The sequence below is a fragment of the Emticicia sp. C21 genome, assembly GCF_003418935.1.
Taxonomy (GTDB): domain Bacteria; phylum Bacteroidota; class Bacteroidia; order Cytophagales; family Spirosomataceae; genus Emticicia.
In genome coordinates this window covers 57,672-115,342 of sequence record NZ_QVMT01000007.1, presented here as the reverse complement: position 1 = coordinate 115,342, position 57,671 = coordinate 57,672, and the positions used below count along the sequence as shown (strand labels likewise).

The following is a 57,671-nucleotide window of genomic DNA, read 5'->3' as shown; positions in this document are numbered from 1 at the left end:
AATCATTAGCTAAAGAAATAAGTGTGGAAGAAACCCTTGCCAGTATGCTGGTACAAAGGGGAATTTATGATTTTGAGCAGGCAAAAAACTTCTTTCGCCCGCAATTACAACAATTGCACGACCCATTCCTGATGGCAGATATGGCCAATGCCGTTACACGTATAGAAGAAGCTATCAGCCAGCATCAGAAAATCATGATTTATGGTGATTATGATGTAGATGGTACTACGGCTGTAGCCCTGGTGTATGGCTTTTTATCAACTTTCTATGATAACCTAGAATATTATAATCCTGACCGCTACACAGAAGGATATGGCGTTTCTTTGCAGGGCATTGAATGGGCTTCCGAGCAAGGGGTTTCTTTGATTATCTGTTTAGACTGCGGTATCAAAGCACAGGACAAAGTACAAATAGCCAAAGAGAAATTTAATATTGATTTTATTGTCTGCGACCACCATGAGCCCGACGACCATTTGCCAGAGGCAGTGGCTGTACTTGACCCCAAACGCAAGGATTGTGCATATCCCTACAAAGAATTGACAGGTAATGGAGTAGGATTTAAACTATTGCAAGCGTATTGTTTAAAGAATAATATAGCTCTAGAAAAACTCTACGAGTTCATTGATTTATGCGTAGTAAGTATAGCCTCCGATATTGTACCCATTACAGGTGAAAACCGTATTTTGGCTTATTATGGTTTAAAAAAGCTGAATGAAAATCCAAGAACAGGCTTAAAGGCTTTGAAAGATGTGGCGGGTTTCACAAGCAATATGACCATTGAAAATGTGGTCTTTATCTTAGGGCCTCGTATCAATGCAGCAGGTCGTATCAAACACGCCAAAGCTTCTGTAAAGTTGTTATTATCGGATAATTTTGATGAAGCCTTAGAGTTTGCCCACGAAATACAAAAGCATAATGTAGAACGCCGTGGCCACGATACCCGTATGACCGATGAAGCACTGGCTATGATAGAAAAAGATGCCTGGTTATTGAATACTGCTAAAAGTACGGTGCTTTACAGAGAGGACTGGCATAAGGGGGTTATTGGCATTGTAGCTAGCCGATGTATTGAAAAATATTATCGCCCAACTATTATTTTTACTAAAACCAAAGAAACAATGGCCGCAGGCTCGGCCAGGTCAGTATCCGGGTTTGATTTGTATGCTGCTATTGAAGAATGTTCTCATTTATTAGAACAATTTGGTGGACATAAACATGCCGCAGGTATGATGCTACCTATCGGTAATATTCAACCCTTTCAGCAAGAGTTTGACAAAATTGTAGCGAAGTATATTACAGAAGAGCAACTGACACCAGTCATCAATATAGATTTAAAAATCAAATTGTCTGATATCTCCCCTAAATTTCACCGTATTACCAATCAGATGGCTCCTTTCGGGCCAGAAAATATGCAGCCTGTCTTTGTGACAGAGAACTTATCCCTGAAGTACGCACCAAGAGTTATGAAAGAAAGGCACTTAAAACTGGAACTTTTCGAAGAAGAAACCGGGGCAACATTTACCGCTGTTGGCTTCGGAATGGTAGAGGAGCATTATAAAAGATTAACCGAACAAAAATATTTCAGAATTGCCTATCAGATTGAAGAAAATACTTTTAACAATAAAACTACACTTCAATTGATGTTGAAAGATATTAAATATTAGCTGTGTGTATTATGCTCAAGCGGAATTAGTTACACTCGTCCGAAAAAGAACATAGAGCTCTCCATTGTTTAACCCAAATGAATAATGCCCATACCATTTAAATATACAAATCGCAAAGAAGAAGACCATTATTTCAGAGCAGTAGAAACTGCAAAAGGAAAAATAAGATACTATATAGTAAAAAATAAGGCCGGGTATACTGATCTTATTGAAGAAATTCCAAATGGATTTGAGGTAGTAGAATTACCTGAAGAAGGGCGTGTAATTTTTAGAAAAAAGATTCCAAAAAAAATTACAGAGCAAGAACGACTAATAGTTGAAGATGCCGTAAGAGAATTATCAGCTTTTAATGATTTTATGATTTTCGTTGAAAGTAATCAAATAATTGTCTTTCACTCACAATTCAATTCTTTAGCTGGGCAAGAAGAAAATCTCACGGCAGAAGAAGCAAAAGAAATGTATGGAGAAACTAAAAAATGGAAAAGATATTTTGAAAGTATGTATTTCACTCTTATTGATGATAGAAAACGAATTTTTTCGGTAGCAAGACCTGTGTTTACACAATTGTTCGGTAGATGGAATGGTACATTAGAAAAGTCAGATGATTTAATGTATTTAGCTGATAAGTATTGTCAACATTTGGGTAAAGACACCTTTTTTGATTTGATTCCTCTTGAATTGGAAGATGAATAGTAATTCCAATTGTGTTACGTCCACTCAGATGTAACACAACTGCTTAAACCTTCTGCAAATCTTTAACTCCCGCCAATACTCTTTGCGCCTGTTGTATATGCCTTTCATCATGAGCAATCACGAACTGAAATACATCGCCTAATTTTAATTTTATCCATCTGGCAATAGAAATCGGTATGTAGATTTTATCTAAGTCGGCATTGCGGGCTTGTTTCAGATTATTTAATAAAGTCTCCTGCTGCTCAATAAATTCGGCTAACACGGCATGTGAATCAAGATTCGAAGCTGGGATATGGTCTTTAAATGCCTTATACTTTTTGGTGTTTGATGGCAGCATCATTTTAGTAAAATAACTTCCTGTCCATGAGCCTTTAAAAGTATCGATTGACGACTTTGCTATGTTTGTATCTAAACCAATTTCGATTTGAGGTAGGTAATAACGCCCATAACTATTCAGGTGTTCGAAGCATTGGGTAATACTCCAACCGCCATTGTCAGGTATTTGTAACAGAACTTCTACATTTAGGTTCTGAAAGGTATGTATGGTTATCTGCAGATGTTTTTCTACCTCATTTTCCAGAGATTCTATCAATTGTATTTTATCTATTTTGCCCATTTCGTTCAATGATTTAATAAAGATTGTGATGCAAAAGTGGGAAGCTTGGGTGATAATAATCTTGGTAAATACCAACATTAAATAGAATGAACCCTAAATCTTTATTTTATTAATAAACTTACTGAAATTTGTTGCATCAATACCCAGGTAATTAGCCAGATATTTATGAGGAACCAACTGTAGAATATGAGGGCTACGATGGAGTAATTGCGTGAAACGTTCTTCTGATGAATAACATTGCAATTCCACCAACCGCGTCAATAAGCCGGAAATGGTATGAGTAATGCCTTGTCTGATGAGTATCTCAATAGCGGGTCTGGTTTGCATTAATACTTGTAATTCAGAAAAAGGCGCTCTTAAAAAAACAGAGGGTGTGAGCGTCTCATAAAAATATCTTGACTCCGTTTGGAGTAATAATGAATCGAGTACACCACCAAAGGAGGGATTATACGTAAAAACCAAAGTTGCCTCGCGGTTTTGTTCATCAAAATAATATACTCTCTGTACTCCCTTTGCTACAAAATATAGATACTTCTCTCTTTCGCCTATAGCTGTAATAATTTCCTTCCTTTTGGAGGAAAAAGGTTTCCATAATTTTGAGAACTCATCCCAATCATCCTCAGATATCGGATTAATACCAAAAACTAATTGCTTAAGTTGTGGAAACGGCTCTGACATAAGATTAACAGAATTAAATCTATCGGGAGTACTAATAAATAATTAGATAAGTAATCAGTAAGACTTTCAACAAAATTAACTGCATTTCTCTATCTTAGTATTAGAAGTTGCTTAGGATTATTTCTTTCATTTAAAAATGCATTGTTTTGGCTGCACCTACATCAAATGATTTCATCAATAGCTTTGCTATTGAATTCCATTCCGGCTTTATCATTTGATTCGGTTCGCTCAAAACACCACTATTTTTAAAAAGAAATTAAAATCCTAAACAACTTCCTACTAAAAAAGCATGACTATGAAATTATTTAAAAAAATATTCTTCTTCATACAACCATTCTGCATCTTCTACGGCACTTTATAATAAAGTAGCACTAATCTTTTTTGAATGACTGAAGCTGAACTTATCAAGGCCTGCTTAGAGAACAATCGATTTGCCCAACGAACGCTTTACGATCGTTATAAGCGAGCTATGTACACTTTGGCGTACAGGCTCACGAACGACTTCGATGATGCTAACGATGTGCTACAGGATGCGTTCCTGGATGTCTTCAGAAAATTAGAAAATTTTAGAGGTGAAGCTACTTTAGGCGCGTGGATCCGTGCAATTGTGGTGCGCAAAGCTTACCGGAAATTAGAAAAACCAAAGATGTGGCAGATAATAGGAGAGATACCCGAAGAAACTTCGGTTGATTGGGGAGACTCTATCAATGCCGAATATCTTGAAAAAGCCATTCAGGTTTTACCAGAGGGGTTTCGGACTGTTTTTATCCTCATAGAAATTGAAGGATATACTCATAAAGAAACGGCAGAGATGCTAGGAGTATCAGAAGGAACCTCGAAGTCGCAGCTTTTTTATGCCAAAAAGAAATTGAGAGAAATGCTTAAAAATTGAAACTATGTATCAATTACCCGAATATGAGCCGTCGGATGAAGTCTGGAAAAAAATTGAGGCAGGTCTTAATAAGGATGTCTTGCAAAAAGCCATCGGGCGATTACCTGAATTTGAGCCGACTGAAGAAGTATGGAGTGCTATTAATCAAGAACTAAATCTACACAAACCAAAGATAATTCTATGGAAATGGGCATCCATCGCCGCATCTGTTTTGCTGATAGCAGGTTTGATGTTATATAAGCCCTGGGAAAGCCCTGACATTAGTTATTCGCAGGAAAAACTTGATAAACAATTATTGTTAAGCCCTACTGACGATAGTCAGAAGCAATATGAAATGATAGTGGCCTATTGCAAAGAGCAAACCTATATATGCCAGAATCCGGAATTTAAGGAATTAAAGACAGAATTAGAAGAATTGAATCTGGCGAGTGTACAATTAAAAGAAGCGGTTGGAGCCTATAATACCGAACCTGAATTGATGGCACAATTGTCGATCATCGAACAACAAAAAGCTGATATAATCAGAAAAATGGCAATGAAGATATAAATCTGTTTAAGGTAAATGAAGAAAATACAAACATATATATGCTTGCTAAAACCCTTGCTTCTGGGCTTGCTTTTGCTACAACAATCAAAAGCCCAGACCACCTTGCAGGTGGTTACCAAGGGTATTGAAAAGTCTTTCCCGATTACTCCAAATCTTATAGTAGAAGCCGAAAAAGCTGATATAGAGCTAATTTCGTGGGAGAAAGATGAAATTCAAGCCAGAATTGAGCTGATAGCCAAACATCCTGACCGGAATACTGCTAAAAATGATTTGGAAATGATGAAGTATGTAGCAGATAAAGTGGCTGACAAAATACTGTTACGCAACTATTTAGTGATTAAAAGTAATGCTGAAAAGCCAGGTTCTAACTTCAAGGCAAAATATATAATCCATTTACCAGAAAACCTGAAAGTTAGTATTAAGAATAGTTTCGGGAAAGTGCTGGTACAGGGTAAATATAGTCAGTTAAATATCAGGTCAGAGTTCTGTATTCTTGATTTACAGAAAGCAGAGGGAAATGCTAAACTGGAGACCTATTATGGAGAGGTGCATAGCAAGAGCTTCAGCGGTACAAGTACAATTAAATCAGAACGCTCCGAATTATTCTTTCAGCAATTGAGTGGAATAAATATCATCAATGCGCAATACGGAAAAATAGAGATTGAATCAGTAGCTAATCTTAAATCACTAACAATTAATGCGAAAAAGACTGAAATCAGTATGAAAATACCCTTGCAGAATCATGGCTTTAATATAGAGTCTAAATATGGTAAAATGTCTTTGCCTGATGGTTTTAACTGGCTCCATAACACAGATGACAGTAAAGCCGCTACTTATAATCTCTCAGCCATATCTAAAATTAACATACAAAACTCTTTCGGAAATATTTCTATTAATTGATAAACGACCTTGTTATGAGAAACCTCATTCTATTTATACTTTTTCTTTCTCCACTACGGGCAATAGCGCAAAAGGATAGCGTAAATATCAGCTATTCAGAAGAGAAAGTTCAAAGTTTTGAAAAGACAACTTTGATTGATGAATATGAAAAAGCGTTTGGCAATAATCGGGTTGTGAAGAGTGCATTGAGAATAAGTCTTAATGGAATACCTGGAATTAATACGGCAGATAAGGCTCCTTATCCTATTAGGAATTTTATCAGGGGTTTAAATCCAACTTTACATTTTGAACAAAAAATAAGTGGTGATAAATCTCTTATTGCCAGTTTTAGCGGAAATAGGGCAAAAGAAGATATTTTCTGGAACGCTGATATTGGTTTAGAAGCTAGATGGTATTATCGTATGAAAGAAAGAGTGGAAGAAGGTAAACAGCAGCCCAATATAACGGGAAAGTATTTGAGTCTAAAAGTTGAAGCCAATCCGTTTAGATATAGTAATTTATTTATGCCCTTTGCCGATTTTGGTGCCGGAATTTTTCTGTTCAGAGCTACTTCTACTTATAGTTTCAATTGGGGCTGGCAATTGGGGAATAACGTAAACTATGGTGTTTCAGTAGGAATAAAACATGGTAAAAAGTCCGTTATAGACAATAATAATTTTTTGGTTGACGGCACTTTATCGGGTAAAACTGCAACTACTTTGTTTATTTCAAGCAATGCTCAAGCTGGCTTGGGGTTATTTCTTCCGCTCAAAAAAAGAACAACCAGTAATTCCTGCGACTTTCTTCAATGCAATTATGAGGTTAAGCAATTGTTTAAAGTTAACTTAAATAATACCCTCTATCTTGACAGATACTTTCAGAACCTGAATTTAGATATTGCTTACGAACGAAAAATAGGCCGCTCCCCTTTTTCAATTAATTCAAATGTAAAATCAGAATTCTATAATAGTTTTATTCATAATCCAACAGGGAGTAAATTGGATACTGTTTATACTGATATGGGTATAATCAGAGATATAAGAACACGTCCTACTTTCTCTAAGGAATTACAGAATTATATTGCTTATAATTTTGAAATTGCAGAACAGTTACGTTACTATATCGGTATGAAAAATCGTATTGTTAAAGGGAAAACAGCAAGTAACCTGAATGGTTTATATATTGGGGTACTTGGCAGTTATAGGTTCCAGAAACAATGGTTTAGCAGTATAGGTAGTAGCTCTAGTTTGACTAACAATTATCAAACAAAAGAATTAAGTGGAGGAGTAAGTATTGGTTATCAGTTGCAGACCAATCGTAGATCTTTCTTAGACATAAGTACTAATATCCTGCAACAAAGACTTACTTTTCCTATAGAACCTCCAAATCCGGATACGCGCACTACTACAAATTCTGTTATTAATTTTTCTCTGAAATTAGGTTTTGCCAGATAGACGTTAGATTTAATAAATATTAACAAGAATTCTGCAAAAAAGGCGTTAGTTTTGCAAAAGAAATGGGTGTAATAGAAAGAAATGATTCTACGGACAGAAAACCTTATTAAAAAATACGGACAACGTTTAGTTAATAATAATGTAAGTTATCAGGTCGGTCAGGGCGAGATTGTGGGACTTTTGGGTCCTAATGGAGCCGGAAAGACTACTTCGTTTTATATGGCTACGGGTTTGGTAAAGCCTAATAGTGGTAAGGTATGGCTCGACGATTTAGACATTACTTCTTTGCCCATGTATAAACGCGCCAAATTGGGTGTAGGTTATCTGGCGCAGGAGCCCTCGGTTTTCAGACAATTAACCGTAGAAGAAAATATTCTGGGGGTATTGGAATTAGCCAAACCACAATTATCTAAAGCGGAACGCAAAGAAAAAACCGAATATCTGCTAGAAGAATTCAGTTTAACCCATGTTCGTAAAAATAAAGGAATTGTCTGTTCAGGTGGAGAACGTCGTAGGACTGAGATTGCCCGAGCCTTAGCCGTTGATCCTAAGTTTATTTTGCTAGATGAACCCTTTGCAGGAGTTGACCCTATTGCTGTAGAAGAAATTCAGGGCATTGTGGCTAAGCTTAAACACCGCAATATTGGTATTCTGATAACTGACCATAATGTAAATGAAACCCTTTCTATCACCGATAGAGCTTATCTGCTTTTCGAAGGCAAGATTCTTCGTCAGGGAACGGCAGAAGAGCTGGCTAGTGATGAGTTGGTGAGAAAGGTATATTTAGGTCAACATTTTGAGTTGAAACGTAAAATTTAGATAGTTTCTACCTCTTCTATCATACAAGCAATTGTATTCTCTTCCAGTTTTCTTATTTGTCTTTCTAATTCATCTACAAAAAACCTTGTGGGTTTTTTACCTGTTTTTTTATATCTGGCTACCAATTCATCTATCTTCTTTCGAAACTTGATTAACTGATTTGCCTCCGACTCTTGCTGTTCTTTCAGCATAGTAATTGTATTTTTTTTCAATTGATTAAAATCATCAATTGCAATATTTCCTTTCAGCCTTTTCAAACTTTCTATCAATAATTCATGCTTGTCTGATTTGGCTCCGATGAGTTCGTTTGTATAATACTTTATCTGCTCATAATTGTCAGTTTCTAATAACCTGAAATTCACCAACATGAATTTTGAATACCTGTTTCTGATAATCGGTAGGAATGCTTCGTTAGGGTGAGATTGAACAAAAGCCCTGTATTTTTGGTCGGCTTCTGTTCTTTCTTGTTCAGGGAAATTCTCTAATGGAAACAGGATATCAATTTCGTCCAATAATTCGTCATAATGTTTCCTTTGTTCTTTTAAGACATAGAAAGCTTTAATTGAGCTGGTCTCGTTCTTTAAAATGGCATGATTAGGCTTAAAGCCGGAGTCATATAGCCTGGAATAAAATCGCAAAACTTCGATTTGTGTTAATTCCTCATTACTGCTTCTTACTAATAGGATAAGCAAAAGAAAGGTGAATGTTTTTCTCATTGGTAGATTTTTTAGTCAAACAAATATAGTTGAAATTCCGAGAAGTAAAAGCCAAAGTTCTCTATTTTTTCATTAGATAAAATAAAAGAAATATTTTTGGCTTTGGTCTACAATTTCCCGAATTTCTTACGTTAATTGTACCGTTGAACACCTATTAAAACATCACTTCCATGGAATCTCCGCTATTCAGTGTCAAGCCTAAATCTTTAGGATTGTTGAATATTTTTATCCTTTCTTTTTTTACCATCAGTACAACAATTTACATCAGCAGTTGCTCAAAATTGAACGAAGTAGGCATCTCTGCCCGCAATTTCGAAGACGAGATTCAGCAGGCCCAGAACCTTGTTTTTACCTTCAATAAAGACCTGGTAGGAGATAAGGATCTGGATAATTGGGAAGCTGTGGAATATGTGAAGATAGAACCTAAAGTGGAAGGGGTATTCAAGTGGACAGCCAAGAACGAACTGGTGTTTTCGCCAAGCAATGGCTTCAAACCTGCCACTGCTTATAAAGCTGTTTTAAGCAAGCCTTTATTAAATAAATCTGCTACTAAAAACTATAGCCTGGATAATGAAACGGTGGAATTTCATACACCATTTCTTCAACCACAAAAGATAGAAAGTTACTGGATGAAAGGAGCAGATGGCAAGCCAACTGCTAAAGTGAAGATTGACTTTAATTATCCTGTTCAGAAAAATGATTTGAGCAGTCTGTTAAAACTAAAAGTTGAGAATGCTGATAAAAATTACATTATCAATAATACAGGTAATGATAATAAGATATTATTGGCATTAAATGATGCTCTATCCTCAAAAGATGAAACGCCTTTAACTGCAAACATAGAAAAAGGTTTGAAGATGTCAGGTGGGGGGGCAAGCACTCAACAAACCTATACATTAGATGGCGTAGTACCCTCACCTTATGATGTAAAAGTAGTTGATGTAGAAACAGGTTTCGAGGGTAACCAAGGATTTGTAAAAGTGATTACTACCCAGCAAATTACTGATGGTAAACTGAAAGATTCATACACTATTGAGCCTGCGGTAGAAACCCAAACTGAAGCGACTGAAAACGGTTTTATTATTAAAGGCTATTTCAGTACAACGGAAGCATATACACTTACTATCAAAGATAATCTTCGCGGCACATTAGGCGCAAAACTGGATGGAAATTATACTAAAGACTTATTCTTTGGCGAAATGCCTGCCAGCCTTGAATTTACGAATAAAAAAGGTTTATATCTCTCCTCTAAAGGTAGCCGTAATATAGGTGTCAGGGTTACTAATATTCCTAAAGTAAAAGTAAAGGTGTTGAAGGTATATGAGAACAATATCTTGTCTTATTTACGCAACAATCGCTACGAAGACTACTATTATGATGGTGAAAGCAGTACCCGTAACGGCTTTACCTATAATGATGATGGTCAGGGATTTTATAGCGATGTGATTCTGGATAGAACCATAGAAACAGGCAATTTGCCGAAAATTCATGGCACATCGGTTTTAAATATGCCTCTGCCTGACCAAAGCAAATTGAGAGGGGTATATCTGGTTAATCTTAACTCAAACGATGAATATTATTTCAATGCCAGTAAACTGGTATCGGTTTCAGATATAGGTATTATTGCCAAGAAATCAGACAGTGGCAATGAGGTAATGGTATTTGTGAACTCGATAATTGATGCAAAGGCAATAGGCAATGTAGAAGTAAATCTGATTAGTTCGAATAACCAGATCATTGAAACCCTGAAAACCGATAGCAAGGGCGTAGTAGTTTTTGAGAAATTGTTGGAAAAAGCCCCGAATTTTAGTGTGGCAATGGTTACCGCTCGTACGGAAGAAGATTTTAATTATATGCTTCTGGAAGATACGCAGGTAGAAACCTCACGCTTTGAGGTAGAGGGCAAAAGAGCCAATGCCAGTGGTTATGATGCTTTTGTGTATGGTGACCGTGATATTTATCGTCCGGGTGAAACGGTTCATTTCAATACGGTAGTAAGAGACAGTAAATGGACTTCGGCAGAGGAAATTCCGTTAAAAATTAAGATTCTATTGCCCAATGGACGGGAGTTTAAATCATTCCTGAAAAATACCAATGGACAAGGGGCTGTTGATACATCTATTCCGCTCGACCGTGCGGCTGTTACAGGTAATTATTCGATTGAAGTCTATAACGGTAATGATGTATTACTCACTTCAAAATCTATCAGTGTGGAGGAATTTATGCCTGACCGCATTAAGGTAGATTTATCAGCAAAGGATACCTATCGCTCAGGTGAAACAGTGTCAATTCAGGCCATAGCCACTAATTTGTTTGGTCCTCCGGCTTCCAATCGTAATTATGAAATGGATTTCAGTCTGAAAAGAAAGGTATTTTCAGCCAAAGGCTTTGAGAATTATAGCTTTGATATTCAGAACGATACCAAATTTAATAATGATGTACGTCAGGGTGTAACCAATGAAAACGGAATAGGGGCACAGAGCTTTGAGATTCCTGCTACTTATAAAGATATGGGTGTGTTGGAGGGAAAAGTCTTTGTGACTGTTTTTGATGAAACAGGTCGCCCGCTCAACCGTATGAAACGTTTTGATGTATTTACGCAGGAAACATTCTTCGGTATTGGCTTACCCGATTATTATGTAGGCACACACGTACCAATAGCTATCCCATTGGTGGCACTTACTACTGAGGGTAAAATACAGAATAAAACACGCGCAACGATAGATATTTACCGCATAGAATACCAGACTGTGGTTGAAAAAACGGATGGTGTTATCCGCTATAATTCGAAACGTCAGGAAAAATTAGCGCAGACCAAAGAAGTAGATTTTTCAGGCGGTAAAGCAAGCATTAAGTTTATTCCACAAGTATCAGGCGAGTATGAAATCCGTATCTATAAACCTGATGCTGAAAGTTATGCCACCCAAGGTTTCTATGCTTACGGTTATGGTAGTACTTCGAATAGCTCTTTTGAAGTAAGCAATGAGGGACAAGTATTAATGGAAATGGATAAAGAAAAGTATCAGGTGGGCGATAATGCTAAGATTCTGATGAAAACACCATTTGCCGGAAAAATGTTGGTGACTGTTGAAAGAAACAAAGTATTAGAACATTTTTATATTGAAACCGATAAAAAATCGGCAGAGGTAGAGGTGAAAGTAACAGAAGATATGTTGCCGAATGTATATGTAACGGCTACTTTGATTCGTCCGATGAAAGGGATTGATATGCCACTGACAGTAGCACATGGGTTTGCTCCTATGAAAGTGGAGAAACCAAGTAATTTGCTCCCAGTCCAGATTGTAGCTGCCACTGAGTCTCGTTCAAAACGTAAACAGAAAATTACAGTCAAGAGTAAATCTAATACAGAATTGACGGTGGCAGTGGTAGATGAAGGTATACTACAAATCAAAAATTTCAAAACACCGGATATTTATAATTATTTCTATCAGAAACAGGCATTGGAAGTCAGCAGTCACGATTTGTATCAATTCTTGTTCCCTGAATTGTCACTATCTAGCAATAGTAGTATCGGGGGGGATGGATATAATCTGGAGAAGAGAGTAAATCCGTTAAGCAATGGCCGTACTAAACTGGTGGCTATCTGGAGTGGTATTCTGAAAACCAATTCAAGTGGGGAAGCGCAGTTCGAATTTGATATACCGCAGTTTTCTGGTGATTTAAGAATTATGGCTGTTGCCTATAACGATGAGGCGTTTGGTTCGGCTAATACCAATATGAAAGTAAAGGACCCGATTGTGATTAGCACAGGTGCACCAAGATTCTTGAGTCCGAATGATGAGGTGATTATTCCGGTTACGATTACAAATACTACCAAGAGCAATACGACTGTGAGTACAGCGGTGAATCTGACAGGAGGCTTGACTCTCCAAAGCCAGAATAATCAATCTCTTAGTATTCCGGCAGGGAAAGAAGTGAGAACCTTATTTACTGTAAAGGCTCCGGCCGCTATTGGTACGGGAAGCATTGCAGTAACCGTGAATGGCTTCAAAGAAAAATTCTCAGAAAGTATTGACCTGACAATCAGGCCAAGCACTTCGCTTTTGAAAAGTTCATTTTCGGGCGATGTACTGGCAGGCAAAACTGCCTCAGTTAGTTTAGCCAATGATTGTATGCCGGGTTCTGCACAGGCAAGTTTATTGGTGAGTCGCTCACCAATGGTACAGTTTGCCAAAGAATTAGATTACTTGCTGGGCTATCCACATGGTTGTATAGAGCAAACAGTTGCTAAAGCATTTCCACAATTGTACTTTGCTGATTTCACCAAAACTATCGCTACAAAATCGAAATCAATAGGTCTGAAAGGTGATAATGACTGGAACCCACAGTTTAATGTGCAGGCAGCTATCCGTAAAATTGAGAGTATGCAACTAGCCAGTGGTGGATTGAGCTATTGGCCGGGCAGTGATTACGAAAGCTGGTGGGGAACCATCTTTGCTGCTCACTTCCTGCTAGAAGCAAAGAAAGCAGATTATGAGATAAACGAGAATATTCTGAACCGGATGTTGGATTATCTGACCACTAAAACCTCAATGCAGGAGACTACCGAGTTAGAATATATTTATGTTGAAAACGGCACATACAATACCCGTACAATTGCCAAACGTGGTATGATATATTCGCTTTATACATTAGCATTGGCAGGTAAGGCTAATCAACCAGTGATGAACTATTATAAATCGAATGAGAATCTGTTAACGATTGATACACGCTATATGCTAGGGTCAGGCTTTGCACAGATTGGCGATGAAAGCAGTGCGAAACAATTGATTCCTAAAGATTATCTGATGGAAAGTACCACTAAAGAAACAGGCGGTAGTTTCTCTTCACCTATTCGTAATCTGGCAATTTCATTAAATAGTTTAGTAGAGTCTGACCCTCAAAATTTGCAGATTCCAAAAATGGCGAGAGTACTATCTCAGGCAATTAAGAATACCCGCTATTTGTCAACACAGGAATCAGTATTTAGCTTCCTGGCTTTGGGTAAAATTGCTAAACGCAATGGCGAATCTAATGTAACGGCCACTTTATTGGCAGATAATAAACAACTGGCTAATTTTACGGGTGCTGATTTATCTTTAGATAAGGGTCTGGTTGGAAAAACAGTTTCCATTAATGCCAAAGGTAAAGGTGCCTTATACTATTTTGCACAACAGGAGGGGTTAAGTGCCACCGGAAAATATGTAGAAGAAGACAACTTCCTGAAAGTGCGCCGTCAGTTCTTTAGCCGTACTGGTCAACCGCTTTCAGCGAATCAATTCAAGCAAAATCAGTTGGTGGTGGTGAAAGTAAGTATCAGTGGAACGACCCCAATAGAAAACGTAGTGGTAACGGATATGTTACCGGCAGCTTTTGAAATAGAAAATCCTCGCCTGAACGAAGACCGTGAAATGACCTGGATAAAGAATGCCTCTTCACCACAACATTTCGATATAAGAGACGATAGAATTAACTTCTATACCACAGCAGATGGCACCGAGCGTAGTTTCTATTATTTAGTCAGAGTAGTTTCTCGTGGCAAATTCATTATTGGTCCAGTGGCTGCAGATGCCATGTATAATGGTGAATACCATAGCTATAACGGTGGTGGAACTGTTACAGTAGAATAATAATAGTAAGAAAAGCGCAAGGTTAGCTTACGTTCATTCTGCGCTTTTAAGGCTGTTTGCAAATTCAAAAAAAGTAGCTTTATTTGTAATGACTTGAAATGAGAATTCAAACTGTTTTTACATCCTAAACAATTTTAACTATGGCTAATCCGGCATTTTCGGAAAAAACATTTACCAAAATCGACTTCGCTCAAGACAATAGCGAGGTGATGAATGTACAAAGTACCCTAACTAAAGTTGGTATTTTATTATTTATCCTTTTGGCCTCTTCGGCTGTATCATGGATCGGCTTATTAGAAGGATGGGGCATTGCACCCATGCTTATTCCGGCAGGTTGTATCGGAGGGTTGTTGTGCGCTATCGTACTGGCATTTAAAAAAGAGTGGGCTCCACAATTAGCACCTACTTATGCCCTATTAGAAGGCTTGGCTATCGGTGCTATCTCGGCTATTTTTCAGGATTTAGCCTTCATGGCAGCAGGCTTGACTTTCGGAGTGGTATTGATTATGTGGTTTTTGTATAAAACCAGAATATTACAAGCTACCCAACAATTTATCTTTGGTGTAACAGCCGCTACAGGCGCTATTTTCCTGGTTTATTTATTGACATGGATATTAGGAATGTTTGGTATCAGTATGCCTTATATTCATCAGGGAGGTACTGTGGGTATTATTTTCTCGTTGGTTGTAGTAACTATTGCAGCGATGAACCTGATTATCGATTTTCATCTGATAGAGCAAGGTGCAGCCATGCGTGCACCTAAATATATGGAGTGGTATTCGGCTTTTGGATTAATGGTAACGATTATCTGGCTTTACCTTGAAATCCTGAAATTATTAGCGAAAATCTCTCGTAAATAGAGCTCAGTAAAACTTGTTCAATTGAGCCTGCTATCAAAGCAGGCTCAATTTGTTTAGGTAACCTATAAAAAAGAAAACCCATATAAAACTATATGGATTTTGCTTGCTAACCCCTAAACAAACTATTTTAGCCACTCTGCAATTACTTTCTTTAATCCATGCTCTGAATTTGCTGTTACATTAATAAGTTCAAATTTATGTTCCCCTTTCAACACTCTCCATCGCCAATCTAACTGGCTGTTTGTGATAATTTCCCCATTCGTAAACCACCAGGCGGTGTAGAGTTTATCCTTTTTGTTGATTAATACACCTGTATAAATAGGATAACTTTGTACTACTTCTTCTTTAATATTTTTAAAGGCATAGCCGCTCCCTTTCCAACAGAAGATGGGGCTATGTTCACCTGAATAAAAGTCAGGAATCGGTTTGAGATATATTAGGGCTTTATCACTTTTTAGTTGGGTGATGCCGGTCTTTAAGATCTTTATCTGATAACTGGGTTTTCCTTTTTTCTCTGCTGATGTTAGCTCTTGGGCTGTTGTTGCACCTGCGAATGATAGAACTAAATAGGCTGTAACTGATAGGAATAAGCTATTAACGAGCCATTGACTTAGCCTTGTTTCCTCAACTTTTAGCTCTTTTGGTTTAACAGTTTGTCTTATAGCAATTTGTTTGGTAATCCAGACCATAGGTAGCCAGACATACACCAGCAAACAGCAAATGCCTAATAGGTCATGTAAGAAATTATCCGGTGTAATTCTGAAAATAATCAGGAGCAGGATTCTGCATAGGTTGCTGAAAATATTGAATAAAAAAGTGATAGTTAAAGTCAATAACTGCCAGCCAAATGCGATTCGCCTCTGATAAACGTCCTGATAGTAGGCTAATAAAAAGATGCACAATAAAAATGACAGTCCAAGCATTTGCAGACCTGTGCAAGCGGCATCGACTAAAAAATCGTTACCGCTTAGTATAATCAGATTACCATTGATTTCTACAGGTAAATGAAGAAATGCAAGTATCTGTCCGCTAATTTCGCTCAACCATATACGTATCGGAAAAGTAAAACTTTCAGATACATACCTGAAAAGGGGAGACATAAGCAAAAGCACAAGAAATGCCAGCTCACTCAACTTTCCAAATAGCGTCTCAAAACAAAATAATAAAGCTACTATCAATAACAGATACCTGATTGAAAAAGTAGGCACGTAGAAAGATACAATCGCCAGGAATAAAGTCGGGATAAGAAAGCGGGTACTTTTGCTACCTAATGCACCCGTTTTCAAAACATACGTCAGGATGCCCAGCCCTAATAGAAAAATAGTATCACCTAAAAAATACCCCTTATAGCTTATACAGATAAATAAGGCTATATAAGCTATAAGGAAACCTGCTTTTGGACTAATAATAGCTCTAAACATTTTATAAGAACCGCTTTAAGAGGAAATAAAGGACTACGCAGGCAAACGTAATAATCAATAGCCATTCATGTGGCTCCGGTACTGAGCCGGATGATTTCAGTGTGGCATTTTCAAGACTATTCTCACTTTTCTTTATATCAAAACGCTCATAATCTTCCTTCGCTTCTAATACAATCAGGCTTGAAATGGGGGTAACGATATTAGCCGTAGCAGCCTCCTGAATCAGCGTGTCAGAAAGATAGTCTTGTTTGAAATAGTTTGCCCCGATTTGCTGCATGATATGGTTGTAAGCGTACAATCGAAGCAGATGGTCGGGCGCATCCGTCTTTTCGTTTGTTGCAGATATCTCCTTAATCTGCATATTGGCATTTTCAATATTGACAGAGGTTTGGGTAGGAGAGGGGAGAATCTTGTAGATTTCTCCTTTTTTCAATTGCTCGATAGTAGTCTGATTAACAGCAATCACGCCTAGCTCTTTTAAAGTTTTTAAATAGGGCGACAACGTTTCATTCAAAGATGCGATTTGAATAGGTCCTTTGTCTGTATTCGTATTTTTGATAGAGGCTGAAAAGTTACTGCCTTCCAGATCTTTCAAGTTAGGGGCTTTAAGTGTTCCTTTGGTAATCAATAAACATTTTGCACTTGTTGTGGGAATCCGGTATAGGGGAAAAAGGCTGAAATTATTCTCTTTTAATTCATAAAACAGCATATCTTTATTGTGTTCATTTAGTTGAATGAAACCATCTTTCCAGACTAATAAAGAACCATTTTTGAAAGTCTTGTAAAGGTCATCAAATTCTGATTTACTCCACTCTCCATTGACATCTAAGTAAATAGCTTCAGGCTGAAAGGCTTCTTTCTGAATATCCAATGATGATAATGTATAGCTTTTACCCTGAAAGCTGAATGGCTTTTTTGAAAGTTGTGGCGTACTAAAACTTAATTTCCAGTAAGGTTTGTAGCTTCCACTATCTTCAATTGTACCCGTTGAGGTAGTATTCCAGGGATTAGACAGGTTTTCTACGGGTTGAGAAAAATCTATTTTTACGATTTCTTTTGCGCTACTGGCCTCCGGACCTTTAAAATAAATGTTCTCATAAATTAACTCCCCATTATTTTCTTTAAGCGGAGAGGTAATACCTATTTTCACCCGTCTTGTTTCTTGTGATGTGCAAGGGAAGACACGTACACTTAAAGTATTGCCCTCTTGCCAATGGACAACAGAAGGGTCCCGGCTTTCAACCCCAACAATAGTTGTATAGGCCGCTTGAGCTTTCGATTTGGTAGTCAGGTAGCCTTTTTCTTCTTTACCATTTATCCAGAGTGAAAGAGAGGTTGCTACCGAACCTTCAGGTAGATAAAATGTATAGATGGCTTCTTGTGTTTGCCATGAATTTTGAGCAGTATTGGCAATAGTGAGTGTTTTCTCTGTATAAGCCATTCTATATTCAGGATAGATTCTGGCTTGAGTAATAATATCTTGTGTTACCAATTGATCGCCCGACCAGAGTCTTACCTGGGTTTCGTGGCTTATATCCTGTATAGCCCCTAATATTTTAATTTTCTCATCGTTCTCTATAGCCAGCTTTTGACTGAAAAGTGAGGCCGTCATCACCAAAGGGTCATGTTGCAATCTTTCAAAATTGCCTATTGTTGGCATAAAACTGAATCTGTTATCAAAATTCTGATACAGTAAATCTCCTTTTAAGATACGCTCTGTGATCCAGTTATTTTCTACTTTCTGGGCTACTGCTACCCAGTTTGGAACCTCATCGGTTGTCGATGTAAAAGACTTCTGATAAGCCTCCTGAATTTTGTTTTGCGTGATATTCCATTGAACGACAAAAAAGATGGTGAAGGCAATAGGTGTGAGGATTCCAAACAGGATAGCATTGTTGTGTGAATGCCAGACTCTTTTAAGCAGTTTGACGTGAGCAATCAATAAAAAAAGAGGAACGAATGAATGAAACCCAAGCCCTAAGAAAAGAATAAGTATAAAGCTAACGGGATATAACCAGACAGTATAAAGTGTAAAGTAAGCCCATAGAACGGTTGAGGTAGCACAAAAGATATATAATATCTCTTTAAACCTTTTTTGCATTTGAGGCTCCCAATAAAACAGGATATTAGTCAAACAAGAAAGAACAAGCGCTACTGAAAGCCAATCGGTTGACTCCTGAAATACCTCAACCACCCGATTTAATGTAAAGCAACTAACAATCCATATCTGCCAGGCGAGTAAACGATAAGCCAGATATTCTTTTGGTTGTTCTTTCCAGATTACTTTCATTTTGCCAGTAAACAATAAGAAAACAGTATAAGCTACAGCAAAAATCTGTGTAACAAAAGCCATTGCAAACTCTCGTTTTTCATGTGTCCAGATGAGAACAGATAACGATAAGAGAAGTAACAGCAGTCCAAAAAAATATTCAATGGTGGGGACATAATCATACCAATGTTTTTTTGGTTGGGCAATAAGTTCCTCTGCCCGATTGCCCGGCGCTTTAATTGTTTCCATAAGATGTGTAATCGAAGATTTATTGGTTTTTTGTCACAGGAGGAGTGTAATCCTCTAATTTCTTATCTTTAAAATAGTCGACAGCTTTGCTATTGGATAAATCCCATGAAACCCAGGTATAACCTTGTTGCTCGGATAAGTATCTTTTTATCTTATTGTTTAGCTTATTAATTTCCTTTTCATGATCCATAGCAGGCTTCTGCTTAATTCGTTCTATTATTTTCTCTTTATTTTCGTAAAGAATAGGAAGTGTTCTATTAGAGAGGTCATATAAATATTTGTAATCAATATTAGCAGCACTCTGTGTGCTTAGATTATATCGGGCAATCATACTGTCCCAATCGAAAATTGCCAGACTTATAAATGCTATGTAGAATACCCAACCTGCTTGTTTAAACAAGTGGAGGAATGAATACAGCTTTTTGATTTTCAGCCACATCAGCACTAATCCGGCAGAAGTAAGCAATAGAAAGAAGAAAACCCCAATACGTTTATGTGTCAATCCGTAATTGATAATATACTCGTAGTTGCGTAATAGAACTGAAATAACCAGAATACCATTCTGGATAATCCAGATATACGATGCAGTAATAAGCCATTTATTATCTGATAGGAAGTTCAGGTCTTTCCGGAAATAGAAAAGCAAGATGGCAATTGAGAGAAGGATACTGAAGATTAACAGGTAAGTACCATTATGTACTAGTTGTGATAATTCCACTGCAGATTTCAAATCTCCACCTACATTAAACCAGATGAACCGTATATCGATAATATTGATGATAAGGAGCAATACGTTTACAGAGCAAATAAGTATTAAAGCTGTTTTATACTCGTTTTTTGCATTAGTCTCATTGAGATTTTCGGGGGATTGTAAAATCTTTGGACTTTGAAATTGAAAAAGTTTGTGAATACCTTTCGCTCTTTCCCAGTTTTTTAAAACACAAATAATGATAAATGCCCCAAAAAGAATAAATATCAGATGTGGAAGGGAGAGGGAGTAAAAGAATTGATTGAATGCCTGAAAAAATCCTGAAAAGGTTGTGTCCAGCATATTGCTGAAAATTGGATTAGCAGCCTTAAAAATTGAGAGAAAAATAAAGAAGACCACTACTGGTATAATTAATAGCTTTGTAATTCTAAAAACCCAATTGAACTTGCTGGTATTTCTGTTGCGATGATTGTTTGTACTAGCCAATAAAATAATGGGTTCAAATGTACTCATCAGGGCATTTACACCAAACTGAAACATGGCACTACTTACACTTGTCAGTTGAGGGCGATGCAAAAAACCAACTAATACAATGAAAGAAAAAAAGTGAGTAAATACACTTATCACAGAATTGTGTATTACCACCAAAATTCCGGTAAAGATTGTGAGGCCTAAGGCAACTTTTATTGCTAGAGAATCAAGCTTTATTTTGTCAGAATATATAAGTGAACCAATTAATAAACTACTAAATAGTGGTAGGTTAATTCCTACTTTTTCCTCCCAGAAAAAATAATTAAAGAGAATAGTCAGTAATGCAAGTGCTAAAACTTTGAGGTTAGTAGAAGACATAATCTTGGTTATTTAAAAGTACTTTGTTTTTCAAAGTTAAAAGATAAAAAAATTATAATCAAGCACCTCGAATGAATTTTTCTAATTCATTTAAATGCTCATTAAAAGCCTGTTTCCCCTCGTCCGTTACTGAATATACTGTGCTTGGTTTACGACCGATAAACTCTTTCTTAAAAGATATATAATTTGCTTCTTCCAATGCCCTCAAATGTGTAGCCAGATTACCATCGGTCAGCGACAATAGTTCTTTCATATTATTGAAAGAAAGTTCATCATTGACCATCAGCACCGACATAATACCTAATCGGGCCTTGCTTTCAAATGCTTTATTAAAATTCTGTAATAAATTCATAACTCAGCGTCAAGCGAGAGTTATTCGCCTGACAAATAACTATTTTGTTTCGTACCTAAAATACACCACTGCTCCATAAATGATATGAAGCACACCAAAACCTAATGCCCAGAAATTAAGATTCCACTGCGCCAAAAATAGGGCTATTATTCCTATAATGATTTCGCTGATACCTAAATAAAATGTGTCGTGAACGGTATATCTACTGGCATTGACTAAAGCAATACCATAAAAAATTAACGTGGCCGGGAAACATAACCAGAAAAAGCCATGATAAAGCATTGCTATACAGAAAGCACCTCCGGCCAGAAGTGGTATCAGCATACTAACCAACAAACGCTTTGAAGTTGAATTCCACATTTTAAATCCTTTTTTTCTGGCTCTGCGTATGGTAAAGAAAGCTCCCGTTACTAAAGCAGAAATAAGTACTATCAGTGCATCTATCACTAATAGAGGAACTATTTCTTCTCTTACTTGTGGGTCAAATAAATGATAAAGTGCATCCACATGAATTTTCTGATGTGCATACCAAGCACCTGCTAAAGCACAAATACCTGCCGAAATACCTGACAGCCCGCTAAGTGATAGGAACTTAGAGGAGCGTTCCATCATCGAGCGGATCTCTTTGAGTTGTTCAAGGTGTTCGTTCATAGATTAGCTAATATTTTAGGCAAAAATATAATAATTCCGATAATTACCGCAACGCAGGAAATAATTAAAACTGCGGCGGCTGATAAATCTTTTACTTTTCCGATTAATGGGTGTTGTTCCGTCGTCACAAAGTCACATAATTTCTCTAAAGCAGTATTGAATGCCTCTGCTACCCACACCAATCCGATTATAATACATGTGACCGACCACTCAGCACTGCTTAAACCTACCAGCAAACCTGTCAGAATTACCACAACTGTAGCAAACAGGTGAAATCTGGCGTTATTTTCCTGCATCAGCACCCCTATACCCTGAAAGGCAAACTTAAAACTACGCAACATTTTTGGTACGTTCATATGACGGAGGAATCAACAGATTTAAAGAAACATATAACACCATCACTACTAATGAAAACACCATAGTTGTTTGAATAGCCAGGGGATTCTGTAATTCCTGAAAAGATTTCCGGAACAGAAAAATAGGGTCTGTAAACAAATCCCAGCTATTGAAACGAACAAACCGACCTAAATATAAGCCAAAACCGGATAATACTACACTAATGGATAGAATACTCCATGCCCAGAACTTACTGGTAATTCTTTGAACAATCTGATGTGCGACATACATAGAATATAAACCTGTGGTTAGTCCTGCCAGAGCAACTATAAAGAAACTTACAGAATCAAACCAAAGGATATGTCTTTGCGATTCGGTCAAGTGAATTAGATCAGTAATGATATAAGGTGAGTTCGGAAAAAACAAGAGCCATAGCGCCAGGCACAGATAAATAACAGGCTGGCGAAACTTTATAGAGATTCGATCCGAAGATTGAGACCTGCGTGCTACCAGGGCAAAAAATAAAGGCACCCAGGCCAGGAATAGATTCCATAATAAATATATACCTCTTAATTGCTGTGTTTTAATAACACCTGCAATCAAAAGCACAAAACTCAGGAGTGTTAGTAAAACCAGACTCAGGGTTGGGCGACTAACAGTAAAAGAGATAGTAATCTTCTTTAGATTCATGATTTATTTAAAAAGAACTTTGTAATGCAAAGTAAACGCAGATTCTGATATTATCCAAATGTTTGATAGAATTTTTTGAAAATAAAAAGCCAGCTTTCAAAAGCTGGCTTCTCGATAATATTTCTTAGTGTAAGTGTATACAGCAATAAAGCTAGAAATGTAAATTATAGGGGTTTGGACACTAAACAAGCAAAGGTTATTAATCACAACATTCATTTGTTTGCCTATTTAGACGGCGTTTTTTCAGAAAGTCACAAACAATTAAAATTATTTTCAATTTTTTTAGCTGTTGTTTGTGATTTTCATACTATCTGATTACACGTTTCTGAAACATCTTTTTGAGACGGATTGTATTTATTTATTTATTTATCCAGATAATCAGGTGGATATAAAACCTGACCGTATTTTCCTGCAATTGCCACTACTTTTTTTATCTCTTCTTCACTCAAATGATGGGGTGGTAAAAATTCTCCTTCTTCTACTGGTGTACCAATTTCTTCGAAAAAATCGTCCAATCCGGCAGGAACAACCGTACATAGCAGATGAGCCATAGCTTTACTTGTATTTTTAAAGCTATGTATTGCGCCGCCTTTCGGAATGTTTACCAAGTCGCCCTTTCTGGCTATGTATTTTCCATCCTCTGTTTTAAATTCAAGCTCTCCGTCAACGATATAAAATGACTCATGAAATGATGCGTGCGCATGGGGTGGGGGACCTCCATCCAGAGGAACCAGCATATCAATTATGGCATATTCGCCATTGGTTTGTTTGCCTGAAATAATAGTTCGATAAGTGTCACCGACTACAGAGAAATGCTTCCCGTTATTTTCTTTTATGATTTTAATATTGCTTTTCATATATATTACTATTTAGATAGATTGTTTTTATATTTTATTGCTTTTACCGATTCTTTAGAAGACTGCTTAATTGAATTCTATAACTACTTTACCGATATAACCGCCTTGCTCAGCATATTGATAAGCTTCTTTAGATTGAGCAAATGGAAACACTTTACTTACTTCAATTTGTAACCCATTGTTGACTGCATCTAGCAGAATATCCATGTTTTCTGTGGATGGATTTGAAAGAACGACTATATGTTTTTTGCTCGTAAATAAATTTTTAAAAAGCGAAGTGGGAATTTCAATAGGTTTTGGTGTCGGGTTTAAAAATAAGGCTTTAGATTTCATCATCTGTTTAGCATTTGCATAACCCATTTTACCTGATAAATCAATTACGATATCATAGGCTTTGTTTTGAGTAAGAATATTTTCTTTCGTATAATCAACTACTATATCTGCTCCCCATTTTTTTGCAAAGGCAATGGCTTTTGTACTGGTAACTGCCGTTATGTTTGCCTGCTTTTGTTTTAATAATTGTAGCAAGAACATGCCGAAACCACCTGTTGCACCATTTACCAGAATTTCAGTTTGTGCATGAATGTTTCCCATTTTTTGCAATGCTGTTACAGCCGCGGCACCAACTGTGGGAATAGAGGCAGATTGTGCAAAATTGATGTGTATAGGTTTTTTCCAGACTGATGTAGTAGGCACAGCAATATATTCGGCTAGTGCACCATCTTTCATATTATTTTTTACTGTTCCAAAAACCTCATCTCCTTTTTTGAAACCAGATACTGATGTTCCTGTCTCTTCAATGATACCAGCAAAATCAGTTCCTGTATGCTTAGGGAACTTAGAGCCTGACATCAGTTTCATTTCTCCTTTTCTGATTTTCCAGTCTAAAGGATTAATGGATACTACTTTTATTTTTACCAGAACCTGATCTGATTGAATAGAAGGTTTAGGCTCTTCTATGGTTTGCAAAACATCTGTGTTTCCAAACTTTTGATATACTATTGCTTTCATTGTGCTTTTATTTAATTGTTTAAATGATAGCACAAAATTGCAAACCCCCGCACTAATAAACTTGTATCAAATCACTGTTCTGCTTTAGGGCTTTGGGCGGCATGCCAAACATTTCATACATATACTTATTGAGTTGAGGCAAATCGTAAAAACCTGTATCGTAGGCAATGTCAGTAAGGGTTCTGTCTTTTTCAGCAAGTGCCAGATAAACGGCCTGACGCAACCTTGTCCATAATAGATATTTAGACAAACTGCTGCCTGTTTGTTGTTTAAAAAGTGAAGCTAAACGAGAGGGGGAAAGAAAAACGATATCAGCAAAAGTTTGTGGGGTTATATCTTGTTCGAAGAAATTGGCTTTGATGTATTCTACTATTTTTGTCACTCTTTCATCGTAATTAGTTGTTGATAGTTTTAAAAGTAAAGCGTTAATGATTGTATAAATATCAAAACTATCTTCTTTGATTTGAAAAAAAGTATATATATCGGTTTTAGAGTTAAAAACGATATAATCTTGATTCTTGCCGAATCTGCCTGAAAGCTTTAAACCAATAGTTGAATAAGGTTCTATGTTTAAAATACTTAACGTCCCTTTTTCGGCATTGCACAAATGAGTAACGTGTGGTTTAATCAGAAAGCCATGAATGCCTTCGTATAATTTTCCGTTAATAGTTGAAGTAAAGGGACTATCATTTGACAAAACAATCTGATAAGCAGAATGATGGTGGATTTCCACAGTAAGATTGTAAGCTTTCAGTGCAAGAATAAACGGATTATAGATTTGTTTTGTCATTTGAATGAGTTTTGAGGTAGCCTGCTATCAAACTTTATATACACAATAGATTCTAGTCGTATAACAAGTGTAAAGAACATAAACCGTATAAGCAAATATTATTCAGTTTATATTAATTATATTAAAAACTCACCTGATTCATGGAAATTCAGCCAATATTATCAATTTATTGAGGCTTTGTACTTAATTTAGTTTTTTGTTAAAAAATAAAGGCTAAATGCATATAAGTATTCGTTAGATTTTGAACACATTAACCAGTCATACTGTTAATATTTAATTAGTGAGATAATATTGTAGGAGTTTATGTCTGAGATAATTTTTGATTATAAAACAGAGTTGGGAAGAGTACCCGAAGAGCCAGGCGTGTATCGTTATTTTGGCGACGATGGAGAAGTGATTTACGTTGGAAAAGCCAAGAATTTAAAAAACAGAGTAACCAGTTATTTTGCTAATTTTAATCGCCACGATAAAAAGACGCGTCGTTTGGTAGTAAGTATCCGGAAACTGGAATTTACGATTGTTCCCACCGAATTTGACGCACTTCTACTTGAAAATACACTGATTAAGAAATATCAGCCGCGCTATAATATTCTACTGCGGGATGATAAAATGTATCCTTATGTATGCGTAACCAACGAGCGTTTTCCGAGAGTAATTACTACCAGGCGTATAGAAGATAAATCTAGAGGGAAATTATACGGGCCTTTTGTTAATTCAAAAGCGATGTATGCTTTGCTCGAAATGTTCAGCCAGTTATATACCATTCGTACCTGTAACCTAAATCTTTCACAGGAAAATATTGATGCCAGAAAATTCAAGGTATGCCTCGAATATCATATAGGTAATTGTAAAGGGCCCTGTGAAAATCTGCAAACGGAAGCTGATTATATCAAAGAGATTGAGCAGGTGCATAATATCCTAAGGGGTAACCTGGCTCCGGCTAAACAGTACTTTGAACAGCGGATGCAGGAGTCTGCCCAAAAGCTGGCATTTGAGGAGGCGCATCAGTTTAAACTGAAACTTGATTTTCTGCAAAACTACCAGAGCAAGGCAACGGTAGTGAATCCGGCTATTAAGGATTTAGATGTATTCAGTATCACTTCTGATGAAACAACGGCCTACATCAATTATCTGAAAGTCATTAATGGGACAATTACGCTCACACAGACTTTAGATGTAAAGAAAAAACTGGAGGAAACAGACGAAGAAATTCTGGTGATGTTTATTGTGGAGCTTCGTCAGCAATACGAAAGCACAACGAAAGAGATAGTGACAAATATTCCTGTAACGATAGATATGAAAGTGGATATTTCGGTGCCACAGATAGGGGATAAGCGTAAGTTGTTGGATATGTCGTTGAAAAATGTGGTGTATTTCAGAAAGGAAAAAGCAGAGAGAGAGGCCATTGCTGCTAGCGGAGCAACTAATAAGCGTGACCGTGTATTGGTGAAACTGAAACAGGATTTACAATTGAAAAACCTGCCGCGTCATATTGAATGCTTTGATAACTCTAATATACAAGGCACTAATCCGGTGTCGGCTATGGTTTGCTTTATTAACGGACAGCCTTCACCAAAAGAGTATCGGCATTATATTCCGAGAACCGTACAGGGGCCTAACGACTTTGCTACGATGAAGGAGGTAGTGACAAGACGCTATACAAGATTATTGGCAGAAAAAGCTGATTTGCCTGATTTAATAATTATTGATGGTGGAAAAGGGCAATTATCAGCGGCTTGTGAAGCACTCAAAGAAATAAGTTTATATGGCGAAATCCCGATTATAGGAATTGCCAAACGTCTGGAAGAAATCTATTTCCCGGAAGATACGTTACCATTATATATTGATAAAAAATCTGAGTCTTTGAAACTGATTCAGCGTTGCCGTGATGAAGCCCACCGTTTTGGTATCACGCACCACCGTGACCGCCGTAGTCAGAACTTCCTGATAAGTAGTCTGGAAAGCGCACCGGGTATTGGAAAGTTAACAGCAACCAAAGTTTTGAAACACTTCAAGACTATTTCTAATATCAAGAATGCGCCTGATGAGGCTCTAATTGAATTAGTAGGCAAAGACAAAACGCACCGCATTAAGGAGTTTTTGGAGAAAGAGAGTTAATCAGTGTTGAAAATTATCAAATATCATTCTTGAAACATCTGCAAGGGCTTCAACACCCTTTTTCTCATCTTTTAATTTTCTTGAAAGCAGTACCAGTACATATTTTCTGCCATCGGGTAAGTATACAATGCCGGAGTCATTCTGTACGCCAGTAATGGAACCTGTTTTGTGGGCTACTTTTACTTCTGCAGGCAGTTTAGCAGGTATTTTTTCTCTGAATTTCTGGTCAAGTAATATTTTAATCATGCCTTTTGAATCCTCCGGGCTTACTACCTTTTCCTGAGCTAGTTTTTCAAAAATAGTCATGAGGTCATAGGCGGTAACCGTATTATTCATGCCTAATTTAAACGCTTTATTATCTTCAACCCCGCGTAATACCTGAATATCATTGGCTCCTAAAGTGCGCATGGTGGCGTTGGCATTTTTGGCATCAACCAGATCAATCAGAATATTCGTTGCCAGATTACTGCTCACGATAATCATCTGATAGGTGAGGTCGTAGATAGTCATTTTTCTGCCGATTTTTTTATACATATCATCCGCGCTATCGTCGGTAATATCTAAACTGTATGAGCTGCCATCTACAATGCTTTTAAATTCATTCTTCACTACAATCGAGTCAGATAATTTGAACTTTCCTGCTCGTGCCTGTTTAAAAACCTCTATCATGACAGGGGTTTTCATGGTACTGGCTGCATGAAAATTGTCTTTTTCGTTGATAAATAACGTTTTTCCTGTCTGTAAATCCTTAAAGGCTACGGCAAATTCTCCCTCAACTGTACTAAGTTTTGCCTGTATTTCATTCTTAAATTTTTCTGATGGGCTTATTTGTGCCAAAGACTGCATACCAATTAATAGAAGTAGAGTGATGAAGTAGATGTTTTTCATTTGAATAACTATGAATAAGTAAATCCTTAGATGCAAGATAATCGAAAATTATGAAATCCAGATATTCCTGTCTTGAATCATTGTTAAGACTACCTGCTAAATTATTATTGAGTCGTTGTACGTCTATAGAGGATTCTTGATAAGTGGAGAGTTAAAGCTATACGGAGGCATAATCACACAAATTCACAGTTTTTTGGGGAACTCGTTCCCCAAAAAACTGATTTTTAGGCTGTTTTCTGACTTGGCAAATGTTTTGATATATATATTATGTAAAACATTTAAAGCCATGATAGTTGTATTATTTATAGTTTCGCAAGTTGTAGCATTAGGATGCGTCTCTGCCTACGGTATACATTTAGAGCGTGAAGAGCAGAGAAATTACAGAAATAATTTAATGACCCAAAGACAGAGCAAGAAACTGAGATAATGCACTGCAAGAACTAATAACGTTTTTGAGGTAAGATGACTGCTGGTTGATTCCAAAAAACCTTGATACAAACAACTGATATTAAGGTAAAGATGAAGCCTATAAACCCAAAAATAATAGCCATTACTGAAATGCCACCCATAGTAGCATCTTCAGGATCCGCAGGACTAAAGTAGAGTTCTACAGTTTCGCCCAAATCATAAGCAGAAGGTTTCGTATAGACATTGTGGTAATAAAAATGGGCTTTGCCACTGGCATCGCTATACTCAACCACAGGAGCCTTACTGCCTCTTCTATTGGAGTGTAGGTTTATGACTCTTCCACTAGTTTTAGTGGCTGATGCCATGAAATTTTTGTGAGAGATATAGGAATAGATAGCTCCACCAAGAAAACCAACGCCTATAAGCAGGAAAAGGAGCATTACATATCTGAGAGGGTCTGTTTTGTTCATGATTTGTATAATATATGATAATAAGGTTTAATATGTATGACGATTTTTTAAATCGTCTATTCAGTGTTTATGCATATACTTATCTTCGTATAGCTATACCCACTCCTGTAAATACCAACCCGAATATGCTCAGGATAATCATGGGAATGAAGCTATATCCCAAACTCACATCTTCAGGATTCAGCGGATTGTAATATACTATTACTTCCTCACCTTTCTTGTATTTCGGAGGATTCGTTCCCTCTGAATGATAGTAAGTATGCTTTTTTTGGGCAGAAGTATAAAATTCAATAACTGGTCTTTTGAGCACTTTACCTTTGGGTATATCAAAACCTGTTACAAGACCTGTGGTTTTACGCGCTTCTTTCATAAAAGCATATTGACTACTATAGATAAATATTGCACCTAATAGAAATAGTAAGCCTGTACTTAAGATAATATAAGCACTATTACGGATGTAAAATGGCTGGCGTGCTTGGGTATATCTCATCTCCAGGGAGCTTTTTTGTAATAGGTTACATAAGTGTCTCCATCAATCACTATCATTGGATCTCCATTTTTCGGGTGATTCCGCTTTTCAAAAGAATACACTTTGTATCCCTCTGCCTGAGATTGCACGTGTATTCTGTTTCCCTCCAGTTTCCAGGTCCCTCTATCAGAACTTTTACTGTTTGACCCTCCATAACCACCACCACCGTATCCACTGATTGAGCCCTCGGCATAATATTCATAAGAGCCGTTGCCATTAATGACAATACATTTGGTACTATTATAGCTACTTGACGAAGTAGAAGAAGTATTTGCCCAGCACCATTTACCTACAATACTCTGGTCTATACCACCACCTCCGCCTGAATTGCCAGTCGATGTTTGCCCATATCCGCCTGCTGTTGATCCATTGGCTGTGCCTTTTTGCAGAATAGCTGTTGTGCCATTGCCACTTAAAGTCAGATAATTGCCATTGACTGCATATTGCAAGGTAGTAGTGCCTGTGGCTCCGGTGATAGATACATTATTGCCCGATGTATTGTACTGAAAACCAACCCCATTATACGAACCTTGTCCACTTGCTTGGAAAACCATCGTTTCTCCATTGCCTGACCAGGTACCAACAATAGATGAACCACCGGATTTGGTTGATGGTGAGGTAGTAGGAGTAGATTTCTGAACAGCGGTAGCAGTATTCGTGGCGCCATCACCTTTGGCAAAAGTGATAGGTGCATCTAAATCTCCGCCTGAAAGCGTTAATTGTCCATTTTGTAAAACGTATTTATAATTGGTTGTTTCACCATCCTGTTTCATTGATAGTATGGTAGCTGTAGATGTGTAGGTGATTTTTTCTTCATCAAACTTGCCACTTCCATCGGCATTGAGTTGTAGCACCATGGCAAAACCGAATTGGTTATTTGTCCATTTACCGACAAGAGAAGTTTTACCGGCTTGTACTTTTGAATCTATCTGTGCAAAAAGTAAAGTGGGCAGTAATAGTAATAATAGGATAGTTTTCATGTTATTTTCCGTTTTGGTTGAGAATACTATTCATTTTCGTTTCAAGTGCCGAGAGCCTATGTTCGTAGGCTGTTTTCATGTTTTCCAGCTCTCTATTCAGTTCCTGAATGGCACTTATACCTAGTGTGAAGATTCTGTCGTAATCAACTGTGCGGAAATCCTTTACTTTTTTACCAAAGATAAAAACTTTATCTGTTTTCTCTAACCAGTTTCCCACTACAATTGTTTGATTGTCAATTATTTGGGACACGGTTTTAAAGTGCTCCTTGTTAGTAATAATTTTTATCATATCACCTTTCTGATAACTATGGGCAGTAGGTAATGTGATATAGAGCTCATGTTTACCTTCATCAAATATTGTTTTTGTAGCTAGGCAAAACATATCAGGTATATATTCAGTGCCGATTTTTGTAACAGCCTCGGGCAGAACTTTTTCCACTTCCTGAGCTATAAAGCCATACTTTGGTGAGTTGCTTTTGCTAATGGTGTCAATGTATTGATAGTGCTTTACCTGTAATTGATTCAGGAGGGCTAAATCCTGCTTATTATCAGCTAAGCTTAATACTTTCTTATGGCGGGCGTCAGAATAGGCGTTAAATTCTGTAGCTAATATCCGGTGCGAAGCTTTCATAGAATAATCATTTGCCCCGGATGCCGTACCGGTATGAGCGGTACTATTCAGATAACCATAACTATAATTACGATTAGAGGCTCCATTAATTTCTAAGGGGAAATCCGGGTTAGTTGTGCGGATACCAATATTATTTTCAGCATAGTAATTCCACGATTGAATATTGTCCCAAACGTGAAGCATTTCAGAGGGATTATCCAGTCCTATACCCACATTACCTCCGTTTTTGATATAAAACCTGCGGGCAATACCTAGTTCATCAATATAAAAATAGTCGTCAGTTGCGTCATATCCCAATGACCAACGCTTGTTATCAGCCGAATTGTGTAAGGTGAAAATGCCATTGCTTACCTGTAATTTACTGGTAGGGGTAGAAGTGCCAATACCCACATTGCCACCATTAGCGATGACGAGTCGAGGTGCTGCGAGTAGTTGCTCAAATATGCCAAAATAATCGGCACTGGCATTATAGCCTAGTATCCAATGCTTATTATCAAGCTGATTCGTGATAGCCAGGTCACCATTAAATATCTGAAGTTTGAAATCAGCAGGAGCGCCTCCGATGCTAACGTTACCGGTAGACCTGATACCCATGGCTACCGAATTATTTGTGCCAAAAAAAAGGCTTTTATTCTCTTTTTGCAGAATATAGGCATCAGCTGCGCCTGTAATACCCACAATAAGTCCATCATTAACAGTTGAACCGGTAATGCTATTTGTAAAGGAAGCAAAATTATTAGCAGCAAAAGCCTCATTTACATGAAGATTGTTAGCAGGTGTTTTGGTGTTGATACCTACCTTTCCACTTATACCCAAGTACTTCAAATTGAAATCTCCCCAGATTAATGGGTTAGTGGTTTCTGAATTGGCGATGTAAAGTTTATTGCTTCCTAAGCTAATGCCTGAGCCCGCTTTGTAGCCTATCAATACATTCGCACTATCAACGGTTGTAGGAGAGCCTGAAAATACACCCGCTTCATGACCAATAACAGTGTTTCTATTCCCATATTTTCGCCCACTCATGGCATTTACACCAATGGCAATATTATAATCGGCATCTATATCTCTCCCGGCTGATGCACCTATGGCTATATTTCTTCTGGCTAAAGTACCTAGTGATAGTGCATCAGTTCCGATGGCGGTATTCAGATACCCTGTCTGGTTTTGTAATAAAGCATTGGAACCTATACCAATATTGTAAAAGCCATAAGTGCCACCTAAAGAGTCAATGGCATTATCTCTGAGTGCCTGAAAACCAATAGCGGTATTGCCCACACCAATGCCACTATACGCTTTATTGTTTTTAAGAGCATCGTAGCCTAGCGAAACATTATCGTTCAAGAGATAGCTTCCCTTATCTTTTTGAGTTTGGATACCCTGTGGTGTCAGAATAAGACTATTGGTATTATTCTGAATAGTGTAGTTCTGGCCTAATAGTATGGTAGGCAGTAGCATCAATAATAGTAAGGTTTTTTTCATGGTTTTGTTTGTTTAAATTCGGTAACCCAAAGTTCTTCCAATCAATACTAATAGGGATAGTTGCCACCGGCCAGGGGAGCTTAATTGAATAAAATCTTTGAATTGGAAATGAATCATGGCTAAATAAATCTGGCTGCTCAGGCGTTTCTTTAAACTGATTTTATTTAACAGAGCCAACATTTCAACGCTTTCAAAAAATGCTTGAAAACGTGGCTCTGTCTCGGTCGGGTACTGTAATATAAAGTTTTGGTTTTGTAACAGTATTTTCAGGTCAGGCAAAAGCAGCTTAGGTTTTTTCATAGCTATTCTTGTTGAGAAATCTTTTGCAAATGAGGTGTAGATTATGGCATAATTCAATACCGCATTTGTGGTATTTTACTTAAATTGCCACAAAACCCAGAATAAATGCGCTTGCTACTCCTTTTTTTACTACCCATTACTACTTTCTGCCAGAGCACGATCTGGCTGGATAATAGTTTGCAGAAACAGGAGATTAAAGAGAATATGTTTGTTCTGAAAGATTCATCTAATGCCATTACAATTGATAACCTCATAGAAGCCAAGCAGGAGTATTTTCATTTATCGAAAGTAGGAATCCCTAATCTGGGCTGGGGAAAACGAATAGGATGGGTGAGGCTTGAGGTAGGAAGCAAAGTAGAGAGCCAGTATCTATTTCATGTGAATAGTGCGATTTTTGATAAATTGAATTTTTATCTGGTTCAGAAAGGAAAAATCGTCCAGTCTTTTGAAAATCTTAGTTGTCTTACTCCCATTATCAATCGCCCTTATGTGCATAGGGATTTTGTTTTTCCGATACACCTGAAAGCCGGAGAGAGGTATACTATTTATCTGAAAGGTAAGAACGTGTTGAACTCTATCAAGTTCCCGATTATTATCTGGAACCCAAAGGCTTTTGAAAAAAGTGATAGACAGCTTAATTTCTTCTGGGGTATTATTATAGGAATTCTGATTTTAGCAGTAGTAGGAAATTTCCTTATAGCCTACCTGCTCAATATGCGGATTTTCTATTTCTATGGCATGTATGTATTAAGCCTTATCTTGGTTTTTCTGCACCTGGATGGATTCTTATATGAATATCTTCCTGCTAATTTCCAGAGGAATAGTGTAGTAGATTTAACACAATATTTCAGTTATAGTGTATTTTTCTGGAGTATCCTGTTTGTAATTGCCTTTACAAAACTCTCATTAGCTGACCGACCTTTTTTTGAACGCACGCTCCGTGTAATGAGCATTATATTCTGGGCTTTATTATTGCCCTCACTTTTTTCACCACTCTGGATTGCAGGAGTCTCTGATGCCTATGTACAATTTTCTGGTTGGACGGCTCGCATTTTCTTTATCACCGTTTTGTCTTTCCTTTACCTGACTGTATTGGCCTCGGTTCGCAAAAATACCATGTCACGCATTTATCTCATTTCAGTTATTCCGCCAATTCTTTCTTATATTTTACCCCAATACTTCAATCATATTTTCGACATCTGGATTGTACAACCCTATGCCTATTTATTCGGTTTTTTATTCGAAATCATCATTTTATCGGTAGCGATGGTTGTGAGAGTAAAAGAATACTTATTTACTAACCTAAAGCAAAATACCGATGTTGAAGTGCAGACACAAGCAGTTGAAATAGTTGAGAAAAAGCTTGTAATGGAAAAAGAGGCGCTTTCTAAGCGTGAGATAGAGATACTAACTGCATTTGCCAAGGGTTTTACCTATCAGGATATTAGCGATGCGATGTTTATTAGTCCGCATACAGTGCGTACCCATCTGAAAAATATTTACCAGAAACTTGAAATCAGTAGTAAGGCAGAAGCTGTAAAAGTCGCGATAGAAAGAGGTTGGCTTTAATATTTGCTTCCTACTACTACCTTTCCTTTAAATTCCAGTTTTTCTCCATTGGTATTAAACAATTCTACCAAAATTATATAATACCCCACGGCTACTATATCATTATTGCCGTTTTTACCATCCCATGTTATCTGGTCCTTGGGACTTAATAACTGATTTTGGGCTAATTGTTTCAGCATGCGGCCATTTATATCAAAAATGTAAACATTGGCTAAATATCCGTGCCTATCCAAGGTGAATTTCAATTGTGTTATATCATCAGCACCATCGCTATCAGGTGTGAAAATTTCAGGGTCTATAGTAAAAGCATTTTTTACATTGGTTAATGTCGCTTGCGAGTTAGTATAACCAGGTGTCGCATAACCCTCGGAAGCTGCTGCTGAATGCCAGTTAGAAAGTATAGAAGAGGGGAGGTTATAATCTGATTTTTCCAGAGAAACTCCTGATTTATTATCAATCAAAACATGATGCAAGTCCTCAGAATAATCAAATCTATCAAAGACTTTTTTATTTCCATTAAGTAGGATAACCGTTCCACTTTCATCAGGAAATGTAGGGATAGAAGCCATCTCCAGAATATTTTCTGAAACCGCTTTGAAATATTGAGCCTTAATAATCGCAGCACTTCTGCTTAGTGCTAAGAACTGCTTGGGCTGTAAAATGTAATTTATATTGCTGATAGGCCTGCTGTTGCCTATTGCTCCGTTAGCATCAATATTGGTCAAAACCCAGTCTTTCAGACTTATAAATTTATTGCTTCGGTTATATATTTCAACAAAATCTTCACCACCGCTACGGGGATTAAATAAAACCTCATTAATCACCACATCGCCCGAATCGGCAGGTTGGACATTGGCTATTGGCAGGTTAGTTTCTTTCAGCACATTGCCCGAACAATCTGCTATATTTCTGGCTGTAAGGGTATAATGGGTATTTGCTTGTAATGGAGTAGCAAGCCCCAGATGCACATATTGATTTTGAGGGCTTTCAATGCTTATACTTTCTATTTTTAATGATTTATCAAACGTATACGCATTAACACTAATAGTAGAAAGACTATCTAATTTTTCAGAAAAGATAAGTTTTAGAGCTGAAGAGTTTTCTAATTCATATCTGACCAATTCAGGAGGAGTTAAATCGGGTTGTGATGCTTTTACTGAGTTCTCTTTGCCAGGAGTGCCTTGTAAGGCGACCTCGCTTGAAGTCCAATTACCCTCTTCTCTGCAAGGAAAATCTTTATCAATCATTTCTAAAGCAAAGCCTTGCGCTTTGTTTGGGGTATGCCATTTATCAGAATAAGTTACCGAGAAGATCGTAGTGTTTTTAGCATCCTTTATAATTAAAGTAGAGCCTGTATTGTTGAGTGAGAAATTATTCAAACCAACTACCTTGCCATAAGACTGAAAATCCGTCACATTATTCCGATGTGTAACAATTATATATTCATTAGGCTGAATAGACACATCAGGAAATCTGACAGAACTAGCATTATAAAAAAGAACCAATTGATTGAAACTAATAGCTTTATCCGAGCGATTATATAATTCGATATATTCTTTCTCCGGCAAACCTTTAGTGGGGGTAGGGTCAGCCATAATTTCGGTAATGATCAATTCATTAGCCTTTTGGGCTAGAACGTTAGAGGTTGAAAGAAGTATAAAGGAAAAGGTGTAAATCAGAAGGGATTTACACCTTTTTATGAAACTATAGAGATTTGATAGATTGATTTTCATCAAAAATGATTCACAATTTTTTATCTATATCCTTGAGAGGTATATAATATTTCTTTGCCCGGTACCTATATATTAATATTTGTAAACTTATCAAAATTCAATCTGATAAAAAAGCCTTTCCCAGGTAACTTGGTTATTTTTCTTCCACGGCTTGTGATGGTAATTTATTTTCTATGTTTACTTTAGTTGCTCCTGCTCTTGAAATCATAACCTGTTTGCCAACATCAGTTAAGCCTTTACTTTCATATATCTTCATAGCGGTTGAAACATCAATGGCCTGTCGGGTCTGTTCGTCTAAATCAAAGGTTAGTGTAATAAAATTAAGATGAACGCCTAATTGCTCCAGAACCTTATTGGAAGCGTCGAACAATCTATTTTCTAATTCTGATTGATCTAATTCGACTATATCTTCCGTAATAAATAAGTCTTTGCTAATATCCCTTATTCTTTTATCAATAACCATGTTTTCGGCTCCTTCAAAAGCAGATGGGTCTAGCGCCTCTCCATCATCAGCATTTGAGTTAGCTTTGCCAAGATATTTTGCCTGTTTAATAAAGGCCAATGGGTCTGTAATGGAATAATCGTAATCTATATGAACAAACGCTCTTACGCGGTCTTTCAGATTAGTAATAAACCTGCTGTCTCCTTGCATAGGAAAGTTTGGCATAACAACTTTCATATAGCAATAATTACCAACACCTTTAGGTACAGCGTCGCCTGCATTGATTTTCTTCCATGTCATACCGCAGTCGGCTGAAACTACGACCTGCTGATTTGATTTGGCATAATTACAAGAGTATAAAACGGGTGTCAATAGTAAAATAAGCGCCTTTTTTTTCCAGATAAATTTAGCCGGACATAAGGCGATAAATAGCAATACCATAAAACCTGATTGCATAAACCCCGAACTACTAATTAAGTAATTATCCTTAAAGACTTTAGCAATACCAAAAAAAGTAAAAGACATCATCAGTGCAAATAATAGCTTGTAAATTGTTTTCTCAGTTTTTAACATATTTGTTGATTTTTAATAATTAAAAAGGAGGCCGAAACCTCCCTGATAATTTACTCAAATAATGAATGAACAAATGTCTTTCCAGTTTCTTTTCAAAATAAACGGTCTGAGTATGCCTTCACCACTTTACTTTTAGTCCTGAACTGGATTCTTCAATCAAGTAAAAATTGATTATCTCCACCACTTGACATACTTAGGTTTAATTTTGTGAAACTAATCATGAATAGTTGAGATAGATAAGCTGTAATCTTAAGCTGTTGTTTCTTTTGGTTTTGGCGCTACTGCTTTTGGTTTTTCGGGAGCAGGTTTAGCCGGAGCCGGTTTTGGAGCTACTGCCTTTGGCGCTTCAGGAGCGGGGGCGGGAGTTGGCTTAGGCGAGTCAGCTTTTGGTGCTGCCGGTGCTTTTTCGTCTTTCTTTTTATCTTTTTTCTTGTCTTTCTTCGCTTTTTCAGCAACTTTCTTTAAAGCTTTCTTTTCTTCTTTCTGCTTATCTTTTTCTGCTTCTTTTTTAACTTTAGCTACTTTTTTCGCTAGTTTTTTCGCAGTTTTATCGATAGCCTTTTTAATCTTTTTGTTGGTTGTTTCTCCTTTTACCACGTCAGCTAGGGCAGCGGCAATTTCAGAGGCCTTTTGTTTAAGATCAGTTTTCATAAGGATTTATTTGGAGATGTTTTAAAATAATTTGCAAATACAACCAAAGTATTCAGAAAATACAAAAAATTTGTGTTAAGTTTTACGGAAAATACTAAAATACTATTTTCTGATATCGTTGGTTGGCATACGTATTTTACTCAATAACAATCAGGAAGCTAAATTGTTAGTATTTTAGCTACTTACAACACACTATGTTTATAGAATTTATTACAGAAGACGTTATTAAACTCCTGATTTCGGCAGGTACAGGGGCCATTATTGGTTTTGAAAGAGAGTATCATAGTAAATCTGCCGGGCTACGCACCATGATATTGATTTGTGTAGGCTCTACGCTTTTTACATTGATTTCTATCAAATTAGGCTCTGATCCCTCGCGTATTGCCGCTAATATTGTTACAGGCATTGGTTTTGTGGGGGGAGGAATCATTTTCAGAGATAATTCAAGTGGGCGTATTACAGGTATTACCACCGCTGCGGCAGCATGGGTTACAGCTGCCTTAGGTATGTGTGTCGGATTCGGTAAAGGACTCTATGAAACAGGTTTTGCAGCGATGGCTCTGGTTATTTTTGCTTTATATGGGTTAGTGCCCATGCAGAACATTATCAAGAAAAGAAACCTGATTCGTACCTATCGTATTGTTTGCAAGTTTAATAATGATACTTTGAAACACTATGAGCATAAATTCGAAAAGTTTGGCCTGGAAGCTGAACGGAATATGCAGACCAAATCAAATAATTTAATAAGCGGAACATGGACGGTGAGAGGACCGGAAAAAAATCATGAAAAAGCCATCAAGAGTTTATTAAATGATCCAGATATTCTGGAATTTGATTTTTGATAAATAATTGACTATCAGATTCCAACCTTTTTAGATGAGAAAGAATCTATTATGAAAAACTGTATTAAATTATGAAAACTACATTGATTCTTATCTGTACTATTTTGTTTTTAGCTTCTTGCGAAAATACGGCACCAGACCCACTATTAAATGAAATAAACGGGGAGTGGAAACTGGTGAAAATTGGGATTGGTTTCCCATCTCCACAGGGGCCAACTGAACTTACGCCTGATTATGAAGAAATTCTGGCTTTTAATGCCTCGAAAGGTACTTATACGCGTACAAAAGATGGTAAAGTAATAGAGAAATCTGATGTAAGTATCAGTACAGATGAGAAAGCTACTTATCAGAAAGATAAACTGGTTTTTGAAGATAGCAAAACCTATTCTTTCATGTCATTTACCGAAACCCCGAAGTATCTGGTATTATACCAACCTGCACCAATCGGCTCTACGCTGGCAGACGGTAATTCATTTTTTTACGAGAAAATTAAGTAATATTTTCAATTTTGGGACTTATGTCATAACTTGCAGGCAGAATTTAACGTATCAAGATAAATTATGGCAAACAATTCAGGCTCGACAAAGCTTCCTAGCTGGCTTACATTAGTAATCTTTTTATTATGTATGACAATTCTTTGGGTATTTGGCGATTTATTTGTCTTTATACTCGGTTTTATCTTTCTGGGCTTTACTTTCGCTAATAACTACGATCGTAAACAAGCCGACGAAGGACATCATTAATATAAGGGCGGTTCTACCGCCTTTTTTTATGCCTTTTACTATAAGGTGAAAAAATAATTCCTCTTCATTTGTATAAGTCCACTGCTTGGTTATAATTTAGCTATTCAAAACCAGTTAAGGTTTTTCCTATTCAATCTTTATTTTTAACCTATTTAGCATGCCTAAAAATCGCTTTTTTAGTCTCGTTTCTATCGGGCTATTTTCAATGAGTATGGGTATATGCCACGCCCAGACTACCTTCAAAAATCCACTATTACCTACCGGCCCTGACCCTTGGGTGATTCGCAAGGATGGATTCTATTATTATTGTAATTCTACGGGCAGAAATGTTACCCTTAGGAAAACAAAGAATCTGGCCGAATTATCAAAAACAGAGGGACATGTAGTGTGGACGCCTCCTGCTTCCGGTAATTATTCGAAAGAACTTTGGGCTCCTGAAATACATTTTCTGAATGACAAATGGTATATATATGTAGCGGCTGATGATGGCAAAAATGATAACCATCGGATGTATGTATTAGAAAACCCTGATGCTGACCCAACTACTACCAACTGGACATTCAAAGGGCAGATAACCGATCCGACTAATCGCTGGGCGATTGATATGAGTATTTTTGAGGTAAACAAACAATTATACGCCATATGGTCAGGTTGGGAGGGAGCCGAAAACGTTAGTCAGGATATTTATATAGCCAAATTGAAAAATCCTTGGACGATAGAGGGTACTCGGACAGAAATATCTACTCCTGAACATAGATGGGAAAAAATGGGATCAGGCCCTTTACCTGTGGTGAATGAAGGCCCTCAGTTTTTAAGACAATCAGACGATAGCAAAAAGATATTTATAGTATTTTCGGCAAGTGGTTGCTGGACTGACCACTATACTCTGGGTCTATTAGAAGCTGATGCTAGCGCCGATTTAATGCAGGCTTCTTCATGGAAAAAGACGGCGGAGCCTATCTTTAAAGCAAACCCTGAGGGTAAAGCTTTTGCTCCCGGACATAATTCGTTTTTTAAATCTCCGGATGGGAAAGAGCATTGGATAATCTACCATGCAAACCCCGAAGCGGGACAGGGATGTGGCAATAACCGTTCACCGCGTATGCAACCTTTCACCTGGAATGCCGACGGTACACCAAATCTGGGTAGCCCTATAGCTTTAGACAAAGAGATTAGCCAGCCATCAGGTCAGTAATGAATGATGAGGAAATAAAAAATGCTATTACGAAAGTAATAGCATTTATCAGACACAATATCACTCTATAGGCAATCATACAATTTCTGATTCGAGGGGTTCCTGGGATTTTTTCTTGATTAATGTTCCCCATTTCTCTAATGCTGCCACTAAAAATTCCAGATTTATTGGTTTGCTTATATAATCGTCCATACCCGCTCTTAGACATTCATCACGGCTCTCCTGCAAGGCATTGGCAGTCATGGCTATAATAACAGGCTGATTAATCATCTGCGCTCTGATAAGTTCCGTTGCTTGTAAGCCATCTAGTTCAGGCATCTGAACATCCATCAGAATCACATCATATTCTTTATGCTTAATAGCTTCTAACACTTCCATGCCATTTTCGGCCAGATCAGCTTCATAACCTAGTTTACTTAATACCCGCAGTGCAAGTTTCTGGTTCATAATATAGTCTTCTGCCACCAGAATATGCATAGGGTACTGCGCTGCAAACTCAACAGATAGTTTTTGTGCGGCCATACCCTTAATTTTCTCAACTACCACAGGCTGCTCTTTAGATAGAAGCTGGTTGTGGATATTCCTACAAAGAATATGTTGTTTGGCAGGCTTGGTAAGTACCGAACAGAATAAATCAGGGTGTTCTTTATAAAAAGTATCAGAAATAGAGCTCAAAAGCATGATCGGGATTTTTGGCGCTATTTTCTTAATAGCCAAGGCTAGTTCAACCCCATCCATCTCAGGCATTTGCATATCATTAATGATAATGTCAAAAGAGTTGTTGTCTTTTACTAGATCCAATGCTTCTTTTGGAGAAGACGAAAGTGTTGGTATCATCTTCCATTGTTCTAACTGCCCTTTAAAAATGCTCAGGTTAGTTAGGTTATCGTCAACTACTAAAACTCTCTTGTTTTCTAAAACCTCCAGATTGAAAGGTAAAGTAGATATCTTTACCGAACTTATTTCAGTCTTTATGGTAAAAGTAAATATAGTGCCTTTGTCAACTTCACTTCTTACACTAATATCACCGCCCATTAATTTGATTAGTTTTTCACTGATGACAAGTCCTAAACCGGTGCCGCCATATTTACGGGTTGTAGATGAATCAACCTGAGAAAATGCCTTGAATAACTTGTCAATTTTATCAGCCGGGATACCGATGCCTGTATCTTTTACCTGGAAGCCTAATTCGAATTGCCCATTTGGCCCTGTATTCACCAAAAAGACTCTGATAAAAATCTCTCCTTTATGGGTAAACTTAATAGCATTACCAATAAGATTTAATAGTACCTGACGCAAACGCAGATTATCTCCAATAATTTGCATCGGCACATCCCAGTCGATCTGATACAATAAGTCAATATTCAATTTGGCTACTTTTTCGGCAAAAATATCCAGTACTTCTTCAATACAATGTCTTAGGTCAAAGTCCTTGACATCTAATTCCATATTACCAGACTCAATTTTAGAAAAGTCGAGAATATCGTTGATAACTGTCAATAAGCCTTCACCACAAGTATGTATCGTATCAGTGTAGTTTCTCTGCTCTTCGTTCAGTTCTGTTTCTTCAAGCAGGGAGGTCATACCGATGATACCATTCAGTGGTGTACGTATCTCGTGGCTCATAGTAGCCAAAAAGATGCTTTTGGCAAGGTTTGCTTTTTCAGCATCTTGTCTGGCTTTCAGTTCTTCTTCGGTTGATTTACGTAGTTGCGCTGTTCTGGTTTCAACCTGTTTTTCTAATTTTTCATTATGTGCTTTTATCCGGCCAATTCTGTAACGGTAAAAACCTATGGCAGAACCTATGACAATTGCAACCAGCAATGTTCTGAACCACCACGTTTCCCAGAATGGGGGTAGCACTGTGATAGTTATAGCTGTCCCTTCCTCGTTCCAGACGCCATCATTATTAGAAGCCTTTACTCTAAAAGTATAAGTGCCAGGGTCAAGGTTGGTATAAGTGGCAGATCGTCGGCTTCCTATATAATTCCAGTCTTTATCAAAACCCTCTAATTTGTAAGCATATTGATTCTTTCTTGATAAAGTATAATTCAGAGCTGAAAACTCAAACGAGAAGACCGACTGCTCATGTGTGAGTGTAATTTCCTTAGTCTCGCTGATGGCACTAGTCAATGGAGAACCCTTTTCGTCAATACCTACCGTTCTATTAAAAATCTGAAAGTCGGTAATATGCACGGGTGGAATGAAAGTATTGTCTTTCATACTATCTGGATAAAAAGTATTCAAACCATCAGGTCCACCAAAAAACATTTCCCCGTCAACTGTCTGAAATGCCGAAGCAGGTTTAAATTCGTTTCCCTGCAAGCCATCTGAAATACCATAATTACGGAATTTTTTGGTAGACGGTGTATATTTAGAAATCCCCTTATTAGTGCTTATCCAGAGATTCCCCTTTTTATCTTTCAAAATTCCGTTAATGACATTATTTGGCAGGCCATCTTTTTCACTGATGTTTTCAAAGGTCTTTGTTTTCAGATCAAACAATGATAAGCCATCTGTTGTACCGATCCATAAATACCCCTTCTGTGCTTCTTTTATCACTTGCACATTGTTATTGATAATGCTCTTCTTATCATTGCTTTTATGCGTAAAGTGAGTGAATTTTTTAGTGTTTTTATCAAAAGCATCTAAACTATTATCTGTTCCTACCCATAAGATACCGTCATCATCTTCATAAAGCGCTCTTACAAAATCGCCTGCGATACTATTCGAGTCATTTAGCTTATGAATATAGTTGGTAAAACTATTGGTCTTTCTGTCATAGTAACTAAGCCCGCCGCTCAACGTACCAATCCATATATTTCCGTCTCTCGCCTTTAGTATAGCATACACACTTTCAGAAGAAATACTGTTAGGATTATTTTTATCGGGCATATGATGGATAAACTGGCCGGTTTTTTTATTAAATAAATCAAACCCTCCCAGATATAGACCAACTCCTAAGAGGTCTTTATCTATCAGTGCTACCGAAGTGACAAAGTCAGAATTAATACTATTAGGGTTTGATGGTTGTTTTTTGTAGGTAGTAAAAGTGTTTTTCTTTTTGTCGAAATAACTTAATCCACCTCCATCGGTGCCTAGCCATACATTTCCCTCACTGTCTCCGGCAATAGACAGGATACTGCTATTTTTCAGACCATTAACGGGATTCCCCTCTTTTAACAAGGCAAATTTATTACCGAATTTCGGTAGGAAATTAACACCTCCCGAATACGTACCTACCCAGATATTGCCAATATCATCAATATATAATTCATATACAGAATTATTGCTAAGGCTACTTATATCACTGGCATCATTCAGAAAAGTCTGAAAAGTCTTGGTTTTCGCGCCATATACACTAATACCACCATTTTCGGTACCTACCCATATATTTCCTGCAGTATCTTCTATGAACGACAAAATGTCGTTATAGCCAATACTATTCGGGTTTTTAGGGTCATGTTTAAAATTAGTAAAAGTACCGTTATTAACGTGGTATTTAGAAACACCCCCTCGTTGTGTTCCTATCCATATATTGTTCTGGCTGTCTCTGAATAATGCCTTAATCCAGTTAGCACCTATACTATTCGGGTTTTTAGGGTCGCTAACATAGTGGACAAAAGTTTGAGTTTCAGGATTGAATTTATTCAATCCACTACGGGTACCTACCCATAAACTACCGTCTTTATCTTCTTCTATGGTGTCAACGGCACCTGCGCTCAGGCTATTTTTATTATTATATTCGTGTCTGAAAACCTTAAAGCTACCATTAGCACTGTTAATAAGATACAAACCCTCGGTTGTTCCCAACCAGATTCTTTTCTTACTATCCTGAAATATTTCGTGTATAACTACTGTTTTATTAGAAGCAAAGAAGTGCGAGAAATTATCTTTTTCTCTGTTAAATCTATCTAGCCCCGTAGCTGTACCTACCCATATATTTCCGGCATCATCTTCTAAAATATCATTGACAATATTGTTATGTAAGCTTAGGCTATCTTCTGAAGAATGTTTGTAAATAAAAAAACGATACCCATCAAATTTATTGAGGCCTTCATAAGTAGAAAACCACATAAAACCTTGTTTATCTTTAAGAATAGCAGTAACATGTCCCTGAGACAGACCTTCGTTAGTAGAAATATGTCTGAAAGAGGGTTTAACAACTTGCCCGATAGCTGAACTAAATAATAGGAAATACGAAAACAGTAAAACTTTGTAACTCATGGTGTAATTTTATTAGGACTGATCTTAGCTAAGATGTACTCTTTTAAAATAGTTATGCAAAGTTGTAGAGGGCATTTCTGATGAATGAAACCCAGCAGCAAATGAATGTAAAATAAAGTTTGGTATTTTTTTAAGAAAAATTAGCAAAAATAATGCCAAGTAATTTATTTGGAATTTGATTGAAAGAGGACTGTGATAGGAAAGAAATAATAAATTTGAATAAATAACTATGAAGATTTTTCAGAAGAATCAGTACTTTTGGCCCTTATTTTAAACAAAAGAGCGTTTTTATTATAAAAGAATTTATTACCATCATGGAATTAGTACCTATAAAAGAATTTCTGGACGAAAACGAGGAATTGATGCGTAACCCTGAATGCCAGGAATTAGTAGAGATGACGGTTGAATTTTATGAAAAAGTAGGGTTTGTACCACCCTGGATTTGTTATTTTGTGAAAGAAAATGAGACTATAATCGGTAGTGCAGGTATTAAAGGTAAGCCTATAAATGAGACAATAGAAATTGCCTATGGAACGATGGAGAAATACCAAAACCGGGGAGTCGGCACAGCTATTTGTAAATTATTGGTTGATTTATCGTTAAAAACTGACCCTTCCGTAAGAGTGACTGCCCGTACACTTCCGGAAAACAAGTTTTCGTGCAGAGTGTTAGAGAAAAATAATTTTACGTGCATAGGCGTAGTAGACGACCCTGATGATGGAGATGTGCTGGAGTGGGTTTATAATTATACGGATTGAAATTACCATGTGAAGAAAAATGATTGAAAAGTCCGGTTTTTTGCTTTATCAATCCTAACATCTGATAGATGATTGAACTAATTTTGTGCAAAAAATCAGGCGTTTATGTACGAGATATTTGTCTTTTTTCATTCTATTCTTCGTTGGCTCGTCTTAATAAGCCTGCTTTATTCGCTTGGCAGAAGCATTCATGGGTTAATTAGCAAACGCACTTTTACCAAAGCAGATAGCATTGCGCGTGTGTTAGCTGGTACCATCAGCCATACCCAATTACTGATAGGGTTTACATTGTACTTTTTGTTGAGCCCAATCACCCGGTTTTTTATGAAAAGCGGCTCAGGGGGCAATCATGAAATCTGGTTCTTCGGAATTTATCACATCGCTTTAATGTTCAGTTCTATAGTAGTCATGACCATTGGCAGCTCTATTGCCAAGCGTGCAGCTTCAGACTATGCTAAGTTTAAAACCATAACTATTTATTTCTCTGTCGCTCTAGTACTTATTCTGCTGGCTATTCCGTGGTTCAGACCTCTTTTAAGAAATTTTTAAATATACGCATCCATGTTAAATTTATTGAAAACACAATTAGGCAGACTTCGCATATTGGCTTTTATAGAGGGAGTATCGTTTTTAGTGATTTTGTTTATCACAATGCCTTTGAAGTACGCATTTGATAATCCTGGTCCTAACAAAACTTTCGGCTTGGTTCATGGACTTTTGTTTATTCTATATGTGTTGGCTGTTATTCAGATAAAAATTGAGCAAAACTGGAATATCCGCAAAACTCTCCTGGCTTTATTGGTATCGGTTATCCCTTTTGGTACTTTCTGGGCTGATAAGAAGTTATTTCAGAATTGAGAAATTTTTTGTTTACAGGTAAATATTTAAGCGCTTTCTGAATGACAGAATTTTTCAATCATTTTGGACAATATATAAAGGTAAGCGCTCAACTTAAGGAAGAACTTACCAAGCGGATTACATTCAAGACTTTTGCAAAAGGGGAGATGCTGCATTCGGCAGATAGAATATGCACAAAAAGCTATTTTATTCAGAAAGGCCTGTTGCGAATATATTTTCTGAAAGATGGGAGAGAAGTGAGTGAATATTTTAGTTGTGAGGGCGACTGGACGAATTCTCCACGTAGTTTTATCCAGCATAAATTGGACTTATATTATATAGATGCCATTGAGCAAACCGATGTCTATATACTGGAAGTACACGATTTAATGTTTTTGTTTAATAATTTTCCTGAAATGGAGCGTTATGCTCGCCTGTCTATGGGAAGTACGTTCGGTTATCTCATCGAGCGCATTACTTCTATGCGCTTTACTACCGCTAAAGAAAAATACGAACATTTTTGTGAGGTTTATAAAGGCATCTACCATCGTATTCCTTTAGGGATGGTAGCTTCTTATCTGGGTATTACTCAGGAAACATTAAGCAGAATCAGAGCAGAAAAGTGATTTTTTGATTTAGGTCAAAAGTTAAGAGAAATATTGCATTCAATTTTGTGCAGTATTTCATTAACCAACCAATCAAATGAATCATCTTAAATCTTTACTCGTAGTTCTACTCACTATTTTTTATTTTAAGAGCTTCTCTCAAACTCTAGCTACTCCGGGTGTTAACAGCCAATTATATGTCGGAGAATCAGATAAGCAAACCCTTATAGTAGGCTTGGGTGGCTCAGAAGGCGGTAATCCCTGGGCTAGTAATTATTGGAAACCCACACGCGATGAGTTTATCAAAAAAGGTTATGCTTTTTTAGCATTAGGCTATTTTGGTGCCAAAGGTGCACCTGATACTTTAGATCGTATTTCACTGGAGAAAGTACATGATGCGATTATAGAAGCTGCAAAAAATCCGAAAATTGATAAAGACAAAATAGCTGTAATAGGTGGCTCAAAAGGAGGGGAACTGGCACTACTTCTGGCTAGTCATTTCAAGGATATTACGTGTGTAATAGCTATTGTGCCAAGCCATGTGGCTTTTCCGGGCCTAACAAGTCATTTATCTACTTCTTCATGGACATACCAGGATAAAGAAGTGCCCTATGTACCTGTTTCAGAAGAAACTATACCTGCATTAATCAAACGTGATTTACGTTTAGCATTTGATACGATGCTGAAAGATACTGTAGCCGTTGAAAAAGCCTTGATAAAGGTTGAAAACATTAACGGGCCTGTTTTGCTGATGTCTGCTACAAAAGACGAAATGTGGGGATCAACTCCTATGTCAGAGGCAATCGTGGCCAGATTACAGGCTAAACAATCCAGCCATTATTATGAGCATATTGTCATTGAGGGAGGCCACACAGAACCCTTAAAACACTTTGATAAGATTTTTGAATTCCTGATGAAACATTTTCAAAATGAATAGTGTATTAAGGTAAAGACCATCAGAAAATTGCCAAAGAATCGTCAGATAAAAACCTTTAATGCAGAATCTTACCGGAGTAACTTTATACAAAGTGGAGCGCAGCTAGATGCCATCTTGAAAACTGAGCATAATAAGTTTTTTATAGTAAGGGTAGAGGAGATGCTCCGCCTGATGAAATTGCCTGTGCCTCCTGCCCGAACCAATACACACACCTTTATTTATCTCACTGAGGGCGAAGCCATTATGCGAATAGGTAGCGAAATCTATAAGATTGTAAAAGATGAATGTCTGGTAGTGGCCGCAGGGCAGGTTTTTTCTTTCGATAATGTAGATATTAATAAAGGGTACCTATTCAACTTCCATGAGGATGTAATGATAGGAAAACTGGCAAAAAATGATTTGCTGAAAGATTTCGAATTTCTGCGAGCCTGGGGGAATCCGAAAATTAGTCTGGATACGCAGACTTCCGGTTTTATCAGACAATTGTTAGCGCGTATTCTGGTTGATTATGAAACAAATGGACTACAAAATCGTGAGATTATTCAATCTTACCTGATAGCCTTGCTATGTGAAGTAAACCGCATGTATAAAGCGGTGTCGGGTATGGTTCAATTAAAAGCCATTGAGATTTCGAACAAATTCAGAGAACTATTATTCACACATATTAAAACCAGACATCTCGTTAGCGATTATGCTTCTTTATTGCATGTAACTCCCAATCATCTCAATAAATCTGTCAAAGCAGCAACAGGAAAATCACCTACTAAGTGGATAGACGAGACCATTGTTTTAGAGGCGAAAGTACTTCTCTACCAAAGCAATTTATCCATTAGTGAAATAGCTGCCGAAATAGGTTTATTTGATCAATCCTACTTTAGCAGACTATTTAAGAAATACGAGGGCATAACACCCTTGCAATTCCGCAAAACGATTGAGAATAGTAGACCAGTATAAACTGATTATTTAATAAGCCACATTATCGTCGTAGCCAATAGACGAGAAAAAATCGATGACTTTATCGGCGTATTCTCCTAAGTCTTTCCTGCCTTTCAGAAAATGTTGGAGCAATAAGGAGGGCAATTCCAGTTTTTCTTCGATTCCACTAAGCGAGAAAGTAGGTTCGTCTTTTTGCTGTTTAGCTAAAAAAGCTTTAAAGTTTTTAATATTGGCCATTACGGGTAGTTTTGAAATATGCATAGGTTTTATAACAGCCAAATATAAAAGATATATAGCTAAAACAAAAATCGGGAATGAGTAAATATTTGCTTATTCGCGACTTTAAGCATAATCTAATTTCTTAGTACTAATAAGCTTCAATATTACATTTTCTTAGCGGCTATCATCATATGCGGACTAAGGGCCAGCAAAGCCTGATCACTTTCAGTAATTGTTAATAAATCAATCAATGACTGCTTTTTCTTAGCATCACCTCTACTTTCAAAATACTTTTTATCCAACCAGACTACACCCTCTACGGCATAGATATTGATAAATTCGAGTCCTGCTTCTTTAAACTCTTCAATCAATTGCGAGGGTTTATGATAATACGCTTCTGCTAATGAGCCGGGCATACTCTTGGGTGGCGTATGAACACCTGTTAATAATTCCTGCTTACACATTTCTATAAAGCCGGGCTCATGCATAAAGCCATTTAAGAGTCCTGCAATCGTTGACGCTGCATAGTTGATGGCAAAACCTAGAATTACGCCATTCTTCTTCAATACTCTTTTAGCTTCTTGTATGGCAGCTATTCTGGCTTGTTTATCCTGTAAATGATACAAAGGACCATGTAGAATAACTGTATCGACCGATTCATCAGCAAAATTCAGTTGTCTTGCTTCACCAAGAATAGCTTTAAATGGTTTTTTCAGACTATTGGCTCTTTTGTTAGCTTGCTTAATATGCTTAGGCACAGGGTCAATCAGATGAACCGTATAGCCCATACCAGATAGCCATTCTGAGTAGGCTCCTGGGCCTCCGCCTACATCTAAAACTACTCCTTTCGAAGCAGGTAAATGCCGCTGAATTAAATCTTTATTGCGTTCAAACTCTAAAGGGCCTAAGCCTAATTGTAGCCTGGCTTCTTCAGAAGTTTGTGTATAGAAATTTTCAATTTCTGAACTAATTAATCTATCTGCATTCATTTTGTGTAAAATCTAAAACTATTGTGTGCGTATATAGCTTATATGTATAAAAAGATGAGAAACACAAAAGTAGGAAACTTTATAGATACTTAATATTGAATACCGTGGTGGTATATATTTTTTGACTTATTTTAGTATATCCAATTAATCAATAAATCCATGAAAAAAATAATAATAGCTACAGATTTTTCAGAAAGCTCTGATAGCGCTTTAGTATACGCTACATTTTTAGCCAAGCAGTTCAACGCCGAATTATTGGTTGCTCATATTTATTTTCCTGTAGTGCCTTTAGACCCAAATCTGGCCTATGATACCATAGCTCCAACGACGTTGCAGGAGGAAATGATAAAGAATTATGAATTACAATTAAAAGGAATTGTAGATTCTTTAAAAGAAAAGCATGTAAAGGCACACAGTGAAATGATCGTGGGAAGTTTGTCTGCGAGCATTGCCGATCTTGCCAAAACTAAAAAAGCAGACCTTATTATTGTAGGCAAAACACCTGATACTTCTTTTTTCGATAGATTAACAGGAAGCACCGCCACGAGTGTAGTCAATAACACTAGCGTACCTGTATTGATTGTTCCGGCCAATAGTCATACACCATCTTTCAAGAATATTATCTATGGTACTGAATTAGAATCAGAAGAGAAGAGCGTATTGGCTAAGGTCTTTAAATTTGGGAAAGAATTTCATTCAAAAGTAACCTTAATTAAAGTAAATGCTGATTTTGAGTTAAATGTTCAGGACGATGAGCAATTATTGAAAGATATACAGGATGGTTTCTCGAAAGAGAAGTTTGCTTTTGAAGCCATTAAGGCTGACAATGTTAGCGAGGGTTTATTAAATTCGGCTCATACACATAAAGCAGACTTATTGGTAGTAGCAGGGCATCATCATAATTTCTTATCAGAATTAATCAACCCAAGTAAATCAAAAGAGATTATTAATAAGACTGATATTCCGGTTTTGGTATATGATATTGAGGGATAGGCCTGATAAAGATTAGTTAAAAGCTACACTCCATAGTGTAGCTTTTTTATTGGCCTAATATGAAGAAAATATATCTCTCAATTATTCTGTAATATAAGTCGAAATGATACTTTTGCTAAAATAATTTCAGCGAAAATTGATAAGAAAATGTTTATAAGAAAAGCTAAAGAAACAGACCACGATGGCGTATGGGAGATATTTTCTAGTGTTATAAAAACAGGAGATACCTATGTTTTTAACCCTGATACTCCAAGATCTTCTTTGCAAGCTTACTGGTTTGCCGATGTTATGGATACATTCGTAGCAGTTGAGAATGATGAAATAATAGGTACTTATTTCATGAAACCTAACCAGTTGGGTTTGGGGAATCACATTGCTAATTGTGGCTATATGGTAAGCCCAAATCATCGGGGCAAGGGGATAGGAGGGTTGCTATGTGAGCATTCACTGCAATTTGCCAAAGAAAAAGGCTATTATGGCATTCAGTTTAATATTGTGGTAAGTACCAATAAAACAGCTGTAGACCTCTGGCAAAAATTAGGTTTCCGTATTATCGGCACAACTCCTAAAGGTTTCAGACATCAGGATTTAGGCTTGGTAGATAGTTATATTATGTTTCGGGAAGTGTGATTATATTTCCTTTAACATCACTACCATTCCTCTATATTCTTCTTTTATATAAGGAAGAGTTAAAATAGTTTCGCTGATTATTTCAAATCCCTGTTTTTGATAAAACCCCTGCGCTTCACCGCCTTTCATGGCTTTTAACCAGATAAGCTTTTTACCCCGGTCTTTGGCAAATGTTGTAATCATTAAAAGTGTTTCTTTTCCCAAGCCTTTTCCTGCTGCATTTTTCAGAAAATAAATGCGTTCCAATTCAAGCGCTTCATCTGAAGTATAAGAATCAATAGCTTTATCAATATTCAATTTTACGAAACCTGCTGGTGCATTATTAACAAGAACTAGGAAAAAAATAGCATTAGGATCCTGTATTTCTTTTGACAACTGTTCGGTGTTAAAACTATTTTTTATATAGTTTTTTCCCTCATCATGCCAAAGATATATATAGTGTTCATTATAGGATTGTATGGCTACCGCAATTAATTGAGTTATATCTTCTTTTGAGCAAACTTTATATTCTACTGGCATAGTTGTTAATTGTCTTAATTTCTTTCAAAATAATGCTATGAGATTGATTAAAGCAAAAAAGCTACACGTAATGTAGCTTTAATTTTGTCTGGTATATTGGAAACGATTCTGGTATGTTGTGTCTGTATTATAGACAAACTTAAAATCAATTTACTTTTCCTTATTAGTGCCTGTGATTGCCCCAGTTACCTTATTCAACAAGATGTCATAATAGTAGCTATACGCTAAGGTAACTATCAGTAAAATTACCATTACAAGTGGAGTCATAAAAGAGATACCATAGGTGGCGTTCAGATAATCATATAAAAACATATGTGTCAGATACAATGAAAACGAGAACTTTGATACCCACAGAAAAAACTTGTTTAATGGAGGTATAGTTCTGAATAGAATGATAGTGATTGAGGTATAGGCAAGAAACGAAAAGACATCATTTAAGTTTTTGCCGATGCTTCCTCCTTTAATGGCTAAAACTCCGGTAAGCCCAAGACAAACGAGTGCTATCAAGAAGTAATACCATAGAGGTGCCATTGTTAATTTATCTAGCATTCCGGTTCTGGCCACAACCATGCCAAGGGCAAATTCCCATAGATACTGAATAAAGAATCTATTAAAGGCTTCTCCACTTTCAGGCAATATAAACGAAATAAAAAAACTATATCCTAATGAAATCACTAAAGTTGTAATAATAAATAACTTATATTTTTCAGATTTTAGGAACCATAATAGCAGCGGGAATACTAAATAAAACTGCACAATAGTAGATATAAACCAGAACTGAGCACCATAAGAGGTCATGTAGTCTGATACAAACATTTTGAATAGTAAAATATGGCTAAGATATGCCACAAAATCTACCTCATAAACCTTAATGGCTAGGTTTATCAGGAAAATTAATGTTATGGTTATGTAGTAAGGTAATAATACCTTGATTAACCTACGCTTAAGGAATGTCTGGTAATCGATGTATTTTGATAAGGTAAGTCCGAAGCCTGAAACAAAGAAAAATAAGTGGATACCTGCTCCGCCAAAGCTTTTGGCATAATTAAGATAAGTAGGTAAGGGATAGGCAAACAAGAAGTGATAAATAACTATAGTAAAGATAGAGAATCCCCGTGCATAGTCAATGAATTCGTATTTTTTCATGCTGTTTAAGAAAATGATTAATTGCTATGTTCTTTACAATCAAGTAAAATAATTGGGACGTATATCTTCCTTAAATTCTTTAGACGGACAACTTCTTACGCTCAAAACTTATGCCATTTTTGTGGATAACAGTAGTAGTAAAACTTTGTTTAGTCGAAAACAAAAAAAGCCATACTTTTGAAAGTATAGCTTTTTGGGATTTTGGTGGGCCCACCTGGGATCGAACCAGGCACCTACTGATTATGAGTCAGTTGCTCTAACCGAATGAGCTATAGGCCCTAAAACCTTGTTGGTTTTGTGGTGCAAAAGTAAGAATTAAGAAATTAACTTCAAAGAAAAATTACAAATTCACTGATAAAGTTCCAATAAACGGGTAGGAGGTATGTTAAGAAAGAAGATTTTGACCTATTAAAATCAAAAAGCCATTCCCCGAAAGAAATGGCTTTTGTGTATAAACTTTGTTGGTTTTATTAATTCATTTCCAGGATTTTAATCTCTGTACGACGGTTCAATGCGTGTTGTTCTTCTGTACATGTCACACCGTCTGCACAATTGTTCACAAGTGTGGTTTCACCATAGCCTTTAAACTCTACGCGGCTGCGGCTGATACCTCTTTTGAATAGATAATTGGCTGAAGATTTTGCGCGATTATCAGATAATGTCTGGTTGAAATCTGCATCAGAGCGGCTGTCAGTATGTGCACGAAGCTCAACTTTCATGTTTGGATACTGACGCATCAACGATACCAGTTTATCCAATCCGGCTCTTGCATCAGGACGTAAATTATATCTACCATATTCAAAATAGATATTGTCAACCTGAACTATATCGCCTGTGCTAAACATCTGAATATCGGCGGTAACATCACCTTTCTTGCAACTCAAACGACGGATACGTTTACCTTTTGAACCTAGGTTATCTTTAGTGCCCTCAACTGTATAATCGCAACCCTCTACAACCTGGAACTGATAAGTACCTGTAGCATCTGTAGTGGCCGTTTGTGTGCTATTGTCGCACTCGTTACGTAAGGTAACTAATACCCCTGCGATAGGTTGGTTAGTACCTTGCATGGTTACCTTGCCTTTCAAGAAACATCTGTTACCTGGTAGTGCATTGCTTGGGCCATTATTCCCATTTGGATTTGAATAACCACTTTGTGCATTCGGGTTATTATTGGCCAGTGTTGTAGAATCAACGGCAGGTTTTGGTCTGCTCATCGGAATCTCCAGGCGTGATGGCTCATTATCACAATCTTTGGTTGAGAAACTTACTGTATTGGCATTATAACCCTCACGTGTGGCTCTGAATGTGAATTCTGTGTCTTGCTCTAAACCTTCCAGTTTCACACTACCGTCGGCATCACTAAGTCTTTCTTTAATAGTGCCATCTTTGTCTTCATAAACAATCTTGGCATTATCTAAAGGCATTTTGGTTTCTGCATCATATACGGCTATAATCAAATCACAACCCTCTTTTAACTCACATTCACGGTCGAATTTGTAGATATCATCATCATCGCCACCACGTTTACGGTTTGAGCTGAAATAGCCTGCTTTGCGAAAACCATCAGTCAGGATACCGAAATCATCTTTGCTTGAGTTGATCGGTGAGCCTAAATTGATAACACGTCCTTTAGGAGTTGTGCCATCTAATTGTGAGAAGAAAATATCTAATTCTCCTAAACCCGCGTGGCCGTCAGAAGAGAAGTACAAATGCCCTTTATCATCTACAAACGGGAACATCTCATTTCCTTTTGTATTAACGTTTTTACCCAGATTGACAGGGGCTGTCCAACTGCTACCATCATAACGAGAGACATATAAGTCTGTGCCACCGAAACCACCTGGCATATCAGAGGCAAAGAATAATAGTTTCTCGTCCGGCGATAGGGCAGGGTGTCCTGTTGAATAATCGTCGCTATTAAAAGGTAATTCTTTAATATTTTTCCAACCGTCTTTATTCGCTTCGCCGATATACAATTTCAATTTCGTAATTCCGTCAGAACTTCTTTTGGTTTTCCCATTCAGGAAGTTGTTACGTGTAAAAACTACTTTTGAGCCATCTTTAAAGAAAGCAGATGGGCCTTCATGATATTTTGAGTTAATAGACCCACTCATTCTGTCAGACTCTGTCTGAGGTTTGTCGCCATAACCTAAACCTAAGCCTACGTTTGTCCCTCCATAAGTTCCGATCGTGCGTGTATCATTGGCTGTTGGAGCAGTATATTCGTCTGAACCAAGTGTTCCCGCTCCTCCACCACCTCTTTTACGAGGCGTTCTGGCTTCTTCGGTACCTGCACCCAATCCGGCTGCTTGTCCACCAATGGCAGATACATTATCTAAAAAATATAAATCAAGGAATGGCGTATCGTTCCAACCAAAAACACGACGGACACCAACCGTACTGCGACGGTTTGAAACGAAAACCAACCCATTTTTGAAATAAGACGGACTGAAATCTGACGAATTGGTGTTGATTGACAAATAATCTACTTTGTAGCAATTGGCATTTTTAGACAATACGCTCACATCGTTGTAGAGTTTTGAAAAACCTTTTCCACGTGGGTCGTCTTCTACCTTGCGGGTATATTTGTCATACATTTCCTGCGCTTCTTTGTATTTACCGTTACTGGCCAATACCTGAGCGTATTTCAGAGCTACCGGAACTCTATCATCAGATAATTCTCCGGTGCTGCCTTCGAATATCTCGCGATAAACGCGTTCAGCATTTTGAGTATCCTTGATTTTAGTATAGCTATCGGCCAGTTTGATTCTGGCATCTAACTTTTGTTGCTCAGTAATTCCTTTCTTCGCCAAAGCAGACTCGTAAGCATCAATAGCTTTGATATAGCTGAGACTTTCATAGTGATGCTGGGCAGCTTTAAGCAATGCTTCCTGCGCTTGTACTCTACCTATGAATAGAGTTGCCATAAAGATGGCCCCGATGATATTTAACCTGACAGTCATTGTTGCTGAATTTAAAATCGCTCAGTTTTGTAAAAATGATTGCATATAAAACCATAGTGCAAGAAAAAAATGATTGTTTCAGCTTTTTCTGACACCTGTAAATGTTAAAACGAAACTTACTATTAGAAATACCTTGGAGTTAGGATTTTATTCTTAGCATAGCCAAACTCATACCTAAGCATGGCTTCATGGGTAGGAATACCAATCACACGGTCGATACCTTTTTTACTTGGGTCGTTCAATCGGTTAGCCGTGAAATCATAGGCATAACCCAATCTGAATTGAGGAGTTAGCTGTAATTCTAACATACCGACAGCAGCGTCGAAACCTTCGGTCTGGCTAAAGCTCTGGAACTGTCCGATGCGGCCTGAGATACCAAAGGAAATTTTATCTTTTATCCAGAAGTTAAGATTCCCATCAAATCCAAGAGGGGTGCCTTCTGTATAACGAATCATAGTAGATGGCTTGATTTTGAAATTGCCTTTGCCAATCACAAAGCCCATCATCAGGAAGAAGTGACGTTGTGTACGACTTTTCTTGGCAGCAGCCGAATCAGAACTCGCATAGTTGTAGTTGGATAGAGGATTTTGTATAATCTGAGGACATGAAAAACCCATATAGCTTCTATCATTGCTTAGATAGATACCGCCACCAACGTTAGGTAAAATCTTATTAATGTCATAAGTTCCACCGAATATAGGGTCAATGCCTACGTCTTTTGCATCG

General features: G+C 37.2%; 52 protein-coding genes and 1 tRNA gene (2 of these 53 cut by a window edge). 23 read left to right on the top strand and 30 right to left on the bottom strand.

Features of this window, described 5'->3' with window-relative positions; all coding sequences use genetic code 11:
- Positions 1-1,664, top strand: the 3' portion of a protein-coding gene (gene recJ, locus D0T08_RS17065) for a single-stranded-DNA-specific exonuclease RecJ (RefSeq protein ID WP_116983885.1). 52 nt of this gene lie to the left of the window's left edge; only the last 1,664 of its 1,716 coding nucleotides appear in the window; its start codon lies off the left edge, out of view; it ends in the stop codon at positions 1,662-1,664.
- An 84-nt stretch (positions 1,665-1,748) separates the two neighbouring features.
- Complete coding sequence (locus tag D0T08_RS17060) at positions 1,749-2,357, top strand: hypothetical protein (RefSeq protein WP_116983884.1); 609 nt, start codon at positions 1,749-1,751, stop codon at positions 2,355-2,357.
- Between the two features lie 43 nt (positions 2,358-2,400).
- Here D0T08_RS17060 and D0T08_RS17055 read toward each other — a convergent pair whose 3' ends face one another.
- Entirely contained in the window at positions 2,401-2,973 is a 573-nt protein-coding gene (locus D0T08_RS17055; protein ID WP_116984021.1) for a DinB family protein, read from the bottom strand.
- Between the two features lie 93 nt (positions 2,974-3,066).
- On the bottom strand, positions 3,067-3,651 hold the full coding sequence (locus D0T08_RS17050) for a Crp/Fnr family transcriptional regulator (RefSeq protein WP_116983883.1): 585 nt from the start codon (positions 3,649-3,651) through the stop codon (positions 3,067-3,069).
- 385 nt (positions 3,652-4,036) lie between these two features.
- Between D0T08_RS17050 and D0T08_RS17045 the strand changes: the two genes are divergently transcribed.
- The 5 genes from D0T08_RS17045 (at position 4,037) to lptB (ending at position 8,242) form a co-directional block, all read left to right on the top strand.
- Complete coding sequence (locus D0T08_RS17045) at positions 4,037-4,543, top strand: RNA polymerase sigma factor (protein ID WP_116983882.1); 507 nt, start codon at positions 4,037-4,039, stop codon at positions 4,541-4,543.
- Positions 4,544-4,547: 4 nt separating this feature from the next.
- Complete coding sequence (locus D0T08_RS17040) at positions 4,548-5,090, top strand: hypothetical protein (protein WP_116983881.1); 543 nt, start codon at positions 4,548-4,550, stop codon at positions 5,088-5,090.
- Between the two features lie 15 nt (positions 5,091-5,105).
- Complete coding sequence (locus tag D0T08_RS17035) at positions 5,106-5,990, top strand: hypothetical protein (RefSeq protein ID WP_116983880.1); 885 nt, start codon at positions 5,106-5,108, stop codon at positions 5,988-5,990.
- 14 nt (positions 5,991-6,004) lie between these two features.
- A complete protein-coding gene (locus D0T08_RS17030) occupies positions 6,005-7,423 on the top strand; it encodes a hypothetical protein (protein WP_116983879.1) in 1,419 nt (472 codons plus the stop codon).
- Positions 7,424-7,504: 81 nt separating this feature from the next.
- Entirely contained in the window at positions 7,505-8,242 is a 738-nt protein-coding gene (gene lptB, locus D0T08_RS17025) for an LPS export ABC transporter ATP-binding protein (RefSeq protein WP_116983878.1), read from the top strand.
- Here the strand turns inward: lptB and D0T08_RS17020 are convergent.
- Entirely contained in the window at positions 8,239-8,958 is a 720-nt protein-coding gene (locus D0T08_RS17020; protein WP_116983877.1) for a hypothetical protein, read from the bottom strand. The genes lptB and D0T08_RS17020 overlap by 4 nt on opposite strands.
- Positions 8,959-9,128: 170 nt before the next feature.
- On the opposite strand from D0T08_RS17020, the gene D0T08_RS17015 reads away from it, so the two are divergent.
- Both D0T08_RS17015 and D0T08_RS17010 read left to right on the top strand, forming a co-directional pair.
- Complete coding sequence (locus D0T08_RS17015) at positions 9,129-14,588, top strand: alpha-2-macroglobulin (RefSeq protein WP_116983876.1); 5,460 nt, start codon at positions 9,129-9,131, stop codon at positions 14,586-14,588.
- Positions 14,589-14,728: 140 nt separating this feature from the next.
- Positions 14,729-15,448 (top strand): Bax inhibitor-1/YccA family protein, encoded by a 720-nt coding sequence (locus D0T08_RS17010; RefSeq protein WP_116983875.1) that lies wholly within the window; start codon positions 14,729-14,731, stop codon positions 15,446-15,448.
- Between the two features lie 122 nt (positions 15,449-15,570).
- On the opposite strand, the gene xrtN is transcribed toward D0T08_RS17010, so the two are convergent.
- The 10 genes from xrtN to D0T08_RS16960 all read right to left on the bottom strand — a co-directional run bounded on the left by xrtN (position 15,571) and on the right by D0T08_RS16960 (position 25,632).
- Positions 15,571-16,869, bottom strand: a complete 1,299-nt coding sequence (xrtN, locus tag D0T08_RS17005) for an exosortase N (RefSeq protein WP_116983874.1) — start codon at positions 16,867-16,869, stop codon at positions 15,571-15,573.
- 1 nt (position 16,870) lies between these two features.
- Positions 16,871-19,387, bottom strand: coding sequence for an XrtN system VIT domain-containing protein (locus D0T08_RS17000; protein ID WP_116983873.1), 2,517 nt, complete (start codon positions 19,385-19,387; stop codon positions 16,871-16,873).
- 19 nt (positions 19,388-19,406) lie between these two features.
- Positions 19,407-20,945 carry a DUF4173 domain-containing protein gene (locus tag D0T08_RS16995; protein WP_116983872.1) on the bottom strand — a complete coding sequence of 513 codons (1,539 nt, stop codon included), beginning with the start codon at positions 20,943-20,945 and terminating at the stop codon, positions 19,407-19,409.
- Between the two features lie 58 nt (positions 20,946-21,003).
- Positions 21,004-21,297: a transcriptional regulator gene (locus tag D0T08_RS16990; protein ID WP_116983871.1), complete on the bottom strand. Its 294-nt coding sequence runs from the start codon at positions 21,295-21,297 to the stop codon at positions 21,004-21,006.
- Between the two features lie 39 nt (positions 21,298-21,336).
- Positions 21,337-21,948 carry a hypothetical protein gene (locus D0T08_RS16985; protein ID WP_116983870.1) on the bottom strand — a complete coding sequence of 204 codons (612 nt, stop codon included), beginning with the start codon at positions 21,946-21,948 and terminating at the stop codon, positions 21,337-21,339.
- On the bottom strand, positions 21,945-22,304 hold the full coding sequence (locus D0T08_RS16980; RefSeq protein WP_116983869.1) for a diacylglycerol kinase family protein: 360 nt from the start codon (positions 22,302-22,304) through the stop codon (positions 21,945-21,947). The genes D0T08_RS16985 and D0T08_RS16980 overlap by 4 nt, the downstream gene beginning before the upstream one ends.
- Positions 22,279-22,974 carry a DUF1361 domain-containing protein gene (locus tag D0T08_RS16975; RefSeq protein WP_116983868.1) on the bottom strand — a complete coding sequence of 232 codons (696 nt, stop codon included), beginning with the start codon at positions 22,972-22,974 and terminating at the stop codon, positions 22,279-22,281. Before D0T08_RS16975 ends, D0T08_RS16980 begins: the two co-directional genes overlap by 26 nt.
- A 362-nt stretch (positions 22,975-23,336) precedes the next feature.
- Entirely contained in the window at positions 23,337-23,831 is a 495-nt protein-coding gene (locus D0T08_RS16970) for a cupin domain-containing protein (protein WP_116983867.1), read from the bottom strand.
- 66 nt (positions 23,832-23,897) lie between these two features.
- Positions 23,898-24,842, bottom strand: a complete 945-nt coding sequence (locus D0T08_RS16965) for an NAD(P)-dependent alcohol dehydrogenase (protein ID WP_116983866.1) — start codon at positions 24,840-24,842, stop codon at positions 23,898-23,900.
- Between the two features lie 52 nt (positions 24,843-24,894).
- Entirely contained in the window at positions 24,895-25,632 is a 738-nt protein-coding gene (locus D0T08_RS16960) for an AraC family transcriptional regulator (protein ID WP_116983865.1), read from the bottom strand.
- Between the two features lie 303 nt (positions 25,633-25,935).
- Between D0T08_RS16960 and uvrC the strand changes: the two genes are divergently transcribed.
- The gene (gene uvrC, locus D0T08_RS16955) at positions 25,936-27,750 is read left to right on the top strand and encodes an excinuclease ABC subunit UvrC (protein WP_116983864.1); all 1,815 of its coding nucleotides are present in this window, start codon (positions 25,936-25,938) and stop codon (positions 27,748-27,750) included.
- On the opposite strand, the gene D0T08_RS16950 is transcribed toward uvrC, so the two are convergent.
- The 6 genes from D0T08_RS16950 to D0T08_RS16925 form a co-directional block, all read right to left on the bottom strand.
- Positions 27,751-28,638 (bottom strand): serine hydrolase, encoded by an 888-nt coding sequence (locus tag D0T08_RS16950; RefSeq protein WP_116983863.1) that lies wholly within the window; start codon positions 28,636-28,638, stop codon positions 27,751-27,753.
- 440 nt (positions 28,639-29,078) lie between these two features.
- A complete protein-coding gene (locus tag D0T08_RS16945; RefSeq protein ID WP_116983862.1) occupies positions 29,079-29,516 on the bottom strand; it encodes a DUF3592 domain-containing protein in 438 nt (145 codons plus the stop codon).
- 79 nt (positions 29,517-29,595) lie between these two features.
- Positions 29,596-30,006 (bottom strand): DUF3592 domain-containing protein, encoded by a 411-nt coding sequence (locus tag D0T08_RS16940; RefSeq protein ID WP_116983861.1) that lies wholly within the window; start codon positions 30,004-30,006, stop codon positions 29,596-29,598.
- Positions 30,003-31,025, bottom strand: coding sequence for a hypothetical protein (locus D0T08_RS16935; protein ID WP_116983860.1), 1,023 nt, complete (start codon positions 31,023-31,025; stop codon positions 30,003-30,005). Before D0T08_RS16935 ends, D0T08_RS16940 begins: the two co-directional genes overlap by 4 nt.
- A gap of 1 nt (position 31,026) precedes the next feature.
- Positions 31,027-33,135 carry a tail fiber domain-containing protein gene (locus D0T08_RS16930; RefSeq protein WP_116983859.1) on the bottom strand — a complete coding sequence of 703 codons (2,109 nt, stop codon included), beginning with the start codon at positions 33,133-33,135 and terminating at the stop codon, positions 31,027-31,029.
- 12 nt (positions 33,136-33,147) lie between these two features.
- Positions 33,148-33,435 carry a hypothetical protein gene (locus D0T08_RS16925; RefSeq protein ID WP_116983858.1) on the bottom strand — a complete coding sequence of 96 codons (288 nt, stop codon included), beginning with the start codon at positions 33,433-33,435 and terminating at the stop codon, positions 33,148-33,150.
- Positions 33,436-33,540: 105 nt separating this feature from the next.
- On the opposite strand from D0T08_RS16925, the gene D0T08_RS16920 reads away from it, so the two are divergent.
- Positions 33,541-35,004 carry a 7TM-DISM domain-containing protein gene (locus D0T08_RS16920; protein WP_116983857.1) on the top strand — a complete coding sequence of 488 codons (1,464 nt, stop codon included), beginning with the start codon at positions 33,541-33,543 and terminating at the stop codon, positions 35,002-35,004.
- On the opposite strand, the gene D0T08_RS16915 is transcribed toward D0T08_RS16920, so the two are convergent.
- From D0T08_RS16915 to D0T08_RS16905, 3 genes are all read right to left on the bottom strand, one after another.
- Positions 35,001-36,737, bottom strand: a complete 1,737-nt coding sequence (locus D0T08_RS16915; protein ID WP_116983856.1) for a lamin tail domain-containing protein — start codon at positions 36,735-36,737, stop codon at positions 35,001-35,003. The two genes, D0T08_RS16920 and D0T08_RS16915, sit on opposite strands and share 4 nt — an antisense overlap.
- A gap of 133 nt (positions 36,738-36,870) precedes the next feature.
- Positions 36,871-37,752, bottom strand: a complete 882-nt coding sequence (locus D0T08_RS16910) for a hypothetical protein (RefSeq protein ID WP_116983855.1) — start codon at positions 37,750-37,752, stop codon at positions 36,871-36,873.
- Positions 37,753-38,001: 249 nt separating this feature from the next.
- Positions 38,002-38,403: a histone H1/H5 family protein, HCT subfamily gene (locus tag D0T08_RS16905; RefSeq protein ID WP_116983854.1), complete on the bottom strand. Its 402-nt coding sequence runs from the start codon at positions 38,401-38,403 to the stop codon at positions 38,002-38,004.
- 194 nt (positions 38,404-38,597) lie between these two features.
- Here D0T08_RS16905 and D0T08_RS16900 point away from each other — a divergent pair, with 194 nt between their 5' ends.
- The 4 genes from D0T08_RS16900 to D0T08_RS16885 all read left to right on the top strand — a co-directional run bounded on the left by D0T08_RS16900 (position 38,598) and on the right by D0T08_RS16885 (position 41,183).
- Positions 38,598-39,245 (top strand): MgtC/SapB family protein, encoded by a 648-nt coding sequence (locus D0T08_RS16900; protein ID WP_310586264.1) that lies wholly within the window; start codon positions 38,598-38,600, stop codon positions 39,243-39,245.
- 71 nt (positions 39,246-39,316) lie between these two features.
- Positions 39,317-39,742, top strand: a complete 426-nt coding sequence (locus D0T08_RS16895; protein ID WP_116983853.1) for a hypothetical protein — start codon at positions 39,317-39,319, stop codon at positions 39,740-39,742.
- A 63-nt stretch (positions 39,743-39,805) separates the two neighbouring features.
- The gene (locus D0T08_RS16890) at positions 39,806-39,988 is read left to right on the top strand and encodes a hypothetical protein (RefSeq protein WP_116983852.1); all 183 of its coding nucleotides are present in this window, start codon (positions 39,806-39,808) and stop codon (positions 39,986-39,988) included.
- A gap of 157 nt (positions 39,989-40,145) precedes the next feature.
- Complete coding sequence (locus D0T08_RS16885; protein WP_116983851.1) at positions 40,146-41,183, top strand: family 43 glycosylhydrolase; 1,038 nt, start codon at positions 40,146-40,148, stop codon at positions 41,181-41,183.
- 75 nt (positions 41,184-41,258) lie between these two features.
- Here the strand turns inward: D0T08_RS16885 and D0T08_RS16880 are convergent, their stop codons facing one another.
- Positions 41,259-45,410: a hybrid sensor histidine kinase/response regulator gene (locus tag D0T08_RS16880; RefSeq protein ID WP_116983850.1), complete on the bottom strand. Its 4,152-nt coding sequence runs from the start codon at positions 45,408-45,410 to the stop codon at positions 41,259-41,261.
- 314 nt (positions 45,411-45,724) lie between these two features.
- On the opposite strand from D0T08_RS16880, the gene D0T08_RS16875 reads away from it, so the two are divergent.
- The 6 genes from D0T08_RS16875 to D0T08_RS16850 all read left to right on the top strand — a co-directional run bounded on the left by D0T08_RS16875 (position 45,725) and on the right by D0T08_RS16850 (position 49,501).
- Positions 45,725-46,168: a GNAT family N-acetyltransferase gene (locus tag D0T08_RS16875; RefSeq protein WP_229238979.1), complete on the top strand. Its 444-nt coding sequence runs from the start codon at positions 45,725-45,727 to the stop codon at positions 46,166-46,168.
- A gap of 105 nt (positions 46,169-46,273) precedes the next feature.
- Positions 46,274-46,717: a hypothetical protein gene (locus D0T08_RS16870; protein ID WP_116983848.1), complete on the top strand. Its 444-nt coding sequence runs from the start codon at positions 46,274-46,276 to the stop codon at positions 46,715-46,717.
- A gap of 12 nt (positions 46,718-46,729) precedes the next feature.
- Positions 46,730-47,026, top strand: coding sequence for a DUF3817 domain-containing protein (locus D0T08_RS16865; protein WP_116983847.1), 297 nt, complete (start codon positions 46,730-46,732; stop codon positions 47,024-47,026).
- 41 nt (positions 47,027-47,067) lie between these two features.
- Positions 47,068-47,631 carry a Crp/Fnr family transcriptional regulator gene (locus tag D0T08_RS16860; protein ID WP_116983846.1) on the top strand — a complete coding sequence of 188 codons (564 nt, stop codon included), beginning with the start codon at positions 47,068-47,070 and terminating at the stop codon, positions 47,629-47,631.
- A gap of 76 nt (positions 47,632-47,707) precedes the next feature.
- A complete protein-coding gene (locus tag D0T08_RS16855) occupies positions 47,708-48,547 on the top strand; it encodes an acyl-CoA thioester hydrolase/BAAT C-terminal domain-containing protein (RefSeq protein WP_116983845.1) in 840 nt (279 codons plus the stop codon).
- Between the two features lie 27 nt (positions 48,548-48,574).
- Entirely contained in the window at positions 48,575-49,501 is a 927-nt protein-coding gene (locus D0T08_RS16850; RefSeq protein WP_199538182.1) for an AraC family transcriptional regulator, read from the top strand.
- A 9-nt stretch (positions 49,502-49,510) separates the two neighbouring features.
- Here the strand turns inward: D0T08_RS16850 and D0T08_RS16845 are convergent, their stop codons facing one another.
- Both D0T08_RS16845 and D0T08_RS16840 read right to left on the bottom strand, forming a co-directional pair.
- Positions 49,511-49,744 (bottom strand): hypothetical protein, encoded by a 234-nt coding sequence (locus D0T08_RS16845; RefSeq protein WP_116983844.1) that lies wholly within the window; start codon positions 49,742-49,744, stop codon positions 49,511-49,513.
- Positions 49,745-49,866: 122 nt separating this feature from the next.
- Positions 49,867-50,691 carry a class I SAM-dependent methyltransferase gene (locus tag D0T08_RS16840; RefSeq protein WP_116983843.1) on the bottom strand — a complete coding sequence of 275 codons (825 nt, stop codon included), beginning with the start codon at positions 50,689-50,691 and terminating at the stop codon, positions 49,867-49,869.
- Between the two features lie 159 nt (positions 50,692-50,850).
- Here D0T08_RS16840 and D0T08_RS16835 point away from each other — a divergent pair, with 159 nt between their 5' ends.
- Positions 50,851-51,684, top strand: a complete 834-nt coding sequence (locus D0T08_RS16835) for a universal stress protein (RefSeq protein WP_116983842.1) — start codon at positions 50,851-50,853, stop codon at positions 51,682-51,684.
- Positions 51,685-51,831: 147 nt separating this feature from the next.
- On the top strand, positions 51,832-52,314 hold the full coding sequence (locus D0T08_RS16830) for a GNAT family N-acetyltransferase (RefSeq protein WP_116983841.1): 483 nt from the start codon (positions 51,832-51,834) through the stop codon (positions 52,312-52,314).
- Here the strand turns inward: D0T08_RS16830 and D0T08_RS16825 are convergent, their stop codons facing one another.
- The 5 genes from D0T08_RS16825 to D0T08_RS16805 form a co-directional block, all read right to left on the bottom strand.
- Complete coding sequence (locus D0T08_RS16825) at positions 52,315-52,833, bottom strand: GNAT family N-acetyltransferase (RefSeq protein WP_116983840.1); 519 nt, start codon at positions 52,831-52,833, stop codon at positions 52,315-52,317. It abuts the gene before it with no gap.
- 150 nt (positions 52,834-52,983) lie between these two features.
- Positions 52,984-53,979, bottom strand: a complete 996-nt coding sequence (locus tag D0T08_RS16820; RefSeq protein WP_116983839.1) for an acyltransferase — start codon at positions 53,977-53,979, stop codon at positions 52,984-52,986.
- A gap of 202 nt (positions 53,980-54,181) precedes the next feature.
- Positions 54,182-54,258: transfer RNA gene (locus D0T08_RS16815), tRNA-Ile, on the bottom strand.
- Between the two features lie 191 nt (positions 54,259-54,449).
- The gene (locus D0T08_RS16810; RefSeq protein WP_116983838.1) at positions 54,450-56,945 is read right to left on the bottom strand and encodes a carboxypeptidase regulatory-like domain-containing protein; all 2,496 of its coding nucleotides are present in this window, start codon (positions 56,943-56,945) and stop codon (positions 54,450-54,452) included.
- Positions 56,946-57,067: 122 nt separating this feature from the next.
- Positions 57,068-57,671: the 3' portion of a type IX secretion system membrane protein PorP/SprF gene (locus D0T08_RS16805; RefSeq protein ID WP_116983837.1), read on the bottom strand. 416 nt of this gene lie beyond the right edge of the window; 604 of the gene's 1,020 nt are visible here — the last part of the coding sequence; its start codon lies beyond the right edge, outside the window; it ends in the stop codon at positions 57,068-57,070.

Excerpts from the sequence above, each read along its gene's own strand:
- D0T08_RS16845 (WP_116983844.1), bottom strand. The coding sequence starts at position 49,744 with ATGCATATTTCAAAACTACCCGTAATGGCCAATATTAAAAACTTTAAA.
- D0T08_RS16965 (WP_116983866.1), bottom strand. The coding sequence starts at position 24,842 with ATGAAAGCAATAGTATATCAAAAGTTTGGAAACACAGATGTTTTGCAA.
- D0T08_RS17040 (WP_116983881.1), top strand. The coding sequence starts at position 4,548 with ATGTATCAATTACCCGAATATGAGCCGTCGGATGAAGTCTGGAAAAAA.
- D0T08_RS16905 (WP_116983854.1), bottom strand. The coding sequence starts at position 38,403 with ATGAAAACTGATCTTAAACAAAAGGCCTCTGAAATTGCCGCTGCCCTA.
- D0T08_RS17030 (WP_116983879.1), top strand. The coding sequence starts at position 6,005 with ATGAGAAACCTCATTCTATTTATACTTTTTCTTTCTCCACTACGGGCA.
- D0T08_RS16840 (WP_116983843.1), bottom strand. The coding sequence starts at position 50,691 with ATGAATGCAGATAGATTAATTAGTTCAGAAATTGAAAATTTCTATACA.
- D0T08_RS17020 (WP_116983877.1), bottom strand. The coding sequence starts at position 8,958 with ATGAGAAAAACATTCACCTTTCTTTTGCTTATCCTATTAGTAAGAAGC.
- D0T08_RS17010 (WP_116983875.1), top strand. The coding sequence starts at position 14,729 with ATGGCTAATCCGGCATTTTCGGAAAAAACATTTACCAAAATCGACTTC.
- D0T08_RS16820 (WP_116983839.1), bottom strand. The coding sequence starts at position 53,979 with ATGAAAAAATACGAATTCATTGACTATGCACGGGGATTCTCTATCTTT.
- D0T08_RS16985 (WP_116983870.1), bottom strand. The coding sequence starts at position 21,948 with ATGAACGAACACCTTGAACAACTCAAAGAGATCCGCTCGATGATGGAA.
- D0T08_RS17045 (WP_116983882.1), top strand. The coding sequence starts at position 4,037 with ATGACTGAAGCTGAACTTATCAAGGCCTGCTTAGAGAACAATCGATTT.
- D0T08_RS16935 (WP_116983860.1), bottom strand. The coding sequence starts at position 31,025 with ATGAAAACTATCCTATTATTACTATTACTGCCCACTTTACTTTTTGCA.
- D0T08_RS16895 (WP_116983853.1), top strand. The coding sequence starts at position 39,317 with ATGAAAACTACATTGATTCTTATCTGTACTATTTTGTTTTTAGCTTCT.
- D0T08_RS16825 (WP_116983840.1), bottom strand. The coding sequence starts at position 52,833 with ATGCCAGTAGAATATAAAGTTTGCTCAAAAGAAGATATAACTCAATTA.
- D0T08_RS16995 (WP_116983872.1), bottom strand. The coding sequence starts at position 20,945 with ATGTCTTCTACTAACCTCAAAGTTTTAGCACTTGCATTACTGACTATT.
- D0T08_RS16980 (WP_116983869.1), bottom strand. The coding sequence starts at position 22,304 with ATGAACGTACCAAAAATGTTGCGTAGTTTTAAGTTTGCCTTTCAGGGT.
- D0T08_RS16915 (WP_116983856.1), bottom strand. The coding sequence starts at position 36,737 with ATGAAAATCAATCTATCAAATCTCTATAGTTTCATAAAAAGGTGTAAA.
- D0T08_RS16910 (WP_116983855.1), bottom strand. The coding sequence starts at position 37,752 with ATGTTAAAAACTGAGAAAACAATTTACAAGCTATTATTTGCACTGATG.
- D0T08_RS17060 (WP_116983884.1), top strand. The coding sequence starts at position 1,749 with ATGCCCATACCATTTAAATATACAAATCGCAAAGAAGAAGACCATTAT.
- D0T08_RS16875 (WP_229238979.1), top strand. The coding sequence starts at position 45,725 with ATGGAATTAGTACCTATAAAAGAATTTCTGGACGAAAACGAGGAATTG.
- D0T08_RS16865 (WP_116983847.1), top strand. The coding sequence starts at position 46,730 with ATGTTAAATTTATTGAAAACACAATTAGGCAGACTTCGCATATTGGCT.
- xrtN (WP_116983874.1), bottom strand. The coding sequence starts at position 16,869 with ATGTTTAGAGCTATTATTAGTCCAAAAGCAGGTTTCCTTATAGCTTAT.
- D0T08_RS17035 (WP_116983880.1), top strand. The coding sequence starts at position 5,106 with ATGAAGAAAATACAAACATATATATGCTTGCTAAAACCCTTGCTTCTG.
- D0T08_RS16975 (WP_116983868.1), bottom strand. The coding sequence starts at position 22,974 with ATGAATCTAAAGAAGATTACTATCTCTTTTACTGTTAGTCGCCCAACC.
- D0T08_RS16830 (WP_116983841.1), top strand. The coding sequence starts at position 51,832 with ATGTTTATAAGAAAAGCTAAAGAAACAGACCACGATGGCGTATGGGAG.
- D0T08_RS16970 (WP_116983867.1), bottom strand. The coding sequence starts at position 23,831 with ATGAAAAGCAATATTAAAATCATAAAAGAAAATAACGGGAAGCATTTC.
- D0T08_RS16890 (WP_116983852.1), top strand. The coding sequence starts at position 39,806 with ATGGCAAACAATTCAGGCTCGACAAAGCTTCCTAGCTGGCTTACATTA.
- D0T08_RS16990 (WP_116983871.1), bottom strand. The coding sequence starts at position 21,297 with ATGAATTTATTACAGAATTTTAATAAAGCATTTGAAAGCAAGGCCCGA.
- D0T08_RS16810 (WP_116983838.1), bottom strand. The coding sequence starts at position 56,945 with ATGACTGTCAGGTTAAATATCATCGGGGCCATCTTTATGGCAACTCTA.
- D0T08_RS16940 (WP_116983861.1), bottom strand. The coding sequence starts at position 30,006 with ATGAGATATACCCAAGCACGCCAGCCATTTTACATCCGTAATAGTGCT.
- D0T08_RS16950 (WP_116983863.1), bottom strand. The coding sequence starts at position 28,638 with ATGAAAAACATCTACTTCATCACTCTACTTCTATTAATTGGTATGCAG.
- uvrC (WP_116983864.1), top strand. The coding sequence starts at position 25,936 with ATGTCTGAGATAATTTTTGATTATAAAACAGAGTTGGGAAGAGTACCC.
- D0T08_RS16855 (WP_116983845.1), top strand. The coding sequence starts at position 47,708 with ATGAATCATCTTAAATCTTTACTCGTAGTTCTACTCACTATTTTTTAT.
- D0T08_RS16860 (WP_116983846.1), top strand. The coding sequence starts at position 47,068 with ATGACAGAATTTTTCAATCATTTTGGACAATATATAAAGGTAAGCGCT.
- D0T08_RS16880 (WP_116983850.1), bottom strand. The coding sequence starts at position 45,410 with ATGAGTTACAAAGTTTTACTGTTTTCGTATTTCCTATTATTTAGTTCA.
- D0T08_RS16925 (WP_116983858.1), bottom strand. The coding sequence starts at position 33,435 with ATGAAAAAACCTAAGCTGCTTTTGCCTGACCTGAAAATACTGTTACAA.
- lptB (WP_116983878.1), top strand. The coding sequence starts at position 7,505 with ATGATTCTACGGACAGAAAACCTTATTAAAAAATACGGACAACGTTTA.
- D0T08_RS16945 (WP_116983862.1), bottom strand. The coding sequence starts at position 29,516 with ATGAACAAAACAGACCCTCTCAGATATGTAATGCTCCTTTTCCTGCTT.
- D0T08_RS17000 (WP_116983873.1), bottom strand. The coding sequence starts at position 19,387 with ATGGAAACAATTAAAGCGCCGGGCAATCGGGCAGAGGAACTTATTGCC.
- D0T08_RS17050 (WP_116983883.1), bottom strand. The coding sequence starts at position 3,651 with ATGTCAGAGCCGTTTCCACAACTTAAGCAATTAGTTTTTGGTATTAAT.
- D0T08_RS16960 (WP_116983865.1), bottom strand. The coding sequence starts at position 25,632 with ATGACAAAACAAATCTATAATCCGTTTATTCTTGCACTGAAAGCTTAC.
- D0T08_RS16920 (WP_116983857.1), top strand. The coding sequence starts at position 33,541 with ATGCGCTTGCTACTCCTTTTTTTACTACCCATTACTACTTTCTGCCAG.
- D0T08_RS17015 (WP_116983876.1), top strand. The coding sequence starts at position 9,129 with ATGGAATCTCCGCTATTCAGTGTCAAGCCTAAATCTTTAGGATTGTTG.
- D0T08_RS16885 (WP_116983851.1), top strand. The coding sequence starts at position 40,146 with ATGCCTAAAAATCGCTTTTTTAGTCTCGTTTCTATCGGGCTATTTTCA.
- D0T08_RS16835 (WP_116983842.1), top strand. The coding sequence starts at position 50,851 with ATGAAAAAAATAATAATAGCTACAGATTTTTCAGAAAGCTCTGATAGC.
- D0T08_RS16870 (WP_116983848.1), top strand. The coding sequence starts at position 46,274 with ATGTACGAGATATTTGTCTTTTTTCATTCTATTCTTCGTTGGCTCGTC.
- D0T08_RS17055 (WP_116984021.1), bottom strand. The coding sequence starts at position 2,973 with ATGGGCAAAATAGATAAAATACAATTGATAGAATCTCTGGAAAATGAG.
- D0T08_RS16900 (WP_310586264.1), top strand. The coding sequence starts at position 38,598 with ATGTTTATAGAATTTATTACAGAAGACGTTATTAAACTCCTGATTTCG.
- D0T08_RS16930 (WP_116983859.1), bottom strand. The coding sequence starts at position 33,135 with ATGAAAAAAACCTTACTATTATTGATGCTACTGCCTACCATACTATTA.